The organism is uncultured Stenotrophomonas sp. (genome assembly GCF_963519125.1).
Lineage (GTDB): Bacteria > Pseudomonadota > Gammaproteobacteria > Xanthomonadales > Xanthomonadaceae > Stenotrophomonas.
Map to the genome: position 1 here is coordinate 1 of NZ_CAUQLJ010000005.1, position 56,703 is coordinate 56,703.

Annotated in this window: 47 protein-coding genes and 2 pseudogenes (1 of these 49 only partly in view); 32 read left to right on the plus strand and 17 right to left on the minus strand. The window is 67.3% G+C overall.

Features of this window, described 5'->3' with window-relative positions; all coding sequences use genetic code 11:
• The 3 genes and pseudogenes from RYM47_RS05350 to RYM47_RS05360 form a co-directional block, all read left to right on the plus strand.
• A pseudogene (locus RYM47_RS05350) lies at positions 1-551 on the plus strand (succinate--CoA ligase subunit alpha); the annotation flags it as partial.
• 156 nt (positions 552-707) lie between these two features.
• A complete protein-coding gene (locus RYM47_RS05355; protein WP_315386521.1) occupies positions 708-2,342 on the plus strand; it encodes an NAD+ synthase in 1,635 nt (544 codons plus the stop codon).
• 67 nt (positions 2,343-2,409) lie between these two features.
• Entirely contained in the window at positions 2,410-2,802 is a 393-nt protein-coding gene (locus RYM47_RS05360; RefSeq protein WP_315386522.1) for a hypothetical protein, read from the plus strand.
• A gap of 58 nt (positions 2,803-2,860) precedes the next feature.
• Here RYM47_RS05360 and RYM47_RS05365 read toward each other — a convergent pair whose 3' ends face one another.
• Positions 2,861-3,745, minus strand: coding sequence for an outer membrane protein assembly factor BamD (locus RYM47_RS05365; RefSeq protein WP_315386523.1), 885 nt, complete (start codon positions 3,743-3,745; stop codon positions 2,861-2,863).
• Between the two features lie 116 nt (positions 3,746-3,861).
• Between RYM47_RS05365 and rluD the strand changes: the two genes are divergently transcribed.
• Genes rluD through RYM47_RS05380 form a run of 3 tightly spaced genes read left to right on the plus strand, consistent with a single transcriptional unit; the run spans position 3,862 to position 6,040 of the window.
• Positions 3,862-4,857 carry a 23S rRNA pseudouridine(1911/1915/1917) synthase RluD gene (gene rluD, locus RYM47_RS05370; protein WP_070208745.1) on the plus strand — a complete coding sequence of 332 codons (996 nt, stop codon included), beginning with the start codon at positions 3,862-3,864 and terminating at the stop codon, positions 4,855-4,857.
• The gene (gene pgeF, locus RYM47_RS05375) at positions 4,857-5,645 is read left to right on the plus strand and encodes a peptidoglycan editing factor PgeF (protein WP_315386524.1); all 789 of its coding nucleotides are present in this window, start codon (positions 4,857-4,859) and stop codon (positions 5,643-5,645) included. The genes rluD and pgeF overlap by 1 nt, the downstream gene beginning before the upstream one ends.
• Complete coding sequence (locus RYM47_RS05380) at positions 5,630-6,040, plus strand: thiol-disulfide oxidoreductase DCC family protein (protein ID WP_315386525.1); 411 nt, start codon at positions 5,630-5,632, stop codon at positions 6,038-6,040. Before pgeF ends, RYM47_RS05380 begins: the two co-directional genes overlap by 16 nt.
• 54 nt (positions 6,041-6,094) lie before the next feature.
• On the opposite strand, the gene RYM47_RS05385 is transcribed toward RYM47_RS05380, so the two are convergent.
• The 5 genes and pseudogenes from RYM47_RS05385 to RYM47_RS05405 all read right to left on the minus strand — a co-directional run.
• Positions 6,095-7,357, minus strand: coding sequence for an OmpA family protein (locus RYM47_RS05385; protein ID WP_315386526.1), 1,263 nt, complete (start codon positions 7,355-7,357; stop codon positions 6,095-6,097).
• A 299-nt stretch (positions 7,358-7,656) separates the two neighbouring features.
• Positions 7,657-9,024 (minus strand): alpha,alpha-trehalose-phosphate synthase (UDP-forming), encoded by a 1,368-nt coding sequence (gene otsA / locus RYM47_RS05390; protein ID WP_315386527.1) that lies wholly within the window; start codon positions 9,022-9,024, stop codon positions 7,657-7,659.
• Positions 9,021-10,802 (minus strand): glycoside hydrolase family 15 protein, encoded by a 1,782-nt coding sequence (locus tag RYM47_RS05395; RefSeq protein ID WP_315386528.1) that lies wholly within the window; start codon positions 10,800-10,802, stop codon positions 9,021-9,023. The genes otsA and RYM47_RS05395 overlap by 4 nt, the downstream gene beginning before the upstream one ends.
• Before the next feature lie 26 nt (positions 10,803-10,828).
• On the minus strand, positions 10,829-11,584 hold the full coding sequence (gene otsB, locus RYM47_RS05400) for a trehalose-phosphatase (RefSeq protein WP_315386529.1): 756 nt from the start codon (positions 11,582-11,584) through the stop codon (positions 10,829-10,831).
• 123 nt (positions 11,585-11,707) lie between these two features.
• Positions 11,708-12,928 (minus strand): annotated as a pseudogene (locus RYM47_RS05405) (TonB-dependent receptor plug domain-containing protein); the annotation flags it as partial.
• Positions 12,929-13,092: 164 nt separating this feature from the next.
• On the opposite strand from RYM47_RS05405, the gene RYM47_RS05410 reads away from it, so the two are divergent.
• From RYM47_RS05410 to RYM47_RS05420, 3 genes are all read left to right on the plus strand, one after another.
• Positions 13,093-13,575 (plus strand): DUF3574 domain-containing protein, encoded by a 483-nt coding sequence (locus RYM47_RS05410; RefSeq protein WP_315386530.1) that lies wholly within the window; start codon positions 13,093-13,095, stop codon positions 13,573-13,575.
• A gap of 95 nt (positions 13,576-13,670) precedes the next feature.
• On the plus strand, positions 13,671-15,392 hold the full coding sequence (locus RYM47_RS05415) for a thiamine pyrophosphate-dependent enzyme (protein WP_315386531.1): 1,722 nt from the start codon (positions 13,671-13,673) through the stop codon (positions 15,390-15,392).
• 89 nt (positions 15,393-15,481) lie between these two features.
• Positions 15,482-17,089, plus strand: coding sequence for a hypothetical protein (locus tag RYM47_RS05420; RefSeq protein ID WP_315386532.1), 1,608 nt, complete (start codon positions 15,482-15,484; stop codon positions 17,087-17,089).
• On the opposite strand, the gene RYM47_RS05425 is transcribed toward RYM47_RS05420, so the two are convergent.
• Positions 17,062-17,772 (minus strand): glutathione S-transferase, encoded by a 711-nt coding sequence (locus RYM47_RS05425; protein WP_315386533.1) that lies wholly within the window; start codon positions 17,770-17,772, stop codon positions 17,062-17,064. The genes RYM47_RS05420 and RYM47_RS05425 overlap by 28 nt on opposite strands.
• A gap of 186 nt (positions 17,773-17,958) precedes the next feature.
• On the opposite strand from RYM47_RS05425, the gene clpB reads away from it, so the two are divergent.
• A complete protein-coding gene (clpB, locus tag RYM47_RS05430; RefSeq protein ID WP_315386534.1) occupies positions 17,959-20,544 on the plus strand; it encodes an ATP-dependent chaperone ClpB in 2,586 nt (861 codons plus the stop codon).
• 45 nt (positions 20,545-20,589) lie between these two features.
• Here the strand turns inward: clpB and RYM47_RS05435 are convergent, their stop codons facing one another.
• The 4 genes from RYM47_RS05435 to RYM47_RS05450 all read right to left on the minus strand — a co-directional run bounded on the left by RYM47_RS05435 (position 20,590) and on the right by RYM47_RS05450 (position 26,431).
• Positions 20,590-21,213 (minus strand): hypothetical protein, encoded by a 624-nt coding sequence (locus tag RYM47_RS05435; protein WP_315386535.1) that lies wholly within the window; start codon positions 21,211-21,213, stop codon positions 20,590-20,592.
• A 13-nt stretch (positions 21,214-21,226) separates the two neighbouring features.
• Positions 21,227-21,841: a hypothetical protein gene (locus tag RYM47_RS05440; protein WP_315386536.1), complete on the minus strand. Its 615-nt coding sequence runs from the start codon at positions 21,839-21,841 to the stop codon at positions 21,227-21,229.
• A gap of 87 nt (positions 21,842-21,928) precedes the next feature.
• Positions 21,929-24,397, minus strand: coding sequence for a M13 family metallopeptidase (locus RYM47_RS05445; protein WP_315386537.1), 2,469 nt, complete (start codon positions 24,395-24,397; stop codon positions 21,929-21,931).
• Between the two features lie 120 nt (positions 24,398-24,517).
• Positions 24,518-26,431: a M28 family peptidase gene (locus tag RYM47_RS05450; RefSeq protein WP_315386538.1), complete on the minus strand. Its 1,914-nt coding sequence runs from the start codon at positions 26,429-26,431 to the stop codon at positions 24,518-24,520.
• 198 nt (positions 26,432-26,629) lie between these two features.
• Between RYM47_RS05450 and RYM47_RS05455 the strand changes: the two genes are divergently transcribed.
• Positions 26,630-27,517 (plus strand): GyrI-like domain-containing protein, encoded by an 888-nt coding sequence (locus RYM47_RS05455; protein WP_315386539.1) that lies wholly within the window; start codon positions 26,630-26,632, stop codon positions 27,515-27,517.
• Here the strand turns inward: RYM47_RS05455 and ybaL are convergent.
• Positions 27,514-29,214: a YbaL family putative K(+) efflux transporter gene (gene ybaL, locus RYM47_RS05460; RefSeq protein WP_315386540.1), complete on the minus strand. Its 1,701-nt coding sequence runs from the start codon at positions 29,212-29,214 to the stop codon at positions 27,514-27,516. The genes RYM47_RS05455 and ybaL overlap by 4 nt on opposite strands.
• 87 nt (positions 29,215-29,301) lie before the next feature.
• Complete coding sequence (locus RYM47_RS05465; protein ID WP_315386541.1) at positions 29,302-31,707, minus strand: TonB-dependent receptor; 2,406 nt, start codon at positions 31,705-31,707, stop codon at positions 29,302-29,304.
• Positions 31,708-31,926: 219 nt separating this feature from the next.
• Here RYM47_RS05465 and RYM47_RS05470 point away from each other — a divergent pair, with 219 nt between their 5' ends.
• Positions 31,927-33,780 (plus strand): ABC-F family ATP-binding cassette domain-containing protein, encoded by a 1,854-nt coding sequence (locus tag RYM47_RS05470; RefSeq protein ID WP_315386542.1) that lies wholly within the window; start codon positions 31,927-31,929, stop codon positions 33,778-33,780.
• A 308-nt stretch (positions 33,781-34,088) separates the two neighbouring features.
• Here the strand turns inward: RYM47_RS05470 and RYM47_RS05475 are convergent, their stop codons facing one another.
• The gene (locus RYM47_RS05475; RefSeq protein ID WP_315386543.1) at positions 34,089-34,955 is read right to left on the minus strand and encodes a LysR family transcriptional regulator; all 867 of its coding nucleotides are present in this window, start codon (positions 34,953-34,955) and stop codon (positions 34,089-34,091) included.
• 145 nt (positions 34,956-35,100) lie between these two features.
• On the opposite strand from RYM47_RS05475, the gene bla reads away from it, so the two are divergent.
• Positions 35,101-36,000, plus strand: coding sequence for a class A beta-lactamase (gene bla, locus RYM47_RS05480; protein WP_315386699.1), 900 nt, complete (start codon positions 35,101-35,103; stop codon positions 35,998-36,000).
• Here bla and ggpS read toward each other — a convergent pair whose 3' ends face one another.
• Both ggpS and RYM47_RS05490 read right to left on the minus strand, forming a co-directional pair.
• Complete coding sequence (ggpS, locus tag RYM47_RS05485; RefSeq protein ID WP_315386700.1) at positions 36,001-38,244, minus strand: glucosylglycerol-phosphate synthase; 2,244 nt, start codon at positions 38,242-38,244, stop codon at positions 36,001-36,003.
• A 62-nt stretch (positions 38,245-38,306) separates the two neighbouring features.
• Positions 38,307-39,569: an MFS transporter gene (locus RYM47_RS05490; protein WP_315386544.1), complete on the minus strand. Its 1,263-nt coding sequence runs from the start codon at positions 39,567-39,569 to the stop codon at positions 38,307-38,309.
• Positions 39,570-39,697: 128 nt separating this feature from the next.
• Here RYM47_RS05490 and RYM47_RS05495 point away from each other — a divergent pair, with 128 nt between their 5' ends.
• Positions 39,698-40,336, plus strand: coding sequence for a hypothetical protein (locus tag RYM47_RS05495; RefSeq protein WP_315386545.1), 639 nt, complete (start codon positions 39,698-39,700; stop codon positions 40,334-40,336).
• A gap of 45 nt (positions 40,337-40,381) precedes the next feature.
• Here the strand turns inward: RYM47_RS05495 and RYM47_RS05500 are convergent, their stop codons facing one another.
• Complete coding sequence (locus RYM47_RS05500; protein ID WP_315386546.1) at positions 40,382-41,119, minus strand: DUF3011 domain-containing protein; 738 nt, start codon at positions 41,117-41,119, stop codon at positions 40,382-40,384.
• Positions 41,120-41,276: 157 nt separating this feature from the next.
• Between RYM47_RS05500 and aspS the strand changes: the two genes are divergently transcribed.
• The 18 genes from aspS to queC form a co-directional block, all read left to right on the plus strand.
• Positions 41,277-43,025 carry an aspartate--tRNA ligase gene (aspS, locus tag RYM47_RS05505; protein WP_315386547.1) on the plus strand — a complete coding sequence of 583 codons (1,749 nt, stop codon included), beginning with the start codon at positions 41,277-41,279 and terminating at the stop codon, positions 43,023-43,025.
• Between the two features lie 18 nt (positions 43,026-43,043).
• Entirely contained in the window at positions 43,044-43,382 is a 339-nt protein-coding gene (locus RYM47_RS05510; RefSeq protein WP_315386548.1) for a DNA primase, read from the plus strand.
• 20 nt (positions 43,383-43,402) lie between these two features.
• Complete coding sequence (locus RYM47_RS05515) at positions 43,403-43,924, plus strand: GNAT family N-acetyltransferase (RefSeq protein WP_315386549.1); 522 nt, start codon at positions 43,403-43,405, stop codon at positions 43,922-43,924.
• A gap of 98 nt (positions 43,925-44,022) precedes the next feature.
• Positions 44,023-44,655, plus strand: coding sequence for an alpha/beta fold hydrolase (locus RYM47_RS05520; RefSeq protein ID WP_315386550.1), 633 nt, complete (start codon positions 44,023-44,025; stop codon positions 44,653-44,655).
• 54 nt (positions 44,656-44,709) lie between these two features.
• Positions 44,710-45,441, plus strand: coding sequence for a YebC/PmpR family DNA-binding transcriptional regulator (locus tag RYM47_RS05525; RefSeq protein WP_070206995.1), 732 nt, complete (start codon positions 44,710-44,712; stop codon positions 45,439-45,441).
• Positions 45,442-45,455: 14 nt separating this feature from the next.
• The gene (gene ruvC, locus RYM47_RS05530; protein WP_315386551.1) at positions 45,456-45,977 is read left to right on the plus strand and encodes a crossover junction endodeoxyribonuclease RuvC; all 522 of its coding nucleotides are present in this window, start codon (positions 45,456-45,458) and stop codon (positions 45,975-45,977) included.
• Positions 45,978-45,987: 10 nt separating this feature from the next.
• Positions 45,988-46,575 carry a Holliday junction branch migration protein RuvA gene (ruvA, locus tag RYM47_RS05535; RefSeq protein WP_315386552.1) on the plus strand — a complete coding sequence of 196 codons (588 nt, stop codon included), beginning with the start codon at positions 45,988-45,990 and terminating at the stop codon, positions 46,573-46,575.
• Positions 46,576-46,621: 46 nt separating this feature from the next.
• The gene (locus tag RYM47_RS05540) at positions 46,622-48,541 is read left to right on the plus strand and encodes a potassium transporter Kup (RefSeq protein ID WP_315386553.1); all 1,920 of its coding nucleotides are present in this window, start codon (positions 46,622-46,624) and stop codon (positions 48,539-48,541) included.
• 199 nt (positions 48,542-48,740) lie between these two features.
• Positions 48,741-49,781, plus strand: a complete 1,041-nt coding sequence (ruvB, locus tag RYM47_RS05545) for a Holliday junction branch migration DNA helicase RuvB (protein ID WP_315386554.1) — start codon at positions 48,741-48,743, stop codon at positions 49,779-49,781.
• Positions 49,771-50,202 carry a tol-pal system-associated acyl-CoA thioesterase gene (gene ybgC / locus RYM47_RS05550; protein WP_315386555.1) on the plus strand — a complete coding sequence of 144 codons (432 nt, stop codon included), beginning with the start codon at positions 49,771-49,773 and terminating at the stop codon, positions 50,200-50,202. The genes ruvB and ybgC overlap by 11 nt, the downstream gene beginning before the upstream one ends.
• Positions 50,203-50,212: 10 nt before the next feature.
• Complete coding sequence (tolQ, locus tag RYM47_RS05555; protein WP_102945257.1) at positions 50,213-50,992, plus strand: protein TolQ; 780 nt, start codon at positions 50,213-50,215, stop codon at positions 50,990-50,992.
• A 23-nt stretch (positions 50,993-51,015) separates the two neighbouring features.
• On the plus strand, positions 51,016-51,444 hold the full coding sequence (tolR, locus tag RYM47_RS05560; RefSeq protein WP_315386556.1) for a protein TolR: 429 nt from the start codon (positions 51,016-51,018) through the stop codon (positions 51,442-51,444).
• Positions 51,434-52,492: a cell envelope integrity protein TolA gene (tolA, locus tag RYM47_RS05565; protein WP_315386557.1), complete on the plus strand. Its 1,059-nt coding sequence runs from the start codon at positions 51,434-51,436 to the stop codon at positions 52,490-52,492. The genes tolR and tolA overlap by 11 nt, the downstream gene beginning before the upstream one ends.
• A 141-nt stretch (positions 52,493-52,633) precedes the next feature.
• Positions 52,634-53,956 carry a Tol-Pal system beta propeller repeat protein TolB gene (gene tolB, locus RYM47_RS05570; RefSeq protein ID WP_102945260.1) on the plus strand — a complete coding sequence of 441 codons (1,323 nt, stop codon included), beginning with the start codon at positions 52,634-52,636 and terminating at the stop codon, positions 53,954-53,956.
• Positions 53,957-54,019: 63 nt separating this feature from the next.
• Positions 54,020-54,535, plus strand: a complete 516-nt coding sequence (pal, locus tag RYM47_RS05575; RefSeq protein ID WP_315386558.1) for a peptidoglycan-associated lipoprotein Pal — start codon at positions 54,020-54,022, stop codon at positions 54,533-54,535.
• A 3-nt stretch (positions 54,536-54,538) separates the two neighbouring features.
• Entirely contained in the window at positions 54,539-55,357 is an 819-nt protein-coding gene (ybgF, locus tag RYM47_RS05580) for a tol-pal system protein YbgF (protein ID WP_315386559.1), read from the plus strand.
• Positions 55,358-55,478: 121 nt separating this feature from the next.
• Positions 55,479-56,177, plus strand: a complete 699-nt coding sequence (gene queE, locus RYM47_RS05585) for a 7-carboxy-7-deazaguanine synthase QueE (RefSeq protein WP_315386560.1) — start codon at positions 55,479-55,481, stop codon at positions 56,175-56,177.
• 75 nt (positions 56,178-56,252) lie between these two features.
• Positions 56,253-56,703: the 5' portion of a 7-cyano-7-deazaguanine synthase QueC gene (queC, locus tag RYM47_RS05590; RefSeq protein ID WP_315386561.1), read on the plus strand. 215 nt of this gene lie beyond the right edge of the window; 451 of the gene's 666 nt are visible here — the first part of the coding sequence; its start codon is at positions 56,253-56,255; its stop codon lies off the right edge, out of view.

The window sequence follows — 56,703 nt, forward strand, 5'->3', positions numbered from 1 at the left end:
AGAACGTGCTGACCCGTTCGCATCCGGACACCGTGCTGATCGGGCCGAACTGCCCCGGCGTGATCACCCCGGGCGAATGCAAGATCGGCATCATGCCGGGCCACATCCACAAGCCGGGCAAGATCGGTATCGTGTCGCGTTCGGGCACCCTGACCTATGAAGCGGTCAAGCAGACCACGGAAGTGGGCCTGGGCCAGTCGACCTGCATCGGTATCGGCGGCGACCCGATCAACGGCCTGAACTTCGTTGACTGCCTCAAGCTGTTCAACGAAGACCCGCAGACCGAAGGCATCATCATGGTCGGCGAAATCGGCGGCGACGCTGAAGAAGCCGGTGCCGAGTACATCAAGAACCACGTGAAGAAGCCGGTCGTCGGTTTCATCGCGGGCGCCTCGGCTCCGGCCGGCAAGCGCATGGGCCACGCCGGTGCGATCGCATCGGGCGGCAAGGGCACCGCGGAAGGCAAGTTCGCCGCCATGGAAGCCGCCGGTGTCGTCACCGTCCGCTCCCCGGGCGACCTGGGCGCCGCCATCGCCAAGCTGGTGAAGTAAGGCGCGAAGCGCCTTACGGGTAGAGCCAGGCCCTGCCTGGCTGTACGCAACCTGCAAGAAACGCCGCCCTCGGGCGGCGTTTCTGCGTTCTGGCACCCGCTTTGCCAGGCATGACCCGGCGCTACAATGGGGCATCGAAACCTCAGGCGTTATCCCATGACCTCGATCCGCATTGCGATGGCTCAGTTCGATTTCCCGGTGGGGGCGGTCGAGCGCAATACCGACACCATCATCGAGATGATCGCCGAGGCGCGCGATGAGTTCGGGGCGGAGCTGGTGGTGTTCCCGGAATTGGCGGTCAGCGGCTACCCGCCGGAAGACCTGCTGCTGCGCCCGCGCTTCCTGTACGACTGCCAGCAGGCGATGGAGCGCATCGCGGCCAGCACCCAGGGCATCACCGCCGTGGTGGGCTGGCCCGAAGCGACCGGGGCGGTGGTGTACAACGCGGCCAGCGTGCTGCGCGACGGCAAGGTGCTGCACACCTACCGCAAGCGCGAGCTGCCCAACTATGCGGTGTTCGACGAACGCCGCTATTTCGATATCGATCCGGACGGCGGCAGCTGCGTGTTCGAGCTGAAGGGCGTGCCGGTGGGCGTGCTGGTCTGCGAGGACCTCTGGTTCCCCGAACCGCTTGCCGACACCGTGCGCAACGGAGCAGAGCTGGTCGTCATTCCCAACGCCTCGCCCTACGAGCGCGGCAAGCACGCCCAGCGTGATGCGCTGCTGGCCGAGCGCACCCGCGAAAGCGGTGCGGCGCTGCTGTACGTGAACATGGTGGGCGGACAGGACGCACTGACCTTCGACGGTGCGTCGGTCGTGGCCGATGGCGACGGCACCGTGCACCCGGCGGCGGCCGCCTTCACCGACCAGTGGCTGGTGGTGGACTACGACGCCGAAAGCCGCCGCTTCCTGCCGCGCGAGTGGATGGACGACGGCGACGAAAGCATGGACGCGCTGGCCTGGCGTGCGGTCACCCGGGGCATCCGCGATTACTGCGGCAAGAACGGCTTCAAGAAGGTGTGGCTGGGCCTGTCCGGTGGCATCGATTCGGCGCTGGTGCTGGCGATGGCGGTGGACGCGCTGGGCGCGGACAACGTCACGGCGGTGCGCCTGCCGTCGCGCTACACGGCAGGCATGTCCAACGACCTGGCCGCCGAGCAGTGCCGCGCGCTGGGCGTGAAGCTGGAAGCGGTGTCGATCGAGCCGGTGTTCGAGGGCCTGATGACCGCGCTGGGCCCGATGTTCGAAGGGCAGGCGGCGGATGTCACCGAGGAAAACCTGCAGTCGCGCGCGCGCGGTGTGATCCTGATGGCGCTGTCCAACAAGTTCGGCGGGCTGCTGCTTACCACCGGCAACAAGAGCGAGTATGCGGTCGGGTACGCCACCATCTACGGTGACATGTGCGGTGGCTACGCGCCGTTGAAGGACCTGTACAAGACGGAAGTGTTCGGCCTGTCCAAGTGGCGCAACACGGTAGGCGGCGCGCCGGTGATTCCGCCGGCAGTGATCTCGCGCCCGCCATCGGCCGAGCTGCGCGCCAACCAGACCGACCAGGATTCGCTGCCGGCGTACGACGTGCTGGACGGCATCCTGTACCGCTACGTGGACCAGGAGCAGTCGCGCGAGGAGATCGTGGCCGCAGGCTATGCCGCCGAGGTGGTGGACCGCGTGCTGCGGCTGGTGCGCACCAGCGAGTGGAAGCGACACCAGGCCGCTCCAGGCCCGAAGGTCTCGCGCCGCGCGTTCGGGCGCGAGCGCCGCTATCCGATCAGCAACGGCTACACGGGCTGAGCGAAACGCGAAAGCGCGTCGACGCTGGCTGGTTGATGTTGCGAGCTCTTTCATTGGAGCTCCCTGCATGCCTGTTTCCGACGTCACGGCGATCCCTCGCCCCGCATCACCCCAGCCGTTTGTCGAGACTGGACACCTGCCCATCGAGGGTTCAACCAGGCACGGGCGATTCCTCGTGTCAGCATCCACGGCCGCCCCGGTTTCGGTCACCAACGTCCCCGCGTGGCATGCGCCGGCAGTGATTCCTCCGGCCGATTACTCCATGGGAGCGCGCCTGCCGTTCACCGTCGTGGCAGGCGGCGGCATCCTGAGGCAGGCCGAGCCCGACCCGGATTACGACGCGGGTACGCCCCGTCGCGTAACGCTGGCAACGTACTCGAAGCAGAAGGACGAAGAGGGTCGGGTCAGCACGATCTTCACGCACACCAGCGACGGTCCGCAGCGGTCCGCTACTGACTGACAGGCAACAAAAAAGGGTCCCGCAAGGGACCCTTTTTTGTTTCAACCGGCCGCTGGAATCAACGGCGATTCATGGTGGCGTTGCGCTGGCCGGTGCTGGCGGACTTCTCGCCGGCGAACGGGTTCAGCTTGCGGACCATCCACGGGTACTTCGGCCAGTTGCCCTGCAGCCACGGGTGTTCCGGCTGGTTCAGCTCGAGCACGCGGCGCGCGTCGTCGGCCAGGGTCTTGTTGCCCAGGTGGGTGTAGGCCTCGCCGAGGGCGGCCACCGCGTCGTACTGGAACGCGCTCTGCGGGTAGGTTTCCAGCAGGTAGTTGGCGCGGCCGGCGGCGGAGACGTAGGCCTCGCGGCGCAGGTAGTACAGGGCGTTGTCCAGCTCGTGCTGGGCGAACACGTCGCGCAGCTCCAGCATCCGGCTGCGCGCGTCGGCGGCGTAGCGGCTGTTGGGGTAGCGCTCGACCACGATGTTGAAGTCGGAGTACGCCTGGCGCGGGGTGGACAGGTCGCGGCGGCTCGGGTCGAGCGACCACACGCGGCGCAGGAACACCGTGTTGCGGTTGCTGTTGGCCAGGCCACGCAGGTAGTACATGTAGGCGATGTTGCGGTGGGTCGGGTAGGTCCGGATGAAGCGGTCGATGCTGGACACCGCGTCGTCGTGCTTGCCGGCCTTGTACTGGGCATAGGCGGTTTCGATCATCGCCTGCTCGGTGTACGGACCATACGGGTACTGGGCGATCAGGCGGCGGAAGGTGGCCTCGGCCCCGCTCCAGTTGCCCTTCTGCATCAGGCCGTGGCTCTTTTCATAGATCGTTTCGACCGGCTGGCCTTCTTCCGGGTTGTCACCCTTGGCGCCACGGTGGCAGCCGGTGGAAACAAGGGCCAGGACCAGCATCAGGGCCGCGGTGCGGACGGGCGCGGACAGCAGGGAAGAGCGTCGGATCATGGGGTCAGGGCGGGACGCGGCTGGAATACGAAGGGTCGATGATAGCCTAGTGGCCTGTCCTGCGACTGAAAGTGGTCGCCCGGACCCCAAAATTGTCTTCCTGCGGTGTGCTCCCCATGTCCGATACCCCTTCAGAAACCGACTCCAACCGCCAGGCCATCGTGCCTGATACCGCCGCCGGGCGGCGCTTCGACGCGGTGCTGGCCGAACTTTTCCCGGAGTTCTCCCGGTCCAAGCTGACCGAGTGGATCAAGTCCGGCGACGTCCTGCTGGACGGCAACCCCGTGCGCGGCCGCGACCCGGTGCGCGGCGGCGAGGTCGCCAGCCTGCATGTCGTGCTCGACACCCAGACCCACGCCGAGCCCGAGGACATCCCGCTGGACATCCTGTACGAGGATGAACACGTTTACGTGATCAACAAGCCGGTCGGCCTGGTGGTCCACCCGGGCGCCGGCAATCCCAGCGGCACCCTGGTCAACGCGCTGCTGTTCCGCGACCCGGGCCTGTCGGTGCTGCCGCGTGCGGGCATCGTGCACCGCCTGGACAAGGACACCAGCGGGGTGATGGTGGTGGCCCGTACGATCCAGGCCCAGACCGCGCTGGTCGAGCAGCTGGCCGCGCGCAACGTGCACCGCCAGTACCTGGCGGTGGTGGTGGGCGCGCTGGTGTCCGGCGGTACCGCCGATGCGCCGATCGACCGCCACCCGCGCGACCGCATCCGCATGGCGGTGCGTGAAGACGGCAAGGACGCGGTGACCCATTACCGCCTGCGCGAGCGCTTCCGCGCCCACACCGCGCTGGAATGCCGCCTGGAGACCGGGCGTACCCACCAGATCCGCGTGCACATGGCCCACCTCAAGCACGCCATCGTGGGCGATTCGCTGTACGGCGGTGCGCTGAAGCTGCCCAAGGGCGCCAGCGATGAGCTGGTGGCCCAGCTGCGCGGCTTCAAGCGCCAGGCGCTGCATGCGGAAACGCTGGAGTTCGCGCACCCGATCACCGGCGAGCCGATCCGCAACAGCGCGCCGGTGCCGGCCGACATGGTGGCGTTGATGGACGCGCTGCGTGAGGACACCAAGCGCATCGCCGAACTGGAACGCGGGCGCCGCTGATGGCCACGCCGTCTGCTCCGCTGCCGGTGCTGGCGGCCGACTGGCCGGCACCGCCGGGCGTGCACGCGCTGACGACCCTGCGCCATGGCGCAGGGGAATCGGTTGCGCCGTTCGACCAGTTCAACATGGGCAACCGCACCGCCGCCGACGGCGATGACCCGGCCCGGGTGGCGCGCAACCGCGCGCTGCTGGAAGCGGGGCTGGGGCTGCCCTCGACGCCGCACTGGCTGCGCCAGGTGCACGGTACGGCGGTGCTGCGCTTCGATGCGGCGCCTGTCGGGGCCGGCCTCGAGGCCGAGTCCACTGCCGACGCGGCGGTGACCTCGGTGCCGGGCGTGGTCCTGGCCATTCTTACCGCCGATTGCCTGCCGGTGGTACTGGCCGCGCGCGACGGTAGCGAGATCGGCGCCGCCCATGCCGGGTGGCGCGGGTTGGCCGACGGCATGCTGGAGGCGACCGTGGCGGCGATGCATACCGCACCGGGTGAGCTGCAGGCGTGGCTGGGCCCTGCGGCCGGGCCGGCCGATTACGAGATTGGCGAAGACGTGTTCAAGGCGTTCGTGGATGGCGATGCGGGCGCAGCCGGGGCATTCGTCGCCACGCGGCCGGGGCACTGGAAGGTGGACCTGTATGCGCTGGCGCGGCGTCGCTTGGTGGCTGCGGGGGTGCACCCGGCGGCGATCAGTGGCGGGCAGCTGTGCACGATTGCCGAGCCTGGGCGGTTCTACTCGCATCGGCGGGATCGGCGGACGGGGCGCATGGCCACGTTGGCGTGGATCGCGCCGTGAACGGCGGCGTGATTGTATTTGATGGGGTCTGCACGCTGTGCAGCCGCTGGGTGCGGTTCCTGCTGCGCTTTGATCGACAGGGTCGCTATCGGTTTGCGGCCATGCAGGGCGCCAATGGGCGCGCCCTGCTGAAACAGCATGGGCTGGATCCTGATGATCCGTTGTCGTTCCTGCTGGTGGAGAACAACCGGGCGTGGTCGGACACCGATGCCATCGTGCAGGTGCTGGCGGGTCTGGGTGGCGCCTGGCGCGCGGTGCGGGTGCTGAAGGTGGTGCCGCGTGCGTGGCGCGACCGCGCGTACCGGGCGGTGGCGCGTAACCGGTATCGGTGGTTTGGGCGCCATGACCAGTGTTACCTGCCGACGCCGGCACAGGCTGCGCGGTTCCTGGATTGAGGGTAGTGCCACGCCCTGCGTGGCAACTCCAACCGCGTGGCAACCTCAACCCACTCACCGCAGGATCGAATACTCGATCCGCCGGTTGCGATCCCGCCCCGATTCCCACCGGTTGTCGGCCACCGGGTGTTCCTCCCCATAGCCACGCGGCACCAGCATCCCCAGCGGCACGCCCTGCGCCTGCAGCTCGGCTACCACCATTTCCGCCCGTTGCTGGCTCAGGTGCAGGTTGGTTTCGGCGGTGCCCAGGCTGTCGGTGTGGCTGCCCACCTCCAGCTTCACGCCGGGGTCCGCCGCCAGGATCGCCTGCGCGCTGGCGCGCAGCATGTCGTGGCCGTCCGCACGCAGCGTGGGCGACTTGTGTTCGAACTTCACCTTGCCCTGGTTCAGCGCCGCCACCAGCTCGGCCGGTTCGGGACGGGCAGGCAACTGCGAGAGCGCCACGCGTCCGGCATCCCACAGGCCGGTGACCTGCAGGTGCCCGAAGCCGCGGCGCAGGGTGTTGGAGACCGCGATGCGGTCCTGTTCCGGCAGCCGGGCCATCTCTACGTGCAGGCTGTCACCGTTGAATGACAGCGACAGGCCGGGATGGCGGAGCACGGGCGACAGGCTGACCAACCGGTCCAGCCAGCGCGGTTCGGCCGCCTGCGGGTCGCGCAGGATGTCGCCGCTGACCCCGCCCTGGCCGTACTGGGCCACCAGCGCGCTCCAGACCTTGCGCCGGTCCGATTCGGCGGGCAGCCGGCCGCGCACGTCGATCACCCCGTCGTTGTTGGCCAGCGACAACCGCGGCGGGCTCTTGTGTTCGGCGCTGGCCACCGGTCCGCCGGCGCTGACCCGGGTCTTCTGGTGGATCCAGCCGGTCAGGCAGAGCAGGGCGCCGGCTACCATCACCCACAGCAAGCCACGCATGGCGGTGCCGCGCACCAGGCGCAGGGTGGGGGTGTGGCGCGGTTCGCGCGCTGCGCGGGGCGCCGCCTGCGGGCTGCGTGCCTCCTGTTCCAGTACATCGAGCAGGCCCGGCAGCAGGTCCGAAGCCACCACCGCGAACATGCCGGTGGGGAAGGCAGCGCGACGGGCCAGAACGGCGAGTTCCTCACGGCCAATCACGGCTTCGAGTTGGCTGGCCAGCAGGCGCGGCGGGCGGCCGTCGCCGGGGAAGCCCAGGCCCACCCCATCGAAGCGGCGCCGCAGGCCGTGCACGCCGTCCGGCAGGCTGCGGATGTAGTCGACCAGCACTTCCACCAGGCTGCGCGCGCGGTGGCCCAAGCCCATGTGCAGGGCGGTGTCCTCGATGAAGCGTTCCAGCAGTGACATCAATCTGATTCCCGAATGCACGACCCATGCGGCATGCACGGGCTCTGCGGGCGTCAATGTCGGGACGACCTGTCAAAGCGAAATGAAAGTTGGCAGGGCCACAGGTTGCGGATTCGGCCGCAATTTCGGTGATTTAGGATGTCTATCGATACAGAAGACTTGCCGCTGCGCCGTCTTGCGCAAACGGCGTGCAAAAAGCGACACAGCTCTGAAAAATCTGCATGACGCCGAATGATGCACAGGCCAAAGGCGATTCCGTGCCAAAAACGACACGGTTCACGCCCTGAAATCTGTCGCAATCAGCCGTTTTCCAGGGCCTGAAGATACGACTGGCGCCAATGGTTGATGTCGTGCGCACGCAGGTGTTCCATCATCGCCTGCCAGCGCTCCACCCGCTTTCGCAGCGGCATGGTGGCGGCCGTGGCAATGGCATCGGCCACGCCGTCGAGGTCGTGCGGATTGACCAGCAAGGCCTGCTTGAGCTCATCCGCCGCACCTGCCAATAGCGACAGCACCAACACGCCTGGATTGTCAGGGTCCTGCGAAGCTACGTACTCCTTGGCCACCAGGTTCATGCCGTCGCGCAGCGGCGTGACCAGGCCTACGCCGGCAGCGCGGTAGAAGCCGGTGAGCGTGGCGTGCGCGAAGTTCTGGTTCACATAGCGCAACGGGGTCCAGTCAGGCGAGGCGAACCCGCCGTTGATGTGACCGGCAATCTGCTCGAGCTGGCCGCGCAGCTGGCGATACTCGGTGACATCGCCGCGCGAGACCGGGGCGATCTGCAGGTAGGTCAGGCTGCCGCGCTGGTCCGGGTGGCGTTGCAGGTAGCGCTCGAAGCCCAGGAAGCGCTCGGGCAGGCCCTTGGAGTAGTCGAGGCGGTCCACGCCGATGGCCAGCTGGCGGTCGCGCAGGCTGTTGCGCAGGTCGCGCACGGCCGGCTTGCTGGCGCCGGCCTTGGCCTGCCGCTCGATGTGCTGGGTGTCGATGCCGATGGGGAACGCCGCCGCGCGGAAGCGTCGCCCGCCGGGCGCCTCCAGCATGCCGTCGGGCAGCACCCGGCCGCCCGCGAACAGGCGCACGTAGGACTGGAAGCGGTCCGCGTCGCGCTGGGTCTGGAAGCCGACCAGATCGTAGGCGTACAGGCTGGAGAACAGGCGCAGGTGGTCGGGCATGGCCTGGAGCAGGTCGGCCGAGGGCATCGGCACATGCAGGAAGAAGCCGATGCGGCAGCCGATGCCGCGCTCGCGCAGCAGCGAGGCCAGCGGAATCAGGTGGTAGTCGTGGATCCAGACGATGTCGTCTTCGCGCAGCAGCGGTGCCAGCTTTTCGGCGAACAGCGCGTTGACCTGGCGGTAGGTCTCGCGGGTGGCGCGGTCGTAGTCGACCAGGTCCAGTCGGAAATGCAGCAACGGCCACAACGTCCGGTTGGCGAACCCGTTGTAGTACCCGTCCACGTCGCGCTTGTTGAGGTCCAGGGTGACGTAGCGGATGTCGCCTTCGGTCTGCTCGTGCACGGTGCCGCTGGGCTCCTTCACCGACTTGCCGCTCCAGCCGAACCAGACCCCGCCGCGCTCCTTCAGCGCGGCCAAAAGGCCTACCGCGAGCCCACCGGGTGCGGCGACGCCGGGCGCGGCGACGCGGTTGGATACAACGACGAGCCGGCTCATGAGGCCTCCTGCCAGCTGCGCGACAGGCGCATGGCGGCGGTGACCAGGCCCACGTGCGAATAGGTCTGCGGGAAGTTGCCCCAGGCCTCGCCGTTGTCGAACGCCAGGTCCTCGGAGAGCAGCCCCAGGTGGTTGCGGCGCTCGAGCAGCATCTCGAACATCTCGCGCGCCTCATCGAGCCGGCCGATCGCGGCCAGCGCGTCGATGTACCAGAAGGTGCAGATGGTGAAGCTGGTTTCCGGCTCGCCAAAATCGTCCGGTGCCACGTAGCGGTACAGCGCATTGCCGTGCTTGAGATCGCGGCCGATCGCTTCGACGGTGGCGACGAAGCGGGCATCGTCGGCGCTGATGAAGCCGATGTCGGCCAACAGCAGCAGCGAAGCATCCAGGCGGTGGCCACCGTAGGTGTCGGTGAAGTGGCCAAGCTCGTCGCTCCAGGCTTCCTCCATGATCCGCGCATGGATGGTGTTGGCGCGGTCGCGCCAGTACTCGGCGCGGTGGTCGAGCTTCAGGCGCACCGCGATCTTGCACAGGCGGTCGCAGGCGGCCCAGCACATCGCGCTGGTGTAGGTGTGCACTTCGGTACGGCCGCGGAACTCCCACAGCCCGGCGTCGGGCACGTCGTGCAGGGCGAAGGCCTGCTCGCCCAGCGGCTCCAGCCGGGCGAAGGTATGCGTGTCGCCCGGGTCCTGCAGGCGGCGGTCGAAGAACAGCTGGGTGGAGGCGAGTACCACGCTGCCATACACGTCGTGCTGGCGCTGGACCCAGGCCAGGTTGCCGCGCCGCACCGGACCCATGCCGCGGTAGCCATCCAGCGAGGCCACTTCGCTTTCTTCGAGCTTGGCTTCAAAGCCGATCCCGTACAGCGGCTGCAGGCTGCCGTCGCTGGTGGCGAGGTTGAAGATGTAGCCCAGGAACTGTTCCATGGTGCGGGTGGCGCCGAGCCGGTTGAGCGCGCGCACCACGAAGGCGGCATCGCGCAGCCAGCAGTAGCGGTAATCCCAGTTGCGGATGCTGCCCGGCGCCTCGGGAATGGAGGTGGTCATCGCGGCGATGATCGCGCCGCTGTCTTCGTACTGGCAGAGCTTGAGGGTGATGGCACTGCGGATCACCGCGTCCTGCCATTCCAGCGGGATGGACAGGTAGCGCACCCATTCGCGCCAATAGCTCTGGGTACGCTGCAGCGATTCCTGCACGTAACCGCTGAGCGAGCGGTTGAGGGATTCGTCCACGCCCAGGACCAGGTGCACCGGGTGGTTGAGCACGAACGGCAGTTCGTCGCGCACCATGCGGATCGGCACGTCGGTGGTCAGGCGCAGCACGTGGTCGGGCAGTACCCAGCGGATGTGGTTGCTGCCCCAGGTGGAATCGGGCACGCGCGCGCCCCAGTCGGCCAGCGGCCGCGCGCGGACCACGATGCGCGGGTTGCCGGCGAGCGGACGCACCTGGCGGATGAGGCTGACCGGTCGGTAGAAACGATCGTTCTGTCGCCAGCGTGGGGCGAAGTCGATGATCTCCAGCGAGCCGCCATGCTTGTCGTGCAGCACCGTGCGCAGGATCGCGGTGTTGATCAGGTAGGCCTGCTCGCTGCTGACCAGGTCTTCCAGCTCGATGGCGAAGTCGCCGCCGACCTGCTGGTTGGGTTGCAGCAGCGCGCAGAAGGTGGGGTCGCCGTCGAAGGTGGGCAGGCAGCTCCATACCACGCGGGCATCGCGGTCGATCAGCGCGCCGAAGCTGCCGTTGCCGACCACGCCGAGGTCCAGGTTGGGTTTACTCATGGGGGAAAGGCTCTCTGGCGTCATGTTCAAGCGTTCTGCAGCAGCCAGGCGTGCACGTCGCGCACGGTGGGCAAGGCGAACACGGCGGCACTGGGTTCGCGTTCGCCTACCAGCACGCTCCAGCCGTGCAGGGTGTTGGCGGCGTCGAAGCCGAATTCGTCAGTGAGGTCGTCGCCCAGGAACACCGGAACCCGGCCGCGGAACGGCAGCTGCTGCATCAATTGATGGAGGGCGCGACCCTTGTCGCTGCCTTCAGGCACGAATTCGACCACATGGTCGCCGGGCTGCAGCCGATAGCCACTGCGCTCATCCGCATGGCGTTCGGCGAAGGCGCGGACGTCCTGCGCGGCATGCGGCGCACCGCGCCAGTGCAGGGCCAGGCTGCGGCCCTTGTCTTCGACCAGCACGCCGGGGTGGCCGTGGGCGAAACGCATGGCGTGCTGATGCACGCCGTGCAGCCATTCGCTGGTATCGGCTGTGGCATCGCTGGCAGTGGCAGCTTTCCCCAGGCCACGTACCTGATGGCCATGCAGGCCGGCGGCGGGCAGATGGAGGGGGGCGAACAGGCTGTCGAGCTGCGCCAGCGGGCGCCCGCTGACCAGCGCAACGGCGCCATCCAGCCGGTCGCTGATGCGGCCGATGGCCTCGCGCACCTCGGGCAGCAGGATCACGGCCTCGGGGTCTTCAGCAAATTCGATGAGGGTGCCATCCACGTCCAGGAACAACGCGCAGGCATCGTCCAGCAGTGGCGGCGTCGGACGTTGGGGGAAGTCGTTGGCCATGCGCGCCAACATGCCACCGGGGGTGTGAAAACCCGGTGCGGACCTGCGGTCCGCACCGGGCTTCATTCATCAAAACGTATACCGGACCCGGCCCAGGCCGAGGGTGTGACTGTTCTCGCCCTGGTTGAGGACCCGGCTCAGGTCGAAATTGCCCACGGTGAGTTCATTGCGGTAGTCGCCGGTCTTGAAGCGGGTGGGGCTGCCCGGGCCGAGCGAGGCATTGAGCGAGTTGCGCAGGCGGTAGGTGAAGTCGTTGAAGCCGTAATCCAGGCTGGCGTCGTAGTTCCACTCGCCCCACTGGCCGCGGGCGCCGGCCACGGCCTGGACGTCGCGGTTCTCGCCCTCGGAAATGGGGCGGTAGCCGCTGGGGTAGAGCTCCGGCCAGTTGGCGTCGCTGTCTGGATAGCGGAAGTAGTTGGCGCCTTCGCTGTCGCGCTGGTTGAAGGTGCTGAAGAAGTAGAACTTCGAGGTCTCGCCGAACGGCAGCTCGGTGTTGATCCACGCGTTGAGGTCCTTGGTCTTGCCGTCGCCGAGCACGTAGTTGCGCTGGCCCTGCAGGGCGAGGTTGGTGTCGCTCTGGTCCCACGGCGGAATCTGGTCGAAGCCGGCGCGGTTGGTGCCTTCGCGGTTCTTCAGTTCCAGGCCCACGCGCAGGAAGCCGCCGTCGTCGCCGAGCCGGGTGCCGACCTTGGCGCTGGCAAAGCTGGTCTGGCCGTCGGTGAGGGTGCGGTCGATCGGCTTGAGGTCGGTGTGGTGGGCACCGAAGCTGGCTTCGATGGCGCCGCCTTCCGGGGCGTCGTCCAGGATCACGTTGATCACCCCGGCCACGGCGTCGGAGCCGTACAGCGCACCGGCGCCGTCGCGCAGGACTTCGATGCGCTTGATCGCGCTGACCGGAATGGAGTTGAAGTCCACCGGCGTGGTGCCTTTGCCGATCTTGCTGTCGGTGTTCACCAGTGCGCTGGTGTGGCGGCGCTTGCCGTTGACCAACACCAGCACCTGGTCGGGCGAGAGCCCGCGCAGCTGCGCGGCGCGCACGTGGTCGGCACCACCGGAATTGGACTGGCGCGGGAAGTTGAACGACGGCAGCAGCGCCTGCAGCGCGCTGCCAAGCTCACCGTTGACCACGCCGGCGCGACGGATGTCTTCGGCGGTAAGCACGTCCACCGGCGAGGTCGACTCCAGCACGGTGCGGTCCACCGCGCGGGTGCCGGTGACGATCACCGTGTCCAGGGTGGTGGCATTGGCCGGCGCGTCCTGCGCGTGAAGCTGCTGCGCCAGCAGGGGAGAGGAGAGGACCAGGGCGATGGCAAGGCCAAGGCGCGACGCGGACGGACGGGACATGCAGGCTCCAGCAAAAACGGGGGGAGGGGCGGTTCCGGATGAAACTATTGTTCCATCCGGATGAAGAGATATATTATCTTGGCGTGAGAGCCGCATGTGATGCAAGTCCCAATACGTACGGCCATCAGCTGATAACCGTTGGTAATTCCGGAGACCCCCGCAAGATGAAGCCGTTCCCCCTGCTGCTCGCCGCCCTCCTGGCCATCAGCGGCTGCGCCACCACCTCTTCTCCCGCTGCCCGCCCGGCTGATACCTCCACCACCGCCAGCCTGCAGGGCGACGCGGCTCGCCCCGACGCCGCCGCCAACTGGGTGCGAAGCGAGCTCTATTTCGGCGTGGGCGAAGAAAGCGGCGCGTCCGAGCGCAAGCAGACTGACGCGATCACCGAAACCCAATGGCGCGACTTCCTCGACAAGCAGGTCACCCCGCGCTTTCCTGACGGCCTGACCGTATTCGATGCCTACGGCCAGTGGCTGTTCCGCGGTGCCAAGGAGCCGAACCGTCTTCGCACCAAGGTGCTGGTGGTGCTGCACGAAAACACGCCGCAGCGCCGCGCCGACATCGAAGCGATCCGCCTGGCGTGGAAGCAGGCCACCGGCCACCAGTCGGTGTTGTGGGCGCAGCAGGCGGTGGACGTTTCGTTCTAACACCAATGTATGCCCCGAGCGCGCGCGGATTCGCACGCGGGTGTCACTTGGTCGGGTCTAGGCTGGCACTTCCCCCTGAACGTGGAAGTGCCGTCATGAGCAAGCGCGTTGCCGACATCGTCGTCGATACCCTCCAGGCCGCCGGTGTGCGGCATTGCTACGGGATCGTCGGCGACACCCTCAACCATGTCACCGATGCCATCCATCGCAGCGACATCGACTGGGTGCACGTGCGCCATGAAGAGGCGGCAGCGTTCGCGGCCGGGGCCGATTCGCTGATCAGCGGCCAGCTCACCGCCTGCGCCGGCTCCTGCGGTCCGGGCGGGCTGCATTTCATCAACGGTGTGTTCGACGCCAACCGCAACCGCGCGCCGATGGTGCTCATCGCCAGCCAGGTAGTCACCGCCGAGCTGGGTATGGAGTTCCCGCAGGAAGTGGATTTCAAGGCGGTCTACGCCAGCTGCAGCGTGTTCTGCGAGCAGGTCTACAGCCCCGAACAGGCGCGGCGTGTAGTAGCCCTGGCGTGCCAGGCGGCGATCAGTCGGCGTGGGGTGGCGGTGGTGATCCTGCCCGCCGACATCAGTGAGGCCGAGGTCAAGGACGAACGCGCGTTTGCCGTGCATTACGCGAAGCCGGTGCTGCGCCCGAATGACGACGAACTGCAGCAGATCGCGGCGTTGATCGGCGAAGGCAAGCGCATCGGCATCTACGCCGGTGCCGGCTGTGAACACGCACATGACGCGCTGGTGGCGCTGGGCGCGCGACTGAAGGCCCCGATCGCGCATACCTCGCGCGCCAAGGATTTCGTCGAGCATGACAACCCGTACAACATGGGCATGACCGGCATCTTCGGCATCGAGTCGGGCTACCACACGCTGATGGCCTGCGACACGCTGCTGCTGCTCGGTGCTGATTTCGCCTGGGGCCAGTACTACCCGGACAAGGCCACGTTGATCCAGGTGGACCGCGATGGCAGCCATCTCGGCCGTCGCCACCCGGTGGATCTGGGCGTGGTGGGCGATGTCGGACCGACCCTGGAGGCACTGCTGCCGCTGCTGCCCGAGTGCCAGGACCGGAGTTTCCTTGACGAATGCATCAGCCATCGCGACACGGCGCTGGAAACCCGCGCAAAAGAAGAAGAACCGGGCGAGGGTACGCTGATCCACCCGCAGCACCTCACCGCGCTGCTGGACCGGCATGCGAACGAGGATGCGCTGTTCACCGCCGACTGCGGCTCGCCGATGGTGTGGGTGCTGCGTCACATCCGCAGCAACGGGCGCCGCCGCACGCTGACCAGCCTGCTGCACGGCACGATGGCCAATGCGCTCCCGCAGGCGCTGGGCCTGCAGAAGGCCTATCCGGGGCGGCAGGTGATCTCGATGTCCGGCGACGGCGGGCTTGCGATGTTGCTAGGTGAGCTGCTGACCGCAGTGCAGGAAAACCTGCCGGTGAAGGTGGTGGTCTACAACAACAGCTCGCTGAACTTCGTGGAGCTGGAGCAGAAGGTGCAGGGCCTGCTGGACAACTACACGGACCTGAAGAACCCCGACTTCGGCCGGTTGGCCGAGGTGGTCGGCTTCTACGGCCGCACCGTGACCCGCACCGAGGACCTGGAGCAGGCGGTGCAGGACGTGCTGGCCCACCCCGGCCCGGCGCTGCTGGACGTGCACACCAGCCCGACCGAGCTGGTGATGCCGCCGCAGGTGGAGGCCAAGCAGGTGGCAGGGACGGCGCTGTACGCGGCCAAGGCGCTGCTGCACGGACGGGTGGGGGAGGTGCGGGACCTGTTGGCGAACAATTTCCTCAACAAGCCGTAAGGATCGCCCCGTTGTTCCACGGGTGAACCTGTCATCCGTGGGCCGCAGGCCCTACCATCGGGTACCCCCCACACCCGTGCCCCCACCGCATGCCTTCTTCCCCCGGCGTTTCCGCACGCCCCCGCTGGTTCGTCGCCGGCGACTTCAACGGCTTCTTCGGCCTGGTGGTCGACAACCTGTCGATCCTGGGTTTCATCGCGATGGCCCTGGTGGGAATCTTCCAGTTCCCCGCCGACGTGGTGTTCGGGCGCATGTTCCCCGGTACGGCGTTCGGCGTGCTGGTCGGCAACGTGCTGTACACCTGGATGGCGCGGCGCCTGGCCGCACGCACCGGGCGCGATGATGTAACGGCGATGCCGCTCGGGCTGGACGCGCCGACCAGCATCGGCATGGCGCTGCTGGTGCTGGGCCCGGCCTTCATCGCTTTCAAGGCGCAGGGGCTGGCCCCGCATGAGGCGGCCATCGCCACCTGGCAGCTGGGCATGGCCTCGCTGGTGATCATGGGCGTGCTGAAAATCATCCTGTCGTTCTTCGGCGAGGCGGTGACCCGCGCGCTGCCGCGCGCTTCGCTGCTGGGCTCCATCGCCGGCATCGCGATCGTGCTGATGGGCTTCCTGCCGCTGCTGGAAACGCTGCGCTCGCCGGTGGTCGGCTTCGTGACCCTGGGCCTGCTGCTGTACGTGCTGGTGGCCAAGCGCAAGCTGCCGATCCGCGCGCCCGGCGTGCTGGTGGCGTTCGTGTTCGGCACGGTCCTGTATTACGGGCTCGGCCTGGCCGGGCTGGGCGCGCCGGGCTTCAAGGTGCCCGAGTGGACCCCGCCGCAGGTGGTGCTGCCGTGGCCGACGCTGGGCTTCATCGACGGCCTGCCCACGGCGATGACCTATCTGCCGCTGCTGCTGCCGTTCGGCCTGCTGATGGTGGTGGGCGGGATCAACGTCTCCGAAAGCGCACGCGCAGCCGGCGACGACTACCGCACCCGCGACATCCTGCTGGTGGAAGCGGTGGCCACGCTGGTGGCCGGGCTGTGCGGCGGCGTTGCCCAGACCACGCCATACATCGGCCAGCCGGCGTACAAGCACATGGGCGCGCGCAGCGGCTACACCCTGCTGACCGGACTGTTCGTGGGCATCGGCGGCATGCTCGGGGTGATCTCCGGGCTGGTGCAGTGGCTGCCGCTGGCGGTGCTGGCGCCGATTATCGTGTACGTGGCGATCGACATCACCACCCAGGCCTTCCAGGCGACCCCGCGCGAGCATGCTGGTGCGATGGTGCTGGGCTTCCTGCCCTCGGTGGCCTATCTGCTCGCGATCAAGGCGCCGGGCTGGATCGCGCCCGAGCAGCTGTCGGCGATGACCACCACGCTGGATGGTCACGGGCTGCCGGAGCTGGCGGTGATCTTCACCCTGGGCAATGGATTCATCATCACCTCGATGCTGTGGATCGCGGCGGTGGTGGCGATGATCGACGGGCGCCTGCTGCGCGCGTCGGGCATCCTGCTGGTTGCCGCCGCCCTGACCCTGTTCGGGCTGATCCACTCGGTGGACCCGCGCGGCGGCATCTACCTGCCGTGGCAGCTGGTGGGGCTGCCGAAGCAGATCATGTGGCAGTTCGCGGGTGCGTATGTGGCGCTGGCCGCGCTGTTGGGGTTGTTGTCATTGCAGAAGAGCAATCAGTCGTCTCCATCCAGCTCCGGGTAATGCCGGAAGATGCCGTCGGTGTTGAACGCCAACCGGCGTTCCGAGGCGAGGTAGGCGGCCACGTTCGGCCGCCGCTGCACGCGGTCGTGCAGGGCGTGCAGCAAGGGCAGCTCCTCGCGCAGCGCCTGCATGCGGCGCGGGAACATGTAGCTCAGCCCGCTGACCAGCTGGAACAGCGACAGGTCCACGTACGAATGCTCGCGCAGCGGGTGCAGGCCGCCGTTGGCCTCCAGCACGCTTTCGAACCAGCCCAGGAATTTCGGCAGGCGCTCGCCGCGCATCGATGCGGCCTTGGCCTTGGCTTCTGCCTTCTGGTCCTCGTAGAACTTCGAACCGGCGATGGGATGATGGGTATCGTGCACCTCAGCCACCAGGTCGGCGATGGTCAGCTGCAGCTGCAGTGCCTGCACGCGGCGTGACGCCGCTTCGGGCACCAGTGCAAGCTCCGGACCGAGGTGATCCAGGATCGCGCCCACCTGCGCGATCACCTGTCGACCGCTGACCAGGAAGGGCGGTGCGAAGGGGCGCAGCCCCTCCTGCTTACCGTCCAGGAAGGGCTCCATCACCTTGTCGCCGTGCACGCGCGCCATGTCGGTGTAGGCCGCGCCGGCGTCCTCCAGTGCCAGCCGGACGAACTCGCCACGGCCCTGGATGCCGGTCCAGTAATAAAGCTCGTAATGCATGCGGGGGCTCCTTGAATCGAACCGACAGCGTCGCCATCTGCGTCGCAAGCGGGCGTGACGGCAGCGTGGCGGCTGCGTCGTCCGGCGGCTGAATACGTTCTCATTCCCCCTTGAAACACACCTGCGTAACCGCATCTGTCAGATAGTGCTGGCCCGGCCAGCGAACACTTGATCGAGGAACTCCCCATGCGGATGGACAAGCTCACCTCGCGTTTCCAGCAGGCGCTGGCGGACGCACAGTCGCTGGCCGTGGGCCGCGACCACACCATCATCGAACCCGTGCACGTGCTGACCGCGCTGCTGGACCAGCAGGGCGGCAGCACGCGCCCGTTGTTGGCCCAGGCCGGCGTCAACGTGCCGGTGCTGCGCGAACGCCTTGCCGAAGCGCTCGAGGCGCTGCCCAAGGTATCGGGCCAGGCCGGCAACGTGTCGATCGGCAACGATCTCAACCGGCTGCTCAACGCCACCGACAAGCTGGCCCAACAGCATGGCGATGCCTTCATTGCCAGCGAATGGTTCGTGCAGGCCGCGCTGGACGACTCGGGCACCTTGGGCATGGCGCTGCGCGCCGCCGGTGCAGACAAGGCCAAGGTGGCGACTGCCATCGACAAGATCCGTGGCGGCGAAAGCGTGCAGTCTGAAAATGCCGAAGAACAGCGCCAGGCGCTGGAAAAGTACACCATCGACCTGACCGCGCGCGCCGAGAGTGGCAAGCTCGACCCGGTGATCGGCCGCGATGAGGAGATCCGCCGCACCATCCAGGTCCTGCAGCGACGGACCAAGAACAACCCGGTGCTGATCGGCGAACCGGGCGTGGGCAAGACCGCGATCGTCGAAGGCCTGGCCCAGCGCATCATCAATGACGAAGTGCCCGAAGGCCTGCGCGGCAAGCGCGTGCTGTCGCTGGACATGGGCGCGCTGATTGCCGGTGCCAAGTTCCGCGGTGAATTCGAGGAGCGCCTGAAGGGCGTGCTCAACGACCTGGCCAAGAGCGAAGGGCAGATCATCCTGTTCATCGATGAGCTGCACACCATGGTCGGTGCCGGCAAGGCCGACGGTGCGATGGATGCCGGCAACATGCTCAAGCCGGCGTTGGCACGCGGCGAGCTGCACTGCGTGGGCGCCACCACGCTGGATGAGTACCGCAAGTACATCGAAAAGGATGCAGCGCTGGAGCGCCGCTTCCAGAAGGTGTTCGTGGGCGAACCGTCGGTGGAGGACACCATCGCGATCCTGCGCGGGCTGAAGGAGAAGTACGCCGTGCATCACGGCGTGGAGATCACCGACCCGGCCATCGTGGCGGCGGCCACGCTGTCCAATCGCTACATCACCGACCGCCAGCTGCCGGACAAGGCCATCGATCTGATGGACGAGGCCGCCTCGCGCCTGCGCATGGAGATCGACTCCAAGCCGGAGGAACTGGACCGCCTGGAACGCCGGGTGATCCAGCTGAAGATCCAGCGCGAGATGCTGAAGAAGGAGAAGGACGAGGCCTCGCGGCAGCGCCTGGCCGATCTGGAGAACGACATCGATGCGCTGGAGCGCGAGTTCTCCGACCTCAATGAAATCTGGAAGTCGGAGAAGGCCGCGCTGCAGGGTGCAACCAAGATCAAGGAGCAGGTCGAGCAGGCCAAGCTGGAGCTGGAATCCGCGCAGCGCCGCCAGGATTTCGCGCGCATGAGCGAGATCCAGTACGGCCTGCTGCCGCAGCTGGAGAAGCAGTTGGCCGCCGCCCAGGAAGCCGAGCACAAGGACTTCAAGCTGGTACAGGACCGGGTCACCGACGAGGAGATCGCCGAGGTCGTGTCGCGCTGGACCGGCATCCCGGTCAACAAGATGCTTGAAGGCGAGCGCGACAAACTGCTGCGCATGGAAGAGGTGCTGCACAACCGCGTGGTCGGCCAGGAGGAAGCAATCAAGGTCGTCTCCGATGCCGTGCGCCGTTCGCGTGCGGGCCTGTCTGATCCGAATCGTCCGGCCGGCTCGTTCCTGTTCCTTGGCCCAACCGGTGTCGGCAAGACCGAGCTGTGCAAGTCGCTGGCCGAGTTCCTGTTCGACAGCGCCGACGCGATGATCCGCATCGACATGAGCGAGTTCATGGAGAAGCACAGCGTCGCACGCCTGATCGGTGCACCTCCGGGCTACGTCGGCTACGAGGAAGGCGGCTATCTGACCGAGGCCGTGCGTCGCCGCCCGTATTCGCTGATCCTGCTCGACGAAGTGGAGAAGGCACATCCGGATGTGTTCAACATCCTGCTGCAGGTGCTGGACGATGGCCGCCTGACCGATGGCCAGGGCCGCACCGTGGACTTCCGCAACACCGTCATCGTGATGACCTCGAACCTGGGCTCGCACCAGATCCAGGACATGTCCGGCGACGACAGTCCGGAAGCCTATACGCAGATGAAGGCCGCGGTGATGGGCGTGGTGCAGGCGCATTTCCGCCCGGAGTTCATCAACCGGCTGGACGACATCGTGGTGTTCCACCCGCTGGACAAGGTGCAGATCAAGCAGATCGCGCGCATCCAGATGCAGGGGCTGGTGAAGCGGCTGGCCGAGCGTGGCCTGCGCATCGAGGTCAGCGACGCGGCGTTCGAGCTGCTGGGCAACGTCGGCTTCGATCCGATCTACGGCGCCCGGCCGCTCAAGCGCGCGGTGCAGTCGCAGCTGGAGAACCCGCTGGCGCAGCAGATCCTGTCCGGCGGGTTCGTCGGCGGCGACACCATCCAGGTGGATGCGGCCGACGGGAAGCTGGTCTTCAGCAAGGGCTGATCGACTCTGAAAAAAAGGCCCCGGTCATGCCGGGGCCTTCTGCTGTCACTTGGCGACGAACTTCAACGGCCCCTTGTAGTCGGGCCATGCAATCGAGCGGTCATCGCGGACGTTGAGTGCGACCGGGTCGACCGGCTTTTCACCGGTGTCCACCGCGCCCTCGACCGAGACGGTGGTAAACAGCGTCGGGGTGAAGAAGGTCGCAAACAGCGTGCGTTCTTCGTCCACGATCAGCGGTTCCATGACCATGGTGGTGGTCTTGCCCGGTTCGATGGTGAACGCCATGACGTCCTGGTTGACGTAGGCACCCTTGGCCAGCACTTTTTCCACGCTGAAGCCGGTGTGGGGCTCGAACCCGACCGTGGTCAGGCGGTAGCTGCCGGCGGGCAGCTGCAGGGTCTGGTTGCTGCCATAGCGGGTCATGTAGGACACGTCGAAGTCGACGAAGCGCTTGTTGAGCAGGGTGACCACCATCTGCCCGTCGCGCAGGCCCCATTCGATGCCGCCGGTTTTCAGCTGCGATTCGATCTTGGGCTTGAGCGCCACTTCGGAACGGAATGGCTCGAGGTCCAGCACCAGCGTGCCCGTGGCGGTGCTGGTTTCGGCCGAGCTGGTGAAACTGCCGAGCAACAGTGCAGAGGCGAGTGCAAAGCGGAAAGCGAAGCGCATGGGTCGTCCTTGGTCAGTGTGGAATGAACTTGATGGGGCCGTGGTAATCCGGCCAGGCAATGGAGTCACGGTCGCGAAGCGTGACCGCGATCGGCCGCCTGGGTTTGCTGCCGGGTGCTTCGTCGCTGGCGTCCGCGACGCGGGCCAGCAGGGTGGGGATGTACATCGCCGGATGGAGTGCGTCTTCATCCATGATGACCGGCGCTACGTTCACCGTGGTGGTCTTGCCGGCCTCGACCTTGAACGAGGTGATGTTCCGGTTGACGTAGGTCGCGCGGTCCAGCAGACGTTGTTCACTGAAGCTGCGGCGAGGCTCCCGGCTTACCGCGGTGAGCTGATAGGTGCCCACCGGCAGCTGCAGTGCGTGCTGGTAGCCATAGCGCGTGGTGAAGCCGTAATCGAACTCCAGGTAGCGGGTGTCGACTACGGTGAGCACCAGCTGGTTGCCCTTGATGCCCCAGTCGACCCCGCCAGTCGGGATGAGCTCCTGTACGTCCTTTGTCAGGGGTACTTCCGATTGCAGCTTTTCAACCTGCATCACCAGCGTACCGGTGGCCACCTGGGCCAGGCAGGCGCCGCTGGCCGGCAGCAGCACGGCCGCCAGCAGGATGCGTGAGATGACGCGCATGTTCCGTCCTTGATCAGAGTCGCAGGGCCCCCCCCTGCTCCGCTCGCGGAGTATGCACGTTCAGCTCCCAGTTTGAAATGTGATTTCCTACATATAAATCACCCGTTCGCTGTCGCTGCGGGTCATGGCGCTGTCCGGCGCGCACTGGAAGGCCTGGGCGTAAGCGGGCAGGTTGGATGGGCCGACGTCCGCGCGGGCCGGCCCGGGTGCGTGGGGATCGGTTTCGATGTCCCGCGCAAGGCGTTGCGGCGTGAGCAGACTGCGGTGCTGCATGCCCCAGGCGAGGAAGAAGCGCTGTACGCGGCTCAACCCGTCGATCATCGGGTCGGGCTGGTTGCGGCTTGTTTCCTCCAGGGCGTCGAGCGCGAGCGCCAGTCCGCCCAGGTCGCCCAGATTCTCGCCTTGGGTCAAGGTGCCATTCACCTGTACGCCGCCCAGCCACTGCTGGTCGAATTGTCCGGCCAGCCGTTCGGACAGGACGGTGTAGCGATGGTGGTCAGCCTGGGTCCACCAGTCATGCAGGTCGCCGTCCAGCCCGAACCGGCTGGCCTGGTCTGAGAATCCATGGCTCAGTTCGTGGCCGATCACAGCCCCTATCCCGCCGTAGTTCACGGCGTCGTCTGCATCCGGATCGAAGAAGGGTGGCTGCAGCAGTGCAGCCGAGAATGCAATGTCGTTGTTCATCACGTCGTGGTAGGCGTCCACTTCCTGCGCGGTCATCCGCCACTGTTCGTTGTCCACAGGGCCGCCCATCATCGCCAGTGCCCTGGCCTGTGCGAACGCATCGGCACGGCGCAGGTTGGTGAGGTAGCCACAGGCTTGGGTGTGCAGGCCGGACCAGTCCGGCCACTGGTCCGGGTGGCCGATGCGCGGCCGAAAGGTGTCTGCCCTGCGCATCGCGGCGGCACGGGTTTCGGCATCCATCCACGGCACGTGCTGCAGGCGTCGCTTCAGCGCCGCCGTGAGCGCCTCGACCAGCGCGGTGACACGGGTGCGGGTTTCGCAGGGGAAGGCCACGCCCACGTACAACTCGCCGAGCGCTTCGCCAGCCACCCGCTGGATGGCGGCCAGTACCTGCTTCCAGCGCGGTGGCATCGCGTCCTCGCCGGTGAGGGCGGTGGCATGCATCGCGTGGTGCGCGCGCACGAAGTCATCGCCCAGGAACGGGCTGGCGGAATCCAGGGTGTGGAAGCGCAGGTACGCGCGCCACGTGGCCGGGTCGACCTCGGTCAGGGCGGCGCCGACCGCCTGGTGGAACCCCGGCGTGGCCAGCGAGAAGCGCGCCGGGGTGGGCACGCCCAGTGCCTGGAACAGTCCACTCCAGCTGAACCCCGGGGTCAGCGCGTCGGCCTCGGTTACGTTCATCGGGTTGTAGTACTGCACGAGGTCGGCGTTGAGTTCCTGCCACGGCACCGAGGCGTTGGCAAAGCGGTGTTCCAGCGCCAGCACCGCGTCGGCCTGGCGTTCGGCCTCTGCAGGTGCCTCGCCCGCCAGGCGCAGGATGTGGGCGACATGCGCGCGGTAGAGGCCAAGTACCTCCGCGTGCGCGTCGCCGATGTAATAGCTGCGGTCGGGCAGGCCCAGCCCACGCTGGATGGCGTAGGCGATCTGCGTGTCGCGGGCGTCCATGTCCGAGTCCACCAGGATGCGATATACCGGATTGAGTCCGCTCGCGGTGAGTGCGTGCAGGTGCGCTTCAACTGCCTGCGGTGTCTGCAGCGCGTCGATCGCGGCCAGTTCCTCGCGCAAGGGTGCAATGCCTTCGGCATTGATGGCGTGCTGGTTCATCCCGGTGGTCCACAGGTCGGCAATGATCTTTTCCACATGCGTGGGCATCGCCAGGCCGGCCGCCTGCTCCGCCACGCGTCGCTGTATCGACAGCGAGCGCTCCTTCAGCAGGGCGAGCATGTCCCAGCGCGACTGGTCGGGGGGCAGCACGGCGCGTTGGTGCCAACGGTGGTTGACATGTGCGTACAGCGAATCGCACGGCGACTGGGCGGGGTCGACATCGGCCGCGTCGAAACGCACCGGTGCGGGCAGGCCGTCGTCAGTGTTCATCGGCTGCACCTGTGCCTGGGCCGTGGACGTTGCCTGGCACGCGTTGGATCCTTCCCCACGCCCCCGCTGCAGGCCGGCCTGCCACCCCACCCACCCGCTGACCGCGCTGCTGGCCAGGGCAGTCAGCGCTGCACCGCCCAGGATCTTCGCGCATTGGCGCGGCTGCGCGATGCAGCCGGCGGCGGCGCCGTTGCCCATGGTGTGCAGGGTCGTCTCCTGCATCGGTATGGCGCTGTAGGGATCGGTGCGCACCGCAGCCGCGCCGGGCAGCAACGCAGGTGCTGTTGGCGGCGCCGGGGTGGCATGTGCCACGGCGGGCCGCAGCGATCCGAGCAGCATCAGCCCGGTGAACACGTCGGAGGCATTGCGCATGCGCAGCAGCGGCGTCATCGTGCCGAACCGCCGCGTCTTGCCGTGCTGCTGCGGCGGCTGCCGCCCCTTCAGTTGTCCTGCGAAATCGCCCTGGTTGCGGCGGTGGTGGACGGAATCAACGGGCATGACAGGGCCTCCAATGGCAATCGAACGGTGCCTGCCGTGTGCAGGCGCCCTGCGATGTTGTCCGCGCACGCACGCGGCGCCCATAGGAGTTTTACGAAATGAGCAGAAGGCTTCTGCGTGTCACGGTGCAGGCGAATGCAGCCAGGCGTCGAGGGTGCGCTCAAGCACGGCCAGCGCATCCATCGCGCGCGGGACGTTCACCTGGTGCAGCTGGTCCCGTCCGTTATGGATGCGCGCCATGCTGGGCGATTCGGGCAGTGCCCTGTACGCCTGCATTGCCCGGTCCATCACGTCCAGCCGCGCATCCATCTCCTGCGTGGCGACGGGATCGAGCGTGCCCTGCAGGTACTCCTCGAAGCGGCTCCAGTCCACCGCCGTGTTGGCCACCCACAGACGCGCCCGCGCCTGCTGCACCTCGCGTTCGAGTGCGATGTCGCGTTCATCGGCCAGGTTCATGCCCAGCGCCGGTATGCCTTCGCGCTGGAAGGCGATGTGGTCGGACTGCATGGCCCAGCCGCTGCTGTCGAACACCTGCAGTCCGACGTCGGCTGCCGCGCGTTCCAGTTGCTGGCGAAGCTGCGCTTCTGCAGCGCTGACCTCGGCTGCGGGCGGCAGCACGCTGCGCGAATCGCCGTCCATGTACAGATGGTGGCGGTCCGAGCCGGTGAGGGTGATGCCTTCGCCGCGCCCGATCATGTCCAGGTTGAGCGCCACGTCCGGACACGTGCCGCGCGCCAGGCACTGCTGCACGAACGCCTTGCTGCCATACAGGCCACGCTCCTCCATGTCCGAGACCATCAGCTGCACGCGCATGCCGGCGGGCAGGGTGCTGTCGCGCAGCGTGCGGGCCAGGGCCAGCAGCGCAGCCAGGCTGCTGCCGTTGTCGTTGGCGCCGCTTGATCCGTCATGGGCGCCGGTCATGTCGCCGTGGGCGAGCAGCAACAGCGTCCGCGACGGCGTACCGGCACCACTGAACTCCAGCATCAGGTTGCAGCCGATGTAGGGGCGTTCGAACCCGAAGATGTCGCGTGCGGTGCCATTGAACGGCAGCTGCAGCAGCGTGTGGCCGTCGTCTTCGAACAGCGCGCCGAGCGAATCGAAGCGCGCGTTGTTGGCTGCGGCCTCGCGGTCGGTACCGTTCGATGCGGCCTGCGCATCCAGCGTGGCCCGCGCGATCTGCTCCAGGTCCAGCTCGAAGCGCGCCTGCGCCGGGCTCACCGCAGCGGCGAGCAGGTCGGCGGCCCAGTCCATCCAATCCAGCACCGGTGCATGCGGTGCGGCATCGGCCCCGCTTGGCCAACCGCCCACGCCATGCGTGCCCGGGCGTTGGGCAACGCCAAGCGTCGCCATGATCCGGTAGCGGTCGGCCGGCGGCAGGTCTTCCAGCAGTGCGTGGATGGCCGGCCCGGTGCAGGCAGCGGCCTCGGTGCCGCAGTCGCTGACGATTTCCAGCAGGCGGTAGCGGTGCTCGGCACGCAGCAGGTCGTACAGGGCGTGTGCAAGGCCGTTCGATGCTGAGGGCGCGTCGTCGGTCTGGTCGCAGGCAGGTGCGGTTGCACGACCCACCAACAGGCCGGTCGCGGCGCTGCCGACCACCGCCATTGCGGCCACGGTACCGGCCAGCAGTGCCTGCGGGCACTGTTTCGGCTTGGCGATGCACGTCGCCGACGCGGCGTTTGCGATACGTTCCAGCGGCAGCGCGGCGGCGGCCAAGGGTTGGCTCGACATCGGCACGGGCTGGTAATCCGCGTTGCCCTGCGCATGGCCCACCGGCAGGAGCGCTGCGCCACGAACCGACGACGACACGGCATCGGGCCGACCTGCAGGTGAACGGCTGGGCAAGCGGCTGACGGCCAGCGCCGACGACAGGGCAAGCCAGGACGCCAGCAGACCGGGGCCGTTGCGCACCGTCAACGGGCCGCGAGCGGCGGCGCAGTCGAGCACCGGCGGAACCCCGCGCGGCTGCAGGTTGTCCGCAACCTTGCGGTCGAAGTGGCCTTGGATCTGGCGGCTGAGGGCAGGGTCGATCGGCATGGCAATCTCGTCGATGGCAGCGCGTCGGATGCAGCGCAGGTCGGGCGCAGCATGCAGGTGGGGTGGTCCCCCTGCCCATCGGACTGGTTGCAGATCGCGGGGTGCCGGTACGATCGTGTCAGGCAAACTGCGCAAGATCGGCCACGCATCTCCCCGGCCTGCGATGCACGCTGGACCCACCCCCGGATGGAGCCCGACATGAGCCGCCTTGCCCAGATCCGCCAGCGCCACGGCATTGATCGCGTCATCGCCCACCTGCAGGCCTGCCTGCGCCACGCCGAACCGCTGCCCGACCTCGACGCATTGGCCGCCATCGCGCACCAGTCGCCGTACCACTTCCATCGGCTGTACCGCGCGCTGACCGGGGAAACGCCGGGGCGCACCGTGGCCCGGCTACGACTGGCGCAGGCCCTGCACCTGCTGGGCACGCCCGATGCCCGGGTTACCGACGTGGCCCTGCAGGCGGGTTTCGAGAGTCCGCAGGCATTGGCCCGCACCACCCGGCGGGAGCTGGATGCCACGCCGGGCGCGCTGCGCGATGACGCTTCGCTACGCGCACGCTGGCAACGGCACCTGGCGCTCCCCGCCGCCGACCATGACGCACCGGCCGCGCCGCTGCAGGTGCAGGTGGCGATGCTGGAGCCGTTCGACGTGGTGGTGCTGCGCAGCCAGGGCGCGTTCGACGACCTGGACCGGGCGTTCGGCACGCTGTTCGCGTGGGCGGCCGACCAGGGCTTGGCCGAACAATTGCAGCAGCTGGTGGGCATCGCCTTGAACGACCACCGCGACGTGGCGCCGAGCGACTGCCTGTTCGACTGCGGCATGGGCTTCGGTGCGTTGCCGGTGACGGTACCCGCGCCGCTGCGGCGGCTGACGTTGGGCGGGGGCGCGCATGCGGTGCTGCGACATGTGGGCAGCTACGCCGGCCTGGAAGCGGCGACCGACGCGCTCCTGCAGCAGTGGCTGCCCGGCAGTGGCCGGGCGCTGCGCAATGCTCCGCTCTACTACCACTATCTGGATGACCCCGAAGCGGTCCCCGAGGCCATCCTGCGCGCGGACATCTGCGTGCCGCTGGCCGAGGCCTAGACCACCGGAATGGTGTTCTTGCCCAACGTGCGGTACGGCGGGGTCGACATGACCATTTCCGCGAGTGAGTACGCCAGTTCGCGCTCGGCCATGACCGTGCCGTCGGCGCCGTGCTCGAGCAGGTGCTTGACCTCGGCGTCGCTGTGCGCGCGGGCCAGCAGCGTCAATCCGGGGTTGAGCGCGCGCAGCTTGGCCAGGGTTTCGCCGGCTTCCAGCGGCTGCGGAATGGCCAGCACTGCGATTTTCGCGCGCTCGGGATGCGCTTCGGCCAGCACCCGGTCGGAGGCGGCACTGCCGCGGATCGCAGGCAGGCCGGCCGCATGCGCTTCGGCCACGTGCTCCTTGTTGTCGTCGATCACCAGTACCGGCACGCCACGGTCGCGCAGCACCTGGGCCAGTGCGCTGCCGACCCGGCCGTAGCCGATCACCAGGGCGTGGTCGTGCAGGTCCAGCGACGGCCCGGGCGGCAGGTCGGTTTCCACTGCGGCCGGGGTGGTTTCCTGGTGCTTCAGCAGCCAGCGGTCGAGCAGACCGAATACCAGCGGGTTGAGCATGATCGAGATGAGCGCACCGGCCAGCACCAGCGCCTGGCCGGTTGGCGGCAGGATCTTCAGGCTGACACCGAGCCCGGCGATGATGAAGGCGAATTCGCCGATCTGCGCCAGGCTGGCCGAAATGGTCAGTGCGGTACCGGTAGGGTGGCCGAACGCGCGCACGATGAAGAACGCCGCCGCGGACTTGCCGAACATGATGATCGCGGCGGTAGCCAGTACCTGCCACGGATGCTCGATCAGGATGGCCGGGTTGAACAGCATGCCGACCGACACGAAGAACAGCACGGCGAACGCATCGCGCAGCGGCAACGAGTCGTTGGCGGCCTTGTGGCTGAGCTCGGATTCGTTGAGCAGCATGCCGGCGAAGAACGCGCCGAGGGCGAACGACACGCCGAACAGCATGGCCGAGCCGAACGCCACGCCCAGCGCGATGGCCAGCACCGAGAGCGTGAACAGCTCGCGTGAGCCGGTGCTGGCGATGCGCTCAAGGATCCACGGAATCACCCGGCGCCCGACCACCAGCATGACCGCGACGAACAGGCCCAGCTGCACGAAGGTCCAGCCGATGCTGGCCAGCACGCTGCCCACGGTATGGGTTTCCTTGGCAGCGTCCGGACCGAACACGCCGGCCAGCACCGGCATCATCACCAGTGCCAGCACACACGCCAGGTCTTCCACGATCAGCCAGCCCACGGCGATCTTGCCGCGCTGGGTTTCGAGCAGGCGGCGCTCTTCCATCGCGCGCAGCAGCACCACGGTACTGGCAGTAGCCAGCGAGAAACCAAACACCACGCCGTGGATTACTGGCCAGCCCATCAGCCAGGCCAGGCCCCAGCCGAGCAGGGTGGCGACCAGGATCTGGCCGATGGCGCCGGGAATGGCGATCGCCTTGACCGCCATCAGGTCTTTCAGCGAGAAGTGCAGGCCGACCCCGAACATCAGCAGCATCACGCCGATTTCGGCCAGCTGGTTGGCCAGCGCCTGGTCGGCGACGAAGCCGGGGGTGAACGGGCCTACACAGATGCCAGCAACCAGGTAACCGACCAGCGGAGACAAACGCAGCTTGTTGGCCAGCGCACCCAGGATGAAGGCGAGCCCAAGGCCAACGGCGACGATGTTGATCAGGTCGGTGTCATGGTGCATCGGGGCTCGCAGAACAGGGGGATGCCCCGATTTTCACCGATGCGGCCTGATCCGGCAAACCGCGTCGCGATTTGCCGGATCAACCGGTTACCACTTGTAGGTCACGCGCCCATACACATACGCGCCATTGAACCCGTACGGCGAGTAGTTGCTGTACGGCAGCATGCCCCAGGTGGAGTTCTGCAGGTCGGCGGTGCGGTCCGGGTACTGGTCCAGGATGTTGTCCGCGCCGAGGGTAAGGGTCCAGTTCTCGCTGGGCTTGTAGGCCACCGAAGCGTCCAGCACCCACGAAGCGTCATAGGTCTGGTCGCGGGTCGGGGTGGCTGAATTGCGCACCGTGAACTCGCCGTAGCGGGTCGCAGCCAGGTTCAGGTCCCAATGATCCGAACGCCAGGTACCGCTGAGGATGGCCTTGTCGCGCGGGTAGCTGTCTTCGATGCGGCCGATCTCATCGCGGCCAATCAGCGACTGGGTCAGGCCCAGCGCACCGAACGCGGCCGGCGAGGCGATGAACTTCTTCACCTCGGTGTCGTTGTAGCTGTAGGCCGCGGTCAGTTCCAGCGAGCTCGCGCTGAACGGGAAGGTGTAGCTGGCGACCGCATCCACGCCGCGGGTACGGGTGTCCACGCCGTTGGTGAAGTACGAGAACGCGGTGACCTGCGGCAGGCCGAGCCCGGCCAGCAGACTGTTGGTGGCCGCATTGGTGGTGATGTTGGTGGACAGCACGATGCGGTCGTCGATGTCGATCTGGTACGCGTCCACGGTCAGGTACAGCCGGTCCACCGGCTGCAGCACCAGGCCCAGGCTGTAGGAGGTGGAGCTTTCCGCCTTCAGCGGACTGGCACCCAGCGCCTGCGCGGCCGGACTGGTGGTGGGGAAGGTGCCGCGTTCGACGAATGCCCCGTTGATGATCGTGCTGGTCACCGCCTGGTAACTCTGCTGCGCCAGCGACGGCGCGCGGAAACCGGACGATGCAGTGGCACGCAGCGCGAGCTTGTCGGTGAACGCGTAGCGGGCCGAGAGCTTGCCGGAGAACTTGTCGCCGAAATCGGAGTAGTCCTCATAACGGCCGGTGGCACCGGCGGAGAATTTGTCGGTCAGGTCCGCTTCCAGGCCCGCATACACCGCGTAGTTGTGGCGGCTGGCGTCCACCGCATTGCCCGGCGTGAAGCCGGCAAAGCCCTGTGCGCCGCTGCCGGTGTAGGACTCCAGCGCGCCGGGGCTCTGTTCCCAGTTCTCGCGACGGTATTCGCCGCCGAAGGACAGCGTCACCGGATAGGCCAGGCCCCAGTCCAGGGTCTTGGTGATGTCCACGTTGCCGATGTCCTGGGTGTATTCCAGGGTGCCGTCGTAGAAGTCGCGCGGGCTGGCGGTGCCCAGGCTGTAGTTGATGCTGTTGCGGGTGTGGAAGTCGATGCTGTTCTGGCCGCGGTTGTAGCTCACGTCCCAGGTCCAGCCGCTGTCGGTGTCGCCCTTGACCCCGGCGACCAGCGAACGGTCCTTGGAATACTGGTTGATTTCCGGGACGTAGCCGTCCGGGTACACCTGCGCCAGCAGCGCGCCCTGCGAACTGTGGTTGGGCGAGCGGTAGAACGCGAACGAGGTGATGTCGCGGTTGCTTGCCATCGCGGTGGCATAGGCCGAGACGTGGTCGCTGAACTGGAAGCTGGCGTTGGCCGAGGCGGCGGTCGCGTCCACCTGCGGGTCGCCCACCACGAAGGTGGTTGCACCGATGGCAGGGAAGTTGCCGGTGTTGGGGGTGGTGCCCTGATAGGGGCCGGCACGGTTGCTTTCGTCCTGCTGCAGGATCTGGCCGGCCACGTGCAGGCTGCCGCGCCCATCGGCGAAGCCGATCCCGGTGTCGCCGGAAAGCTGGTACTTGTTGCCGTCGCCCGCCGAATACTGGCCGGCGTCCAGCGCCAGGCTGCCGCCGGCACTGGAACCCTTGAGCACGATGTTGATGACCCCGGCAATGGCGTCGGAGCCGTACTGGGCCGAGGCGCCGTCGCGCAGCACTTCGACGCGCTCGATGGCCGAGATCGGAATGGCGTTGATGTCCACGGCCGAGGAACCCCGCCCGATGCTGCCGCTGACGTTGATCTGGGCCGAGGTGTGGCGACGCTTGCCGTTGACCAGCACCAGCACCTGGTCCGGGGACAGGCCGCGCAGCTGCGCCGGGCGGATCCCGCTGGTGGCGTCGGTCAGCGCCGGGCGCGGGAAGTTCAGCGACGGCAGGGCGCGGGCCAGCGCGGTGGCCAGCTCGGTGGTGCCGGTGGACTGCAGCACCTCGGGGGTGACGATATCGATGGGCGACTGCGACTCGGCCACGGTGCGATCGGCGACCCGGGTGCCGGTGACGATCACGGTGTCCAGGGTCGGCGCACTGGCGCGGGCGGTGGCGGACGGCGGGGCGTCCTGGGCAGCGGCGGCGAAAGCGGTGGAGCCGAGGGCAACGGCGACGGCGGCGGCAAGCGTACGGGTCTTGCGGTTCATCAGGATGAAGCTCCGGTTGAAACTGTCGCAAAAGCAACAAGTTACGTCGATCTGGCGGCGCGGGTGGGGAGGGTCCCGGGGAAAGCGCGGGCAGGGTCGTGGGAGAGAGACGAGGCCTGCCGCGCATCCCGGGGCCCGTCAAGTATTCGTTAACGCTAGAATTGCGTCGCAGGAAAGGTGCTTACCAGCACATTCCATTCCGTTATATGGACCCCCCAGATGATCTCCCTTCGTAACTTCGCCTTGCGCCGCGGCGAGCGGCTGCTGTTGTCCAACGTCGACCTGACCCTGCATGCGGGTTACCGCGTGGGCGTGGTCGGCCGCAACGGGGCCGGCAAGTCCAGCCTGTTCGCGGCCGTGCAGGGCGAACTGGAGGCGGACAAGGGCGATGTCGACCTGCCCGGCAAGATCCGCATCGCCAGCGTGGCCCAGGAAACCCCGGCGATCCCCGACCCGGCACTGCTGTTCGTGCTGGAAGGCGACACCGAGGTCGCCGCCGTGCTGCGCGAAGAAGCCGAGGCGACCGCGCGCGAGGACTGGGAAGCGGTGGCCAATGCCCACCAGAAGATGGCCGAGATCGGGGCGTACGACGCCGAATCCCGCGCCGGCAAGCTGCTGCATGGCCTGGGCTTCCCGTCCGACACGCATTCGCGTCCGGTCTCCACCTTCTCCGGTGGCTGGCGGGCGCGCCTGAACCTGGCGCGTGCGCTGATGATGCCGAGCGACTTGCTGCTGCTCGACGAACCGACCAACCACCTCGATCTGGACGCGGTGTTCTGGCTGGAACAGTGGCTGCTGAAGTACCCGGGCACGCTGCTGCTGATCTCGCATGACCGCGAGTTCCTGGACAACGTGGCCACCCACACCCTGCACCTGCACGGTGGCGGCGCCAAGCTGTACCCGGGCGGCTACACCGACTTCGAGCGCCAGCGCGCCGAGCAGCTGCGCCAGCAGCAGATCGCGCACGAGAAGGAGCAGGCCGAGCGCGCCCACCTGCAGAGCTTCATCGACCGCTTCAAGGCGCTGGCCAGCAAGGCGACCCAGGCGCAGAGCCGCATGAAGCGCCTGGCCAAGCTGACCGGAACCGAAGCGGTGCGCGCCGAGCGCGAGTTCCGCATCGAATTCGCCCCGCCGACCAAGCTGCCGTTCTCGCTGATCCGCCTCAATGATGTCGAGGCGGGCTACAGCCCGGACGCGGTGATCCTGCACAACGTGGGCTTTGGCCTGGAAGCGGGGCAGCGCATCGGCCTGCTGGGTCCGAACGGCGCGGGTAAGACCACGCTGGTGCGGACCCTGGTGGGCGAGCTGGACCCGGTGTCCGGCGAGCGTTCGGCGCATCCGGACCTGCGCATCGGTTACTTCGCCCAGCACACGGTGGAGTCGCTGCACGAAGGCCAGTCGCCGATGGATCACTTCCGCGACATCTCGCCGGATGGCAGCAACCAGGCGTTCCGCGATTTCCTCGGCAAGTGGAATTTCGCAGGCGACCGGGCGTTCGAGCCGGTGGACGGGTTCTCCGGCGGTGAGCGCGCGCGCCTGGCGCTGGCGATGATCGCCTGGCAGCAGCCGAACGTACTGCTGCTCGACGAACCGACCAACCATCTGGACCTGGAAATGCGCGAAGCGCTGGCCGAAGCGCTGGCGACGTTCGAAGGCGCGATCGTGATGGTCTCGCACGACCGCCACCTGATCGGCCTGGTCTGCGACACCTTCTGGCGCGTGGCCGACGGCGTGGTCGAACCGTTCGACGGTGACCTGGACGAGTACGCAGCCTGGCTGCGTTCGCGTCCGGCCGCACAGGGCACCAAGCAGAAGATGGCTGCCGCCGCGCCGGACCCGGTGCCGCCCACTCCGCCGATGCCGGCGAAGAAAGCGGTCAACCCGGTCAAGCTGGCCAGCGCCGAAGCCAAGGTCAACGAGCTGGAAAGCAAGCTGGCCGAGCTGGATCGCCAGCTGGCCGATCCGGCCATCTATGCAGACGCCACCCGCATGGCCGTGATCGGTCGCGACCGCGAAGCCACTGCACAGCAGCTGGAAAAAGCCGAAGCCGCGTGGATGGAATTGATGGCGTAATTGCATGCCGCCACGGCACTCGCCGCGGCGGCGCGCGTGCACGAAGCTGCAATGCAATGACGTGGTGCAGCGCGGCGCCGGATGTCGCGCGGTGCTGGATGACGCGCGATACCGGATGTCGCGCGATGCTGGATGTCCCGCGATGCTGCTTTGGTAGGGTCGGTTCCCAAACGACCGCCGACGTTGCCTGGAGGTGCTTTAACGCAGGGTGCCCACCGAAGGCGCCTCTCCGATGCAGGTCATGCGTCACCGCGCGTTGCACCGCTGCGTGCGGTCGTTTGGGAACCGACCCTACCGCTGGGTTTCCGTCAGGCGCGCTGTACTTCCAACCATTCGCGGAATCTGCGCGCTGCATCGCTTTCGGTGCGGGAACGCAGCCTGGTCAGCCAGTAGCTGCCCAGTTCCAAGGTCGCCGCGAACGGCTGCACCAGCCGCCCCTCGGCCAGGTCCTGTTCGAACATCTTCAGCGGCAGCAGCGCCACGCCGACGCCCGCTGCTGCGGCGCTGGCCAAGGTCAGCGATGAATCGAACACCGGGCCACGTGCTTCCAGCTCGGCGACTCCGGCAGCCTGCAACCACTGCGGCCATTCATCGCTGCGGTACGAGCGCAGCAACGGAACACCGGCAAGATCGCGCGGGTGCCGTAGTCCGCGTGCCACTGCCGGCGCGCACACCGGCGCGAACGGCGCCTCGAGTACCGGTGTACTCACCTGGCCCTGCCAGTCGCCGTCGCCGAAGCGGATCGCAAGGTCCAGGCCTTCGCCGGCCAGGTCGATGCGGTTGTTGTGGGTCTGGATGCGCAGTTCGATATCCGCGTGGCGCGCATTGAAGTCCGCCAGCCGTGGCAGCAGCCAGCCGGTGGCGAAGGTACCGACCACGCCCACCCCGAGCACCTCGCGGAAATGCCCGCCAACGAAGCGATCCAGGCTCACCGCAATGCGGTCGAACGCTTCGTTGAGCACGGGGTACAGCCGCGCGCCCTCGTCGGTGAGCGCCACGCCGCGTGGCAGGCGATGGAACAACACCGCGCCCAGGCGTTCCTCCAGCCCCCGGATCTGATGGCTCAGCGCGGCCTGGCTGACACACAGCTCCAACGCCGCGCGCGTGAAGTTCTGGTGGCGCGCAGCCGCCTCGAAGGCGCGCAGGGCGTTGAGCGGGAGCTGGGGGCGAAGCATCTGCGAGCCGTGAGGAATGTTGATGCCTGATGGTACCCCGGCACCCGAGGCATGAGTGCTACTAATGCCTCTCCTTGAAAATCCGCGCTGGTGCCGCGCCGGGCCGCATGCCGATACTGCAGCCCTGCCCACCAAGGAATCGCCCATGCTCGCCCGCCGCCACTTCCTGCAGATGACCGGCGCCGCCGCCGCGTCCGCCTTCGCCGCCACCGTCCTGGCCAAGGCCCCGCCGACCGTGCTGGCCAACGCCAAGCCCCAGGCCAGCGACTTCGCGGCGCTGGAAAGGGCCAGCGGTGGCCGCCTGGGCGTGACCCTGCTCAACACTGCCACCGGCGCCCGGGTCGGGCACCGCCAGGATGAGCGCTTCCCGATGTGCAGCACCTTCAAGTTCGCGCTCTCGGCCACCGTGCTGCACCTGGCCGACAAAGGCACCCTGTCGCTGGACCGGCGCCTGCCGGTGCGCCAGCAGGACATGCTCTCGCATGCGCCGGTGACGAAGCGCCATGTCGGCAAGGACCTGACCGTGCGCGACCTGTGCCGCGCCACCATGGTCACCAGCGACAACCCGGCGGCGAACCTGCTGCTGGGCGTGGTCGGTGGCCCGGCCGGGGTGACGGCCTTCCTGCGCGGACACGGCGACGCGGTGACCCGCAACGACCGGCTGGAGCCGGAGATGAATGAGTTCGCGCCGGGCGACCCGCGTGACACCACCAGCCCGGCGGCGATGGCGGCCAGCCTGCAGCGCTTCGTACTGGGCGATGCGCTCAGCACGCCGTCGCGGCTGCAGCTGGCCGACTGGCTGATCAACAACGAAACCGGCGACACGCGCCTGCGTGCCGGCCTGTCGCCCGCCTGGCGGGTGGGCGACAAGACCGGCAGCAATGGCGAGGACACCACCAACGACATCGCGATCCTGTGGCCATTGGCCGGCGGCGCGCCGTGGGTGCTGACCAGCTACCTGCAGGGCGCCAGCGTCGATGACGCCGGGCGCAATGACGTGTTGCGGCAGGTAGCGGTTATCGCGGAGCGGTTGATGCGCGGTTGATCAACCGTTCCCCGAATCCCGCACCGCCTGCAGAAAGTCCCGCCCCCAGCGATCCACGTCGTAATACTCCACGCTGCCGAACAGCTGGCGCATGCGACCACCGGCTTCCTCGTCGGGCATCGACAATGCCTGCAACAACCCCGCGGTGAGATCGGCCGGGTCATGCGGGTTGGTCAACACCGCGCCCTTCAACTCGGCTGCGGCGCCAGCAAACTCGCTCAGCACCAGCACCCCATTGGTGCCTTCAATCCCCTGCGTGGCCACGAACTCCTTGGCTACCAGGTTCAAGCCATCGCGCAGCGGCGTGATCCACATCACCTGCGCCGCCGCGTAATGCGCCACTACCTCTTCGAACGGCAAGGCCTGCGCGAAGAACCGCACCGGGGTCCAGTCCAGCCGCGAGAAACGCCCATTGATCCGGCCCACGGCCTGCTCGATCTGGTTCTGCAACGTGCGGTACACGGTCATCTCGCGCGCGGCCGGCACGCACACCATCAGCAGGGTGACCTTGCCCTGCCGCTCGGGATGCTGCTCCAGCAGGCGCTCGAACGCCTCCAGCTTGGCCAGCGTGCCTTTGGTGTAGTCCAGCCGCTCCACCGACAGCACCAGCTTGCGCGCGCCGATCTCACGACGCAGCTTGAAGATGTCGTTGCGCACCTCCGCGCGCGCCAGCACCGCATGGATGCGGCGCAGGTCGGTGCCAACCGGATGCGCACCCAGCGCTACGTCGCGGTCGCCCACGCGCAGGCGCGTGGTCATGGTGTCCAAGCCCACTGCGCAGCCGTAGGTCAGGAAGCGCGGCGCGCAGCTTTCCCAGGCCAGGCGTTCGGCCGGCATCGCACCGCGTACCACGTCGACGAAATTCTCCACCTGGCGCGGAATATGGAATCCGATGTAGTCGCAGCTGAGCAGGCTGCCGATGATCTCGCGTCGCCACGGCACCACGTTGAACACGTCGGCCGATGGGAAGTAGGTGTGGTGGAAGAAGGCGATCTTGAGGTCCGGGCGCAGCTCGCGCAGCGTGCCGGGTACCATCCACAGGTTGTAGTCGTGGATCCACACCGTGGCGCCATGTGCGGCTTCGGCGGCCACCGCTTCGGCGAACTTGCGGTTCACCTTGAGGTAGACCTGCCAGTCGTCCTCGCGGAATCGCGCGCGTTCCCAGAATGCGTGCAGCATCGGCCAGAACGCTTCCTTGGAGAAGCGCTTGTAGAAGATGTCCACCTCCTGCTTGCTCAGCGGCACGCGCGCGGCAGTCAGGGTGGGGTAGCGCTCGGCATCCACCTGCAGGTGGGTCTGGAACGGACCGCGCTTGGGATCGTCGATGCCCCACGCCACCCAGGAGCCTTTCTGGCCGCCTTCGAAGAAGCTCAGAAGCGAAGGGATGATGCCGTTCGGTGAACGCGGTGGGCGCTGTACCACGACACCGTCTTCCACGACTTCATCGAACGGCAGGCGGTGGTACACCATCACCAGGTCGGCACCTTCGGCACGCGCCTGTGCCGGGGCCTGCAGCCAGGCATCATCGGCGGCAAGCAGGCCGAAGTGTTCGATCGCTTCGAGAATCCCGCCGCAGCCCGGCGCCTGTGCATGGAAGGTGTGTTCGAGCGTGGCGGTGGCCTCGGTCAGCGCCGGCTCGGATTCGCCCACGCACACGCCGCGGAAGCCGGCGCGGTACATCGACAGGTCATTGAGGGTGTCACCGGCGACCAGGATGCGGTCGCGCGGCAGCTCCAGCAGGCGCGCCAGCGCGGCCAGGGTGCGGCCCTTGTCGGTGTCCGGCGGCAAAATGTCCAGGTAGCGGTCGGCCGAATACAGCACGTCGCAGCCCAGCGCCTCGGCGGCCGCCTGGATCTGCGCGCGCAGCGGCGCCAGCGTTTCGGGATCGCAGAAATATGAGCAGCGGCGCTCCTGAGGCACGTCCTGGCGCTGCAGCGCGGTGAACGGGCGCATCGCCGCAGCGACCACGTGTTCACCGGGCCAGTGCGCGTCGATCATCGATTGCAGGGGCTGCAGCGGCTGCAGGGTATGGCCGTCGACTACGGTCGCGCCTACGTCGCAGACCACGTAATCAGGGCGCGGAATGGCGGGATCGGAGAGTAGCGGCATCACCGCTTCCAGGCCGCGGCCGGTGATGAAGATCAGGCGGATACCGGGGTGCTGGTCGACCAGCCGGTACAGGCGGTGGCGCGCGGCAGGGTCGCCGGCGAGAAAGGTGCCATCCAGGTCGGTGGCGAGGATCAGTTGCGGTGCCGGCGGGGCCGACGTGGTGCGGGGTGAGGTGGGCGTGGCGGGTGTCGATACAGTCAATGAACTTCCTTATCAGGCGGGTTGGGAGGGGTATCCGGCGGTGGCGCGACGTCGGTTTCGGGCATCAGCTCCAGCGCCGCCGGCGTAGTGCGCAACATCAGCCGGAACACCACCGGATGCGTGCGCAGGCGGCTGAAGCTGAGCAGGCGCGCGGTGGTGAACAGGGCCAGCGCACCAAGCACGACGGCGAAGTACAAGGGCAGGGCAGCCGTGCCGAACTGCTGCATGGCCGCGCCGGCCAGCGCCGGGCCGATCGCCGCGCCCACGCCATGCACCAGCAGCAGGCTGGAGCAGCCGGACAGCAGGTGTTCGCGCGGCAGGTAGTCGAGCATGTGCGCCACCGCGAACGGGTAGAGCGAAAACGCCAGGCCGCCATAGAAGAAGAACAGCCCGAACAGCAGCCAGGTCTGCACCTGGACCATCGGCATGGCTGCGATCACCGCAATGCCGCCAGCGGCCAGGCACAGCGCAACCAGTCCGGTACGGCGGTCGTGCCCATCGCTGATATGGCCCAGCGGCCACTGCAGCAGCGCGCCGCCGGCAATGGCGGTGAGCATGAAGCGCGCCACGCCGTCGCTGTTCAGCCCAACCTCACCGGCATACACCGGCAGCAGTCCCCAGAACGCACCCATGGCCAGTCCGGACAGGCCGGCCGCCACGGTGGCGACCGGCGCCATCGCGTACAGGTGGGACAGCTTCAGGCGCGGCACCGAGGGCACTTCCGGCGGAATCAGGCGGGTCGCGGTGATCGGCAGCACCGCCGCGCAGACGAGCATGGCGATCAGCATGAACATCGCGATCGACGGTGCGTTGCTGACCATCAGCAGGATCTGGCCGAGTGCCAATGCGGAAAGATTCACCACCATGTACAGCGAAAACGCGCGGCTGCGCTGGCGCGGGTCCGGCTCGGCGTTGAGCCAGCTTTCGATCACGGTGTACAGCCCGACCAGCGCGATGCCGGTGATGATGCGCAGCAGCCCCCACAGCCAGGCGTTCAGCCACAGCGGATGCAGCAGCACCGCAATGGCGGCGAGGGCAGCGAAGAAGGCGAACGCACGGATATGGCCGATACGGCGGATCAGCGACGGCGCGAAGAAGGTGCCCATGAAGAAGCCCGCGAAATAACCGGACATCACCAGGCCCAACGTACCGGCACCAAAGCCGGCCTCACCACCGCTTACCGCCAGCAAGGTGCCAAGCAGCCCGCTGCCGGTCAACAGCAGCGCGACGCCTGCCAGCAGGGCGGTCAGCCGCAACATGCGCGCAACCTTCGTGGGGAAGGCGAACAGGTCACGCTTATTACCCTAACACAGACGCAATCAACCCTTTGTTGCAGTAAAACGACGGGGAATTTGCGCTGTGCGCGCATGCGGGCTAGGGTGGTTGCATGACTGTGCATCGATATCTTCCTCTTGCTGCGGCCGTGTTGCTTGCTGGCTGCAACAGCCAGCGCGACCAGGTAGCCCATGACGTTGCGATGGCCCCGGCCGACGCATTTCTTGCAGCCGTGGCCGCGCATTGCGGCAAGGCCTACGACGGCCGCGTAGTGGTGAATGAGCCGCGCAGCGCGACTCCCGATCCGTTCGACGGCAAACGCCTGGTGATGCACGTGCGCGGCTGCGATGACGCCGCGCATGAGATCCGCATTCCCTTCCATGTGGGCGACGATCATTCGCGCACCTGGGTGCTCAGCCGCACCGACACCGGACTGCGCCTCAAGCACGACCACCGGCACGCGGATGGCAGCCCGGACGCAGTGACGATGTACGGTGGCGACAGCAGACCGCCCGGCACCGCGCAGCGCCAGTCGTTCCCGGTCGATGCCGACTCGGTGGCGATGTTCCGCAAGGCGGGCATGGAAGCCTCGGTAACCAATACCTGGGCGATGGAAGTAGAACCGGACAAGCAGTTCGTCTACGAGCTCACCCGGCCGGGCGGCCGGAAGTTCCAGGTGGTGTTCGACCTGGCACACCCGGTCGCGCTGCCGCCCGCACCGTGGGGTGCGGACGTTGCACCAGCCCCCTGACCCACGGTAGAGCCACGCCCTGCGTGGCTGAACCGCCGACCAGATTCACCGCCGTGCGCCGAACCTCGCCCGGCACCCATTGCTGACCCAGATCTGGTTGCCACGGAAGCCCCAGGTGTTGTTTTCCCGGCACGGGCTGCCCGAGAGCTGCTGGATCAGCACCGGTCGGCCCCGGCTCATGTCCCAGGCACAGGTCTGGGTGCGGTTGCCGGTGCTGCTGCAGGTTACGGTGTAGTTGCTGCCCGGCCCGCCCGGATTCCAGCCGCCCCCACGGCCGTCGACGAATTCGGCCCGGCAGCCCCCGCTGACCCAGACCTGGCCGTTGCGCGAGCCCCAGTTCCGGTTCTGCACGCAGGCCGTATTGGAGAGCTGACGGGACAGGCGCGCGCTGCGCCAGCCCGTGGCGCAGACCCGCTGGCGGTTGTCGTTGCTTTCGCAGCGGACCACCCCGTTGTTGCCACCCCCGGGGTTCCAGCCACCGCCGCCGCCCGGGTTCCAGCCCCCACCGGACCCGCTCAGCGAGGTGGCAATGTCCTGCTTGATGCGTGAAAAGCCCCAGGACGACTGGTTCACCTGGTCGAGGTAGAAGCGCATCTGGTCGTTCGGGATCGTGCGGCCCCCCGACTGCTCCCGGTATTCCTGGGAAATGACCCGCTGCTGGTCGGTGATGGACAAGGTACGGAGGTTTTCCGGGGCATAGGCCCGGGCGTTGACCTGGGCGTGCAGGGTCGGGGCGCTGCACGCCAGGACGGCCGTGAGGCAGGCAATAGCGAAGCGGTTCATGGCAAATCCCCTTGCGCATGGTGGTTCCGGCACTATCTGCCCGGCCAGATCAAGCCCGTGTGACCGTCCGGATTTGCCCCAACGGGTCGCCGGCCGCAGAATAACGGGCTGACCGGTGCCGCCTGGCGCCGGCAATCTCCTGCGGAGCTTTACCCCCATGCGTACCCACTTCTGCGGCCTGGTCGACGAGACCCTGATTGGCCAGACTGTCACCCTCGCCGGCTGGACCGACGTTGCCCGCAACCTGGGCGGCGTGTGCTTCATCGATCTGCGCGATCATGAAGGCATCGTGCAGGTGACCGTGGAGCCGGAGAACGCCGACGTGTTCGCGGTTGCCGCCAGCCTGGGCTACGAAGACGTGCTGCAGGTGGAAGGCGTGGTGCGCAAGCGTCATGCGGTAAACGACAAGATCAAGACGGGTCAGGTCGAGATCGTCGCCACCCGCATCACCGTACTGAACAAGGCCGAGCCGCTGCCGTTCCACGCGCACGAGAACCCGGGCGAAGAAACCCGCCTCAAGTACCGCTACCTGGACCTGCGCCGCCCGGAAATGCAGCGCATGCAGCGCACCCGCATCAAGCTGGTGCAGGCCCTGCGCCGCCACCTGGACGAAAAGGGCTTCCAGGACATCGAAACGCCGATCCTGACCAAGGCCACCCCGGAAGGCGCACGCGACTTCCTGGTGCCGGCGCGCATGCACCCGGGCGAGTTCTACGCCCTGCCGCAGAGCCCGCAGCTGTTCAAGCAGATCCTGATGGTGGCCGGCTTCGACCGCTACTACCAGATCGCGCGCTGCTTCCGCGACGAGGCCCTGCGCGCCGACCGCCAGCTGGAATTCACCCAGCTGGACATGGAATTCGCCTTCGTCCGCGAGCAGGACGTGCAGGACTTCGTCGAGTCGATGATCCGCGCGATCTTCAAGGAAGTGGTCGACGTCGATCTGGCCGCTACCTTCCCGCGCATGACCTGGGCCGAGGCGATGCGTCGCTACGGTTCGGACAAGCCGGACCTGCGCATCGCGCTGGAACTGGTGGACGTGGCTGAACTGGTCAAGGACAGCGAGTTCGCCGTGTTCACCGGCCCGGCCAACGATGCCGAGGGTCGCGTTGCCGCGCTGCGCATCCCGGGCGGTGCATCGCTCAGCCGCAAGCAGATCGACGAGTACGCCGCGCATGCCGCCAAGTACGGCGCCAAGGGCCTGGCTTACATCAAGATCGCCGACAACGGCGAAGTCAGCTCGCCGATCCAGAAGTTCTTCAGCGAAGCCTCCTTCGCCGCGTTGGTCGCGCACGTCGGCGCAGGCAACGGCGACATCGTGTTCTTCGGTGCCGGTGGCTACAACAAGGTCTCCGACTTCATGGGCGCGCTGCGCCTGAAGGCCGGCAAGGACTTCGGCCTGGTCGCCGACGGCTGGGCACCGCTGTGGGTCACCGACTTCCCGATGTTCGAGTGGGACGAGGAAGAACAGCGCTACGTCGCCCTGCATCACCCCTTCACCGCACCGGCCGTGGACGACATCGCCGACCTGCGCGCCAATGCCCGTACCGCCGTCTCGCGCGGCTACGACATGGTGCTCAACGGCAATGAAATCGGCGGTGGTTCGATCCGTATCCACCGTCCGGACATGCAGAGCGCGGTGTTCGAGCTGCTCGGCATCGGCGCCGAAGAAGCCCGCGCCAAGTTCGGCTTCCTGCTCGACGCGCTGAACTACGGCGCGCCGCCGCACGGTGGCATCGCCTTCGGCATCGACCGCATCGCCGCGCTGATGGCCGGCACCGAGTCGATCCGCGACGTGATTCCGTTCCCGAAGACCACCGGCGCGCAGTGCCTGATGACCGGCGCCCCGTCGCCGATCCCGGACGAGCAGCTGGCCGAAGTGCACATCCAGGTCCGCCCGAAGAAATAACCGCCAGGAGATCCAGAAATGTCCGACGTTGCGTTCGTAGTGGAATGGGAAAAGCTGGGCAATGAGGGCAGCGATGCCAACCTGGTGACCGAACGCGCCCGCGTGTTCGGTGGCTGGCTGGTGCGCGTGGGCACCAACCCCGCCGCGATGGCGCTGACCTTCGTCGCCGATGGCGAAGGCCGCTGGGACGGTGAGGACTTCGGCGTCGAGGATTACGAGGACGACGAAGAAGAAGGCGACGAGGAAGACGAAGAGTACGAAGAAGGCGAGGACGAAGAGGAAGAGGACGAGGAGGAGTACGAGGAAGAGGACGAAGACGGCGAAGAAGAAGACGCCGCCAAGGGAAGCCAGGCCTGAGGCCTGCCCGGGAGCCTTCCATGTACACCATCCGCCGCGCCGGCCCCGAAGACGCACCGACCCTGTCGGTGCTGGCCACCCGCACCTTCGTGGAAACCTTCGGCCACCTGTATCCGCCGCAGGACCTGCAGGATTTCCTCGACGAGGCCTACGCGGTCGACCGCCAGCAGGTGATCCTGTCCCACCCCGATTACGCGGTGTGGTTGCTCGAACGCGATGGCGTGGCCGTGGGCCATGCCGCCGCCGGCCCGTGTGGCCTGCCGCATGACCAGGTGCAGGCCGGCGATGGCGAGCTCAAGCGGCTGTATCTGATCAAGGACGAGCAGAGCAGTGGCTGGGGCAGTCGCCTGCTGGAAACCGCGCTGGCCTGGCTGGAACGTGACGGCCCGCGCACCCTGTGGCTGGGCGTGTGGTCCGAAAATTTCGGCGCGCAGCGTTTCTACGCCCGTTACGGCTTCGAAAAAGTGGGTACCTACGAGTTTCCGGTCGGGCAGGTGAGGGACCTCGAGTTCATCCTGCGCCGCACGCCGCAGGCTTCCTGAACGCCTTGCCACTGCTTCACCCGCCGTTCGTCAGTCCATTTGTCTAATAGGGCCGTCGACCCCTGCTGGAACGGTTTCGCACCGGCTACGCTGCACCCATGACTCCCCCCGTTTTACTGCTGCATGGCATCTGGAATGCCCGCGCCTGGGTCGGCCCGTTGGCCTGGCGCCTGCGCGCGCGCGGCTTCAGCGTGGACACCTTCGGCTATTCCAGCGTGTTCGGCGGCCCCGACGTGGCCGTACCGCAGCTCCTGCAGCGGCTCAAGGACAGCGGCCCGGTGGCTCTGGTCGGGCACAGCCTGGGCGGTCTGGTCGCTCTGGAGGCGCTGCGCCGCGAACCTGACCTGCCAGTCTCCCGCGTGGTCTGCCTGGGCTCGCCGCTGCGCGGCAGCGGCACCGCCCGCACCCTGGCCGAACACGGCTGGTCGGCGGCGCTGGGCCGCAGCTCCGACCTGCTGCTCGATGGCCTGCCGGACTGGCAGGGCAGGGCGCAGGTCGGGCTCATCGCCGGTTCGGTGCCGCACGGCCTGGGTAGCCTGCTCGGGGCGATCGGCGAGGCGTCCGACGGCACCGTGGCGCTGGATGAGACCCGCCTGCCGGGCCTGGCCGACCACTGCGTGGTGGCCGCCAGCCACAGCGGCCTGGTGTTCTCGCCCGACGCTGCCCGCCAGACAGCCGCATTCCTGCGCGATGGCTGCTTCCGCCCGGACCGTACCGCCCACGCCGCCTGAGCGGCCGATCAGGTAGAATCCGCGCCCTGTTCCCACGCAAGCACGGAAACACCCATGGGTAGAGGCCCTTCCATCGAAAACCGCAAAAACGCGTCTGACGCGAAGCGCGGCAAGATTTTCACCAAGATCATCCGCGAGATCGGCGTTGCCGCGCGCGGCGGTGGAGGCGACCCCAACAACAACCCGCGCCTGCGCGTGGCCATGGACAAGGGCCTGGCCTCGAACATGTCCAAGGACGTGATCGAACGGGCCATCAAGAAGGCCACCGGCGAGCTGGAAGGGGTGGAGTACGAGGAGATCCGCTACGAGGGCTATGCCCCCGGTGGCGTGGCCGTGATCGTCGACTGCCTGACCGACAACCGCGTGCGCACCGTGGCCGATGTCCGCCACGCGTTCAGCAAGTGCGGCGGCAACATGGGCACCGAAGGCTCGGTGTCGTTCATGTTCAAGCGCGTCGGCGTGCTGCATTTTGCCGGCGGCGCCAACGAAGACGCCGTGACCGAGGCGGCCATCGAGGCCGGTGCGGATGACGTGGTGGTCTATCCCGAAGATGGCGCGATCGACGTGTTGACCGCAGCGGACATGTACCACGCGGTCAAGGAAGCCATGGAGGCGGCCGGCCTGAAGCCGGACCACGCCGAACTGACCTTCCGCGCCGACAACGACATCAAGGTCGAGGGCGACACCGCCCTGCAGGTCAAGAAGATGCTCGACATGCTGGAAGACCTTGACGACGTGCAGGACGTGTTCTCCAACGCCGACCTCGGCGCGGACGCCTACGCCTGACGGCGTAGCCCGGCATGATCCGCATCCTCGGCATCGACCCCGGTTCGCAGCGGACCGGGGTCGGCATCATTGACGTCGAACCGTCCGGCAAGGTGGTGCACGTGCATCACCTGCCGCTGGTGCTGCTGGGCGCGGACGACTTCCCGCAGCGGATGAAGCTGCTGGTGCTGGGGCTCAATGCGCTGGTGGAAGAGTACCGCCCGCACGAAGTGGCCATCGAAAAGGTGTTCATGGCGCGCAACCCCGACTCGGCCCTGAAGCTGGGCCAGGCGCGCGGCGCGGCGATCTCGGCGGTGGTCATGCGCGACCTGCCGGTGCACGAGTACGCGGCCAGCGAGATCAAGCTGGCGGTGGTCGGGCGCGGCGGGGCGGAAAAGCAACAGGTCCAACACATGGTCGGGCTTATGCTCAACCTGAAAACCAAGCTGCAGGCCGACGCCGCCGACGCGCTCGCCGTGGCCATCACCCATGCCCATGTACGGGCGACGGCGCAGCGCCTTGGGGTCAATGCCCGCCAGGCCTGGAGCCGGAAATGAGGACATCTGCATGATTGGTCGTCTGCGTGGGATCCTGGCGTACAAGGCGCCGCCGTGGCTGCTGATCGACGTCAACGGGGTGGGGTATGAGCTGGAAGCGCCGATGAGCACCTTCTACGACCTGCCCGACCTGGGCCGCGAGGTGATTCTGTTCACCCACTACGCGCAGAAGGAAGACAGCGTGTCGCTGTACGGCTTCCTGCGCGAGGGCGAGCGCCGCCTGTTCCGCGACGTGCAGAAGGTCAGCGGGATCGGCGCCAAGATCGCACTGGCGGTGCTGTCCGGGGTGAGCGTGGACGAGTTCGCACGGATGGTGCAGGCCGGCGACATCACCGCGCTGACCCGCATTCCCGGCATCGGCAAGAAGACCGCCGAGCGCATGGTGCTGGAGCTGCGCGACCGCGCGGCCAACTTCAGTGGCGGCGGCGCGCCGATTGCCGGTGCGATCGGCACCGATCCGGTTTCCGAAGCGACCGTGGCCCTGCAGCAGCTGGGTTACAAGCCCACCGAGGCGGCGCGCATGGCACGGGATGCCAACAGCGAGGGCGACGATGTCGCCACCGTGATCCGCAAGGCCCTGCAGGCCGCGCTGCGCTGAGCGCGCCGGCCCATATCCCCAACGACTGACGCCCTTCCGGAGTCCCATGTCCAGCTCTTCCACCCAGCACGAGAACGGCCACGCCGGGCACGGCCACGCGCCGGCCGCCAGCGGCCTGGCCCTGATCGTCGGCGCCATCGGCGTGGTCTTCGGCGACATCGGTACAAGCCCGCTGTACACGCTGAAGGAAGCGTTCTCGCCGCACTACGGGCTCACCAGCGACCACGACACCGTGCTGGGTGTGCTGTCGCTGGCGTTCTGGGCGCTGAACATCGTGGTGACCCTGAAGTACGTCACCATCATCATGCGCGCCGACAACGACGGCGAGGGCGGGATCATGGCGCTGATGGCGCTGACCCAGCGCACGCTGAAACACGGCTCGCGCTCGGCGTACGTGGTCGGCATCCTCGGCATCTTCGGTGCCTCGCTGTTCTTCGGCGACGGGGTGATCACCCCGGCCATTTCGGTGCTGGGCGCGGTCGAAGGCCTGGAAGTGGCCGCACCGGGGCTGCATGCGTTCATCGTGCCGATCACCGTGGTGGTGCTGCTGGCAGTATTTGCCGTGCAGCGCTTCGGTACCGAGCGGATCGGCAAGCTGTTCGGGCCGATCACCTCGATCTGGTTCATTTCGCTGGCCGCGATCGGCATCTGGAACATCGTCGATTCGCCGGAAGTGCTCAAAGCGTTCAACCCGATCTGGGCGGCGCGCTTCTTCATGGACCATGGCTGGCACGGCATCTTCATCCTCGGCGCGGTGGTGCTGGCGGTGACCGGTGGCGAGGCGCTGTACGCCGACATGGGCCACTTCGGTGCCAAGCCGATCCGCCACGCCTGGTACTTCTTCGTGCTGCCGTGCCTGGTGCTGAACTATCTGGGGCAGGGCGCACTGGTGCTCAACCATCCAGAGGCGCTGAAGAACCCCTTCTTCGAGGCGGTGCCGCCGTGGGCGCTGTATCCGATGATCATCCTGGCCACCATGGCCGCGGTGATCGCCTCGCAGTCGGTCATCACCGGTGCGTTCTCGGTTTCGCGCCAGGCCATGCAGCTGGGCTACATCCCTCGCATGCGCATCAAGCACACCTCGCACGACACCATCGGCCAGATCTACATCCCGGGCATCAACTGGGGCATCGCGGTGATGGTGATCGGCCTGGTGCTGGCCTTCCGCAGCTCGTCCAACCTGGCCGTGGCCTACGGCATCTCCGTGTCGGCGACGATGCTGATCGACACCCTGCTGCTGGCCCTGGTGGCACGCTCGCTGTGGCCGAAGGCCCGCAAGTGGATCCTGCCGCTGTGCGTGGTGTTCTTCATCATCGACCTCGGTTTCGTCATCGCCAACGGTGCCAAGCTGCTGCAGGGCGCCTGGTTCCCGGTGGTGCTGGGCATCTTCCTGTTCACCATGATGCGCACCTGGCGCCGTGGCCGCGAGCTGCTGCGCGATGAGATCCGCAAGGACGGCATCCGCCTGGATACCTTCCTGCCGGGCCTGATGCTGGCACCGCCGGTACGCGTGCCGGGCACTGCGGTATTCCTCACCGCCGACCCGACCGTGGCCCCGCATGCGCTGATGCACAACCTCAAGCACAACAAGGTGCTGCACGAGCGCAACGTGTTCCTGCACGTGGAAACCCTGCCGATTCCGTATGCGATGGAAGGGCAGCGGCTGAAGATCGAATCGGTAGGCGACGAGTTCTATCGCGTCTACGTGCGCTTCGGTTTCATGGAGACCCCGGACGTGCCGCTGGCGCTGATGCGCTCGTGCGACCACGGTGGCATCTATTTCGACCCGATGGACACCACCTTCTTCGCCAGCCGCGAGACCATCGTGGCCACCGCCAACCGCGGCATGCCGATCTGGCGCGACAAGCTGTTCGCGTTGATGCACCGGAACGCGGCGCCGGCGACCGGGTTCTTCCGGATTCCGGGGAACCGTCTGGTCGAACTTGGCGCGCAGGTCGAGATCTGACTGCGTCAGACCTCGACCTGCGGCCCAAGGTTTGCTGCGCAAACCTCGGGACCCGGGGCATTCCACCTTATCCCCGCGCCGTTGGCGCGCCCCCTTGAACAACAAGGGGGCTCTCCCCCAGACGCGTCGCCGGTAGCGCCGGCCGTTGGCCGGCCCGCAGGAAGCCCCGAAACATGCGTCATTGCTTCATAATCGGGAAATGACCGACGACCGCATCATTGGCGCCGGTGCCACCCGCGAGGATGACACCACCGACGCCAGCATCCGCCCCAAGCGCATGGCCGACTATCTTGGCCAGGCGCCCGTGCGCGAGCAGCTGTCGATCTATATCGAAGCGGCCAAGGCCCGGGGCGATGCGCTGGACCATGTGCTGATCTTCGGGCCGCCCGGCCTGGGCAAGACCACCCTGAGCCACGTGATCGCCAACGAGCTGGGCGTGGCGCTGCGGGTGACCTCGGGCCCGGTGATCGAAAAGGCCGGCGACCTGGCCGCCCTGCTTACCAACCTGCAGCCGCACGACGTGCTGTTCGTGGATGAAATCCACCGCCTGTCGCCGGTGGTGGAAGAAGTGCTGTACCCGGCGATGGAAGATTTCCAGATCGACATCATGATCGGCGAGGGCCCCGCGGCGCGCTCGATCAAGATCGACCTGCCGCCGTTTACCCTGATCGGCGCCACCACCCGGGCCGGCCTGCTGACCGCGCCGCTGCGCGACCGCTTCGGCATCGTGCACCGGCTGGAGTTCTACACCCCCGAGGAGCTGACGAAGATCGTCCGGCGATCGGCGGCGATCCTCGGCATCGACTGCACCGCCGAAGGCGCGGCGGAAATCGCGCGGCGCTCGCGCGGCACCCCGCGTATCGCCAACCGCCTGCTGCGCCGCGTGCGCGACTACGCCCAGGTCAAGGCCAACGGACATATCGACCAGGACGTGGCGCAGGCCGCCATGCAGATGCTCAAGGTCGACCCGGAAGGTTTCGACGACCTCGACCGGCGCATGCTGCGCACCCTGATCGATTACTTCGACGGCGGCCCGGTCGGCGTGGAATCGATGGCCGCAGCCCTGTCCGAAGAGCGCGGCACGCTGGAAGACGTGGTCGAACCCTACCTGATCCAGCAGGGCTTCCTGGTGCGCACCGCGCGCGGCCGCATGGCCACCCACAAGGCTTACCGCCACCTGGGGCTGAAGCCGAAGAACCCGCCCGCCGACCTGTTCGCGGAGGTTCCCGATGTCGGTTGACGCGCGGTTCAGTTGGCCGACACGCATATATTGGGAAGATACCGACGCTGGCGGCGTGGTCTACCACGCCCGCTACGTGGCTTTCATGGAACGGGCGCGCACCGAATGGATGCGGGCCCTGGGGTACGGCCAGGAACGCACCCGCACCGAGCATGGCCTGGTGTTCGCGGTCCGGTCGATGACCCTGGACTTCCTGAAGCCGGCGCGGCTGGACGACGCGCTGGAGGTGACCGCCACGCTGGTGCAGTGCAAGCGCGCCAGCATGGTGTTCGAGCAGGCAGTGTGTCGCGGCGACGAAACGCTGCTGACCGCACAGGTAAAGATCGCGGCATTGGACGCCTCCACATTCAAGCCGCGCGGCATGGACGATGTCCTCCACGCCGCGCTGAAACCCCACGTTATTCAAACAGCCGCATATTGAGGAACAACGGATGATCGCAATGCTTTTGGCCCTGCAGGCCACGGTGGTCGAAGCGCTGCCGCAGGAAGTCACCAGCGCCGCGTCGCAGACCGTCGCCCAGGCCGCGCACGGCGGTGGCATCAACTACCTGGACCTGATGATCAAGGCCAGCCTGCCGGTGAAGATCATCGTGCTGCTGCTGCTGGTCGGCTCGTTCATCAGCTGGGTGATCATCTTCCGCAAGGCGCGCGTGTTCAACGCCGCCAACCGTGAGGCCGACGAGTTCGAAAGCCGCTTCTGGTCCGGTGCGGACCTGGGCAAGCTGTACAGCGCCGCCACCGACCGCAACCGCAAGGTCGGCGGTCTGGAAGCGATCTTCGAAGCCGGCTTCCGCGAGTTCACCCGGCTGCGCGACAAGCGCCGCCTGGACGGTCGCGCCCAGCTTGAAGGCGCCCAGCGCGCCATGCGCACCACCTACACCCGCGAAGTGGACCAGATGGAGCGCAGCCTGGAGCTGCTGGCCAACATCGGTTCCACCGCCCCGTACGTGGGCCTGGTCGGCACCGTGTTCGGCATCATGGTGACCATGCACGACATGATCAACAGTGGCGAGCAGGCCGGTATCGCCTCGGTCGCCCCGGGTATTTCCGAAGCGCTGTTCGCGACCGCGATCGGCCTGTTCGTGGCGATTCCAGCGGTGTGGGCCTACAACCGCTTCACCACCCGCGTCGAGCGCCTCTCGGTCCGCTTTGAAACCTTCGCCGAAGAGTTCAGCTCGATCCTGCAGCGCCAGTCCGCAGGCGACGAGTAAGCGCCCAGCACAAGGACTCTGCCATGACCGCTGCCATCGGCCGCCGCAAGCGCCGCAAGCTCAAATCCGAAATCAACGTCGTGCCGTACATCGACGTCATGCTGGTGCTGCTGATCATCTTCATGGTCACCGCGCCGCTGCTCACCCTGAGCTTTGAAGTGGACCTGCCCAGCTCGCAGGCCAAGGCCCTGGAAAGCAAGCAGGACCCGGTGATCGTCTCGGTCCGCCTGGACGGCCAGCTCAGCCTGAAGCTGCCTGAGGCCAAGGAGCCGGCGCCGATGGAGGCTGCCGAGCTGCAGGCCCAGCTCGGCGCACTGGCCGCGCAGGACAAGAACCTGCGCGTGATCGTGGCCGCCGACAAGGCTGTGGCCTACGAAAAGGTCGTGGCCGCCATGGACGTGATCAAGCGCGCCAACGTGGAAAAGTTGGGTCTGGCGACCGATGCAAACTGACGTCCTGCCCCCGCAGCGCCAGCCTGAGGAGAAGTGGGGTCTGCCGATCGCGCTGGCGATCCTCGTGCATCTGCTGCTGGCGCTGGTGTTCATCGCCGCGTGGCTGTGGTCGCCGCAGCGCTCCACGGAGGCGGCGGCGGGTGACCCGGCGATCGAGGCCAGCCTGCAGCTGAGCGCTTCGGAAGCCGCCGCTGCCCGCCAGGCGCTGCGCGCTTCTGAAAAACTGCCCGACCTGCCCGAGCCGGTGGCCGAGCCGATCCCGGTGGAAGAAGACACCGTGCCGCCGCCGCAGCCGCTGCCCGAGCCGCGCCCGCAGGACGCGCCGACCCCGCAGCAGCAGAACGCCCAGGAACGCATCGCCCAGCCGGACACGGTCGACCAGGCCGCGGTCAACGCGATGTCGATCTCGGCCGAGAAGGCCAAGCAGGAACAGGAAGCCAAGCGCCGCCAGGAGCAGATCGACCTGACCGAGCGCAAGCGCGTGGAAGAGGCCGAGCAGAAACTGCGCCTGGCCAAGCAGCAGGAAGAAGCCGCGCAGAAGAAGAAGCTGGCCGAGCAGGAACAGAAGGCCAACGACGTCAAGGCCGAAGCCGAGCGCCAGAAGAAGATCGCCGAGATCCGCAGCCGCCGCGAGGCTGCCGAGAAGGAAGCCAAGCTGGCCGAGCAGAAGCTGCGCCAGCTGGCCGCCGCACGCGCGGCCACCGGGCAGTCCACCGCCGGTTCCACCGGCGCAGCGCAGCCGGCCGCCGGTGGCGGCGGCACCAGCGACGACCTGCGCGCCAAGTACGCCGCGGCAATCCAGCAGAAGGTACTGGCGTCCTGGACCCGCCCGGACAACGTGCCGTTCGGCCAGCGCTGCAAGATCGAAATCGTGCAGCTGCCGGGCGGCAACGTCAGCTCGGCCAAGGTCAGCCCGGACTGCCCGTTTGATGAGGCCGGCCGCCGCTCGATCGAAGCGGCGGTCCTCAACGCACAGCCGTTGCCATACCGCGGTTTCGAGACCGTATTCTCGCGCCAGCTCAACTTTACGTTTACCGCCCAGGACTGAGGTCTTGGGCGGTTTCGTTAACGAGCCGTGATTTCCAGCGCCGCGACCACTCGGATTTCACACCCGGTTGGTTCATCATTGCGAAACGGTTCACCGCCGTACTGATATCCCTCGTTCTGGTTTTTCCCCTATAGAGCGCCCATGAAGAAGATGCCTCGCTGGTTTGCCGTGTTCGCGGTCTTGTTGTTGCTGCCTTTTGCCGCCGTTGCGCAGCAGAGGGGCCTGGATATCGACATCATCGGCGGCAACGCCTCCGCGCTGCCCATCACCGTGGTCCCCATGCCCTATCAGGGCTCGGCCGCCGCCCCGCAGACCGACGTGGCCTCGGTGGTGCGCGCCGACCTGGAGCGTTCGGGCCAGTTCCGCACCCTTCCGGAAGCGCAGATTGTTGAAAAGCCGACCCGTGGCAGCGAGATCCAGTTCGCCACCTGGCGCGCGCTGAAGCAGAACTACATCGTGGTTGGCCGGGTCATGGACGCCGGTGCCGGCGCCTACCGGGTCGAGTACGAGCTGTACGACGTGCCCAAGGGCGAGCGCCTGCTTGGCCTGGCCATGACCGCCCGTGGCAATGCCATGCGCGACGTCGCCCACCAGATGGCCGACGCCATCTACGAGAAGATCACCGGCGTTCGCGGCGCGTTCTGGACCCGTATCGCCTACGTCACCGCCAGCGGCAAGGGCGACGCCATGCGCTACGCGCTGATGGTGGCCGACTCGGACGGCTTCAACCCGCAGACCATCGTGCGCTCGGCCGAGCCGCTGCTGTCGCCGTCGTGGAGCCCGGACGGCAACCGTCTGGCCTACGTCAGCTTCGAGCGTGGCAATTCGGCGATCTACATCCAGAACATCTCCACCGGCGCTCGTGAACTGGTCACCAGCTTCCGCGGCATCAACAGCGCCCCGTCGTTCTCCCCGGACGGCCGTCGCCTGGCCCTGTCGCTGTCGCGCAGCGGCAACCCGGAAATCTACGTGATGGACCTGGGCAGCAAGCAGCTCACCCAGCTGACCAACCACTTTGCGATCGACACCGAGCCGACCTGGAGCGCCGACGGTTCCAGCGTGTACTTCACGTCCGACCGCGGCGGCCGCCCGCAGATCTACCAGGTGCCCTCCACCGGTGGCAGCGCCTCGCGCGTGACCTTCCAGGGCAACTACAACGCCACCCCGAGCATCTCCTACGACGGCAAGAAGCTGGTCGTGGCGCAGGGCAGCGGCAACACCTACAAGATCGCGATGATGGACAGCAGCCTGGGTTCCCCGCGCTGGAGCACGCTGTCGCCGGGCTCGCTGGATGAGTCCCCGACCTTCGCCCCCAACGCCAGCATGGTGCTGTACGCCGCCCGCGAAGGTGGCCGTGGCGTGCTGTATGCCGTTTCGGCCGATGCGCGCGTGCGCCAGCGCCTGGTGCTGGCCGACGGTGATGTTCGCGAACCTTCGTGGTCGCCATACCGTACAAAGCGCTAACAGAGTGTTAAGATCCGCACGTATTCATCCCACATCCGGCTTTAGGAGCCTCAAAGGTATTTCATGAACAAGACCTCCCGCGTTTTGCTTGTCTCCCTGTTGTCCGTGGCCGTCCTGGCCGGTTGCTCCAAGAAGGTCAAGGAAGCTCCGGAAGCTCCGGTTGACACCGGCAGCACCACCCAGCCGACCGGCCCGTCGACCTCCGGCCTGTACGGCCCGGGCGACCTGGACACCGACGCCTGCCTGCGTCAGCGCGTCGTGCTGTTCGACCTGGACCAGGAAGCGATCAAGCCGGAGTTCCAGGCTCAGATGGCCTGCCACGCCAAGTACCTGCGTGACCGTCCGTCGGCCCGCATGACCCTGCAGGGCCACACCGACGAGCGCGGTTCGCGCGCGTACAACCAGGCCCTGGGTGAGCGTCGTGGCAACGGCGTCAACTCGGCCCTGCAGGCCAACGGTGGCTCGGCTTCGCAGCTGACCGTCGTGTCCTACGGTGAAGAGCGTCCGGTCTGCACCGAGTCGAACGAGTCCTGCTGGTCGCAGAACCGTCGCGTCGAAATCGTCTACACCGCGCAGTAATCCATGCGCATTGGCATCAAAACCTTGATGCTGGTCGTTGCGGCAGCCCTCGTGGCTGCCGCACCGGCGCAGGCCCAGCGGCAGAGCCTGGCCGACCGCGTTGGTGCGCTCGAGCAGCAGGCCTACAACAACAGCTCCAACCAGGATCTGTTGAACCAGGTCACCCAGCTGCGCCAGCAGATGCAGCAGCTGCAGAGCACCGTTGAGCAGCTCCAGCACGAAAACGCCCAGTTGAAGCAGACCTCGCAGGACCAGTACCTGGACCTGGATGGACGTCTGAACCGTATTGAAGGGGGCAGCGCCCCGATCCTTCCGGCCGCTCCGGCCGCGAACGCTCCCGCTGCTGCACCCAAGCCCGCCGTACCGGCAGCGGCCGCCACCGAGCGGCCGCCTTCCGTACACGGCGACCCGGGCAGCCTGGCCGCCAGTGGCGACGAGCGCACCGCCTACAATGTCGCCTTCGATTCGCTCAAAGCCGGCAAGTACGACGACTCCGCGCAGCTGTTCCTGAGCTTCCTGGAGCTGTACCCGAACGGCGTCTACACCCCAAATGCCCTGTACTGGCTGGGTGAAAGCTACTACGCCACCCGCAATTTCCCGCTCGCCGAGGCGCAGTTCCGCGACCTCCTGGCGCGCTACCCGACCCACGACAAGGCCTCTGGTGGCCTGTTGAAGGTCGGCCTTTCGCAGTATGGCGAAGGCAAGATCGACGAAGCCCAGGCCACCCTGGAGCAGGTCGTCAGCACCTATCCCGGCTCGGACGCCGCGCGCACCGCGCAGGACCGTCTGCAGGCCATCCGCCTCGGCCAGCAGATCCGCTGAGGCACCTCCCGGCCCAGGCCGGTATAATTCCCCGTTGGCCCGACGCAATCGGCCACACCCGGTAGAGCCACGCCCTGCGTGGCTGCTGTCGTTTCCGAAACCGCATTTCCTGATTCCGAACATGACCACCGCCACGTCCGACGCCATCGCCACCCCGAGCGAGATCGTGCAATCCCCGCTGCCGCGCCTGAAGATCACCGAGATCTTCACCTCGCTGCAGGGCGAAGCCGACGCCGCCGGCTGGCCCACCGTGTTCGTGCGCCTGACCGGCTGCCCGCTGCGCTGCACCTACTGCGACACCGCCTACGCCTTCCACGGCGGTACCTGGTGGGACATCGACGCAATCGTGGCCGAGGTACTGGCCCAAGGCGTACAGCACGTCTGCGTGACCGGTGGCGAGCCGCTGGCGCAGAAGCGCTGCCTGGTGCTGCTGGAGAAGCTGTGCGAGGCCGGCATGGACGTCTCGCTGGAAACCTCCGGCGCACTGGATGTCAGCGGCGTGGACCCGCGCGTCTCGCGCGTGGTCGACCTGAAGACCCCGGGCTCGGGCGAGATGGCCCGCAACCGGCTGGAAAACCTGCCGCTGCTGACCCGCCGCGACCAGATCAAGTTCGTGCTGTGCAGCCGCGACGACTACGAATGGGCGCGCGACATGCTGCGCGAGCACCGCTTGAACGAGCGCTGCATGGTGCTGTTCTCGCCCAGCAAGGGCCAGGTCACGCCGCGCGAGCTGGCCGACTGGATCGTCGAAGACCGCTTGCCGGTCCGCTTCCAGATGCAACTGCACAAACTCCTCTGGGACGACGAGCCGGGCCGCTGAGCCCGCTCGAACGCCCCTGATGTACCGGCGCGGGACAGCGTGCTGGCTTTCCCGCAACCCACCGGAAACACCCTCATGAAGAACGCAGTTGTCCTCCTGTCCGGCGGCATGGATTCCGCCGCCGTCGTCGCCATGGCCCGCGAGCAGGGCTTCGCCGTGCATGCACTGAGCGTCCGCTACGGCCAGCGCCACACCTCCGAACTGGACGCCGCCGCCGCCGTGGCCCAGGCGCTGGGCGTGGTCGCGCACAAGACCGTCAACGTCGACCTGCGCAGCATCGGCGGTTCGGCCCTGACCGACGACATCGACGTGCCCGAAGCGGGCGGCGAGGGCATTCCGGTCACCTACGTGCCGGCCCGCAACACCATCATGCTTTCGGTCGCGCTGGGCTGGGCCGAAGTGCTGGGCGCCAACGACATCTTCTGCGGCGTCAACGCGGTGGACTACTCCGGCTATCCGGACTGCCGGCCGGAGTTCATCAGCGCGTTCCAGACCCTGGCCAACCTGGCCACCAAGGCCGGCGTGG

Coding starts and splice junctions, on each gene's coding strand:
- RYM47_RS05355 (WP_315386521.1), top strand. CDS start 708: ATGACCTCGATCCGCATTGCGATGGCTCAGTTCGATTTCCCGGTGGGG.
- RYM47_RS05360 (WP_315386522.1), top strand. CDS start 2,410: ATGCCTGTTTCCGACGTCACGGCGATCCCTCGCCCCGCATCACCCCAG.
- RYM47_RS05365 (WP_315386523.1), bottom strand. CDS start 3,745: ATGATCCGACGCTCTTCCCTGCTGTCCGCGCCCGTCCGCACCGCGGCC.
- rluD (WP_070208745.1), top strand. CDS start 3,862: ATGTCCGATACCCCTTCAGAAACCGACTCCAACCGCCAGGCCATCGTG.
- pgeF (WP_315386524.1), top strand. CDS start 4,857: ATGGCCACGCCGTCTGCTCCGCTGCCGGTGCTGGCGGCCGACTGGCCG.
- RYM47_RS05385 (WP_315386526.1), bottom strand. CDS start 7,357: ATGTCACTGCTGGAACGCTTCATCGAGGACACCGCCCTGCACATGGGC.
- otsA (WP_315386527.1), bottom strand. CDS start 9,024: ATGAGCCGGCTCGTCGTTGTATCCAACCGCGTCGCCGCGCCCGGCGTC.
- RYM47_RS05395 (WP_315386528.1), bottom strand. CDS start 10,802: ATGAGTAAACCCAACCTGGACCTCGGCGTGGTCGGCAACGGCAGCTTC.
- otsB (WP_315386529.1), bottom strand. CDS start 11,584: ATGGCCAACGACTTCCCCCAACGTCCGACGCCGCCACTGCTGGACGAT.
- RYM47_RS05410 (WP_315386530.1), top strand. CDS start 13,093: ATGAAGCCGTTCCCCCTGCTGCTCGCCGCCCTCCTGGCCATCAGCGGC.
- RYM47_RS05415 (WP_315386531.1), top strand. CDS start 13,671: ATGAGCAAGCGCGTTGCCGACATCGTCGTCGATACCCTCCAGGCCGCC.
- RYM47_RS05420 (WP_315386532.1), top strand. CDS start 15,482: ATGCCTTCTTCCCCCGGCGTTTCCGCACGCCCCCGCTGGTTCGTCGCC.
- RYM47_RS05425 (WP_315386533.1), bottom strand. CDS start 17,772: ATGCATTACGAGCTTTATTACTGGACCGGCATCCAGGGCCGTGGCGAG.
- clpB (WP_315386534.1), top strand. CDS start 17,959: ATGCGGATGGACAAGCTCACCTCGCGTTTCCAGCAGGCGCTGGCGGAC.
- RYM47_RS05435 (WP_315386535.1), bottom strand. CDS start 21,213: ATGCGCTTCGCTTTCCGCTTTGCACTCGCCTCTGCACTGTTGCTCGGC.
- RYM47_RS05440 (WP_315386536.1), bottom strand. CDS start 21,841: ATGCGCGTCATCTCACGCATCCTGCTGGCGGCCGTGCTGCTGCCGGCC.
- RYM47_RS05445 (WP_315386537.1), bottom strand. CDS start 24,397: ATGCCCGTTGATTCCGTCCACCACCGCCGCAACCAGGGCGATTTCGCA.
- RYM47_RS05450 (WP_315386538.1), bottom strand. CDS start 26,431: ATGCCGATCGACCCTGCCCTCAGCCGCCAGATCCAAGGCCACTTCGAC.
- RYM47_RS05455 (WP_315386539.1), top strand. CDS start 26,630: ATGAGCCGCCTTGCCCAGATCCGCCAGCGCCACGGCATTGATCGCGTC.
- ybaL (WP_315386540.1), bottom strand. CDS start 29,214: ATGCACCATGACACCGACCTGATCAACATCGTCGCCGTTGGCCTTGGG.
- RYM47_RS05465 (WP_315386541.1), bottom strand. CDS start 31,707: ATGAACCGCAAGACCCGTACGCTTGCCGCCGCCGTCGCCGTTGCCCTC.
- RYM47_RS05470 (WP_315386542.1), top strand. CDS start 31,927: ATGATCTCCCTTCGTAACTTCGCCTTGCGCCGCGGCGAGCGGCTGCTG.
- RYM47_RS05475 (WP_315386543.1), bottom strand. CDS start 34,955: ATGCTTCGCCCCCAGCTCCCGCTCAACGCCCTGCGCGCCTTCGAGGCG.
- bla (WP_315386699.1), top strand. CDS start 35,101: ATGCTCGCCCGCCGCCACTTCCTGCAGATGACCGGCGCCGCCGCCGCG.
- RYM47_RS05490 (WP_315386544.1), bottom strand. CDS start 39,569: ATGTTGCGGCTGACCGCCCTGCTGGCAGGCGTCGCGCTGCTGTTGACC.
- RYM47_RS05495 (WP_315386545.1), top strand. CDS start 39,698: ATGACTGTGCATCGATATCTTCCTCTTGCTGCGGCCGTGTTGCTTGCT.
- RYM47_RS05500 (WP_315386546.1), bottom strand. CDS start 41,119: ATGAACCGCTTCGCTATTGCCTGCCTCACGGCCGTCCTGGCGTGCAGC.
- aspS (WP_315386547.1), top strand. CDS start 41,277: ATGCGTACCCACTTCTGCGGCCTGGTCGACGAGACCCTGATTGGCCAG.
- RYM47_RS05510 (WP_315386548.1), top strand. CDS start 43,044: ATGTCCGACGTTGCGTTCGTAGTGGAATGGGAAAAGCTGGGCAATGAG.
- RYM47_RS05515 (WP_315386549.1), top strand. CDS start 43,403: ATGTACACCATCCGCCGCGCCGGCCCCGAAGACGCACCGACCCTGTCG.
- RYM47_RS05520 (WP_315386550.1), top strand. CDS start 44,023: ATGACTCCCCCCGTTTTACTGCTGCATGGCATCTGGAATGCCCGCGCC.
- RYM47_RS05525 (WP_070206995.1), top strand. CDS start 44,710: ATGGGTAGAGGCCCTTCCATCGAAAACCGCAAAAACGCGTCTGACGCG.
- ruvC (WP_315386551.1), top strand. CDS start 45,456: ATGATCCGCATCCTCGGCATCGACCCCGGTTCGCAGCGGACCGGGGTC.
- ruvA (WP_315386552.1), top strand. CDS start 45,988: ATGATTGGTCGTCTGCGTGGGATCCTGGCGTACAAGGCGCCGCCGTGG.
- RYM47_RS05540 (WP_315386553.1), top strand. CDS start 46,622: ATGTCCAGCTCTTCCACCCAGCACGAGAACGGCCACGCCGGGCACGGC.
- ruvB (WP_315386554.1), top strand. CDS start 48,741: ATGACCGACGACCGCATCATTGGCGCCGGTGCCACCCGCGAGGATGAC.
- ybgC (WP_315386555.1), top strand. CDS start 49,771: ATGTCGGTTGACGCGCGGTTCAGTTGGCCGACACGCATATATTGGGAA.
- tolQ (WP_102945257.1), top strand. CDS start 50,213: ATGATCGCAATGCTTTTGGCCCTGCAGGCCACGGTGGTCGAAGCGCTG.
- tolR (WP_315386556.1), top strand. CDS start 51,016: ATGACCGCTGCCATCGGCCGCCGCAAGCGCCGCAAGCTCAAATCCGAA.
- tolA (WP_315386557.1), top strand. CDS start 51,434: ATGCAAACTGACGTCCTGCCCCCGCAGCGCCAGCCTGAGGAGAAGTGG.
- tolB (WP_102945260.1), top strand. CDS start 52,634: ATGAAGAAGATGCCTCGCTGGTTTGCCGTGTTCGCGGTCTTGTTGTTG.
- pal (WP_315386558.1), top strand. CDS start 54,020: ATGAACAAGACCTCCCGCGTTTTGCTTGTCTCCCTGTTGTCCGTGGCC.
- ybgF (WP_315386559.1), top strand. CDS start 54,539: ATGCGCATTGGCATCAAAACCTTGATGCTGGTCGTTGCGGCAGCCCTC.
- queE (WP_315386560.1), top strand. CDS start 55,479: ATGACCACCGCCACGTCCGACGCCATCGCCACCCCGAGCGAGATCGTG.